The organism is Escherichia sp. GZ89 (assembly GCF_019366485.1).
GTDB classification, from domain to species: domain Bacteria; phylum Pseudomonadota; class Gammaproteobacteria; order Enterobacterales; family Enterobacteriaceae; genus Escherichia; species Escherichia fergusonii.
Map to the genome: position 1 here is coordinate 115,343 of NZ_JAEOHX010000008.1, position 57,289 is coordinate 172,631.

General features: G+C 51.3%; 54 protein-coding genes, 1 tRNA gene and 2 pseudogenes (2 of these 57 cut by a window edge). 22 read left to right on the plus strand and 35 right to left on the minus strand.

What is annotated here, in order from left to right:
- The 7 genes from hscA to trmJ all read right to left on the minus strand — a co-directional run.
- Positions 1 to 832, minus strand: partial view of a Fe-S protein assembly chaperone HscA gene (gene hscA, locus K0335_RS14220; protein ID WP_001196582.1) — the 5' portion only. The gene continues 1,019 nt to the left of window position 1, outside the view; the window shows 832 of its 1,851 coding nt (coding positions 1–832); it begins with the start codon at positions 830 to 832; its stop codon lies off the left edge, out of view.
- A gap of 16 nt (positions 833 to 848) precedes the next feature.
- Positions 849 to 1,364 carry a co-chaperone HscB gene (hscB, locus tag K0335_RS14225; RefSeq protein ID WP_000384413.1) on the minus strand — a complete coding sequence of 172 codons (516 nt, stop codon included), beginning with the start codon at positions 1,362 to 1,364 and terminating at the stop codon, positions 849 to 851.
- A 95-nt stretch (positions 1,365 to 1,459) separates the two neighbouring features.
- On the minus strand, positions 1,460 to 1,783 hold the full coding sequence (gene iscA / locus K0335_RS14230) for an iron-sulfur cluster assembly protein IscA (protein WP_000028953.1): 324 nt from the start codon (positions 1,781 to 1,783) through the stop codon (positions 1,460 to 1,462).
- A gap of 16 nt (positions 1,784 to 1,799) precedes the next feature.
- Positions 1,800 to 2,186 (minus strand): Fe-S cluster assembly scaffold IscU, encoded by a 387-nt coding sequence (gene iscU, locus K0335_RS14235; protein WP_000331707.1) that lies wholly within the window; start codon positions 2,184 to 2,186, stop codon positions 1,800 to 1,802.
- Positions 2,187 to 2,213: 27 nt separating this feature from the next.
- Positions 2,214 to 3,428 (minus strand): cysteine desulfurase, encoded by a 1,215-nt coding sequence (iscS, locus tag K0335_RS14240; protein ID WP_001295373.1) that lies wholly within the window; start codon positions 3,426 to 3,428, stop codon positions 2,214 to 2,216.
- A gap of 115 nt (positions 3,429 to 3,543) precedes the next feature.
- A complete protein-coding gene (gene iscR, locus K0335_RS14245) occupies positions 3,544 to 4,032 on the minus strand; it encodes a Fe-S cluster assembly transcriptional regulator IscR (RefSeq protein WP_001241357.1) in 489 nt (162 codons plus the stop codon).
- 269 nt (positions 4,033 to 4,301) lie between these two features.
- Positions 4,302 to 5,042 carry a tRNA (cytosine(32)/uridine(32)-2'-O)-methyltransferase TrmJ gene (gene trmJ / locus K0335_RS14250; RefSeq protein ID WP_000940023.1) on the minus strand — a complete coding sequence of 247 codons (741 nt, stop codon included), beginning with the start codon at positions 5,040 to 5,042 and terminating at the stop codon, positions 4,302 to 4,304.
- Between the two features lie 118 nt (positions 5,043 to 5,160).
- On the opposite strand from trmJ, the gene suhB reads away from it, so the two are divergent.
- From suhB to csiE, 3 genes are all read left to right on the plus strand, one after another.
- Positions 5,161 to 5,964, plus strand: coding sequence for an inositol-1-monophosphatase (suhB, locus tag K0335_RS14255; protein WP_000553451.1), 804 nt, complete (start codon positions 5,161 to 5,163; stop codon positions 5,962 to 5,964).
- Positions 5,965 to 6,097: 133 nt separating this feature from the next.
- On the plus strand, positions 6,098 to 6,949 hold the full coding sequence (locus K0335_RS14260; RefSeq protein WP_000634373.1) for an alpha/beta hydrolase: 852 nt from the start codon (positions 6,098 to 6,100) through the stop codon (positions 6,947 to 6,949).
- Between the two features lie 195 nt (positions 6,950 to 7,144).
- A complete protein-coding gene (gene csiE, locus K0335_RS14265) occupies positions 7,145 to 8,425 on the plus strand; it encodes a stationary phase inducible protein CsiE (RefSeq protein ID WP_046083608.1) in 1,281 nt (426 codons plus the stop codon).
- Here the strand turns inward: csiE and K0335_RS14270 are convergent.
- Entirely contained in the window at positions 8,417 to 9,556 is a 1,140-nt protein-coding gene (locus K0335_RS14270) for a 3-phenylpropionate MFS transporter (RefSeq protein WP_219393878.1), read from the minus strand. The two genes, csiE and K0335_RS14270, sit on opposite strands and share 9 nt — an antisense overlap.
- 228 nt (positions 9,557 to 9,784) lie before the next feature.
- Here K0335_RS14270 and K0335_RS14275 point away from each other — a divergent pair, with 228 nt between their 5' ends.
- A complete protein-coding gene (locus K0335_RS14275; RefSeq protein WP_001094737.1) occupies positions 9,785 to 10,207 on the plus strand; it encodes a DoxX family protein in 423 nt (140 codons plus the stop codon).
- A gap of 48 nt (positions 10,208 to 10,255) precedes the next feature.
- On the opposite strand, the gene glyA is transcribed toward K0335_RS14275, so the two are convergent.
- Entirely contained in the window at positions 10,256 to 11,509 is a 1,254-nt protein-coding gene (glyA, locus tag K0335_RS14280) for a serine hydroxymethyltransferase (RefSeq protein WP_000919150.1), read from the minus strand.
- Between the two features lie 327 nt (positions 11,510 to 11,836).
- Between glyA and hmpA the strand changes: the two genes are divergently transcribed.
- Complete coding sequence (gene hmpA, locus K0335_RS14285; protein ID WP_000883105.1) at positions 11,837 to 13,027, plus strand: NO-inducible flavohemoprotein; 1,191 nt, start codon at positions 11,837 to 11,839, stop codon at positions 13,025 to 13,027.
- Between the two features lie 124 nt (positions 13,028 to 13,151).
- Here the strand turns inward: hmpA and K0335_RS14290 are convergent.
- Positions 13,152 to 13,228 (minus strand) — tRNA-Arg (locus K0335_RS14290).
- A gap of 261 nt (positions 13,229 to 13,489) precedes the next feature.
- On the opposite strand from K0335_RS14290, the gene folD reads away from it, so the two are divergent.
- The 3 genes from folD to K0335_RS14305 all read left to right on the plus strand — a co-directional run bounded on the left by folD (position 13,490) and on the right by K0335_RS14305 (position 15,199).
- Positions 13,490 to 14,356 carry a bifunctional methylenetetrahydrofolate dehydrogenase/methenyltetrahydrofolate cyclohydrolase FolD gene (gene folD, locus K0335_RS14295; RefSeq protein WP_000729155.1) on the plus strand — a complete coding sequence of 289 codons (867 nt, stop codon included), beginning with the start codon at positions 13,490 to 13,492 and terminating at the stop codon, positions 14,354 to 14,356.
- A 1-nt stretch (position 14,357) separates the two neighbouring features.
- Complete coding sequence (gene ybcJ / locus K0335_RS14300) at positions 14,358 to 14,570, plus strand: ribosome-associated protein YbcJ (RefSeq protein WP_000190288.1); 213 nt, start codon at positions 14,358 to 14,360, stop codon at positions 14,568 to 14,570.
- Between the two features lie 107 nt (positions 14,571 to 14,677).
- Positions 14,678 to 15,199 carry a metal-dependent hydrolase gene (locus K0335_RS14305; protein ID WP_104919567.1) on the plus strand — a complete coding sequence of 174 codons (522 nt, stop codon included), beginning with the start codon at positions 14,678 to 14,680 and terminating at the stop codon, positions 15,197 to 15,199.
- Positions 15,200 to 15,234: 35 nt separating this feature from the next.
- Here the strand turns inward: K0335_RS14305 and cysS are convergent, their stop codons facing one another.
- The gene (gene cysS / locus K0335_RS14310; RefSeq protein ID WP_104919568.1) at positions 15,235 to 16,620 is read right to left on the minus strand and encodes a cysteine--tRNA ligase; all 1,386 of its coding nucleotides are present in this window, start codon (positions 16,618 to 16,620) and stop codon (positions 15,235 to 15,237) included.
- A gap of 173 nt (positions 16,621 to 16,793) precedes the next feature.
- Between cysS and ppiB the strand changes: the two genes are divergently transcribed.
- From ppiB to purK, 4 genes are all read left to right on the plus strand, one after another.
- The gene (gene ppiB / locus K0335_RS14315; RefSeq protein ID WP_000256002.1) at positions 16,794 to 17,288 is read left to right on the plus strand and encodes a peptidylprolyl isomerase B; all 495 of its coding nucleotides are present in this window, start codon (positions 16,794 to 16,796) and stop codon (positions 17,286 to 17,288) included.
- Positions 17,289 to 17,290: 2 nt separating this feature from the next.
- Positions 17,291 to 18,013 carry a UDP-2,3-diacylglucosamine diphosphatase gene (gene lpxH / locus K0335_RS14320; protein ID WP_046076846.1) on the plus strand — a complete coding sequence of 241 codons (723 nt, stop codon included), beginning with the start codon at positions 17,291 to 17,293 and terminating at the stop codon, positions 18,011 to 18,013.
- A gap of 117 nt (positions 18,014 to 18,130) precedes the next feature.
- On the plus strand, positions 18,131 to 18,640 hold the full coding sequence (gene purE / locus K0335_RS14325; protein ID WP_001295318.1) for a 5-(carboxyamino)imidazole ribonucleotide mutase: 510 nt from the start codon (positions 18,131 to 18,133) through the stop codon (positions 18,638 to 18,640).
- Positions 18,637 to 19,704: a 5-(carboxyamino)imidazole ribonucleotide synthase gene (gene purK, locus K0335_RS14330; RefSeq protein ID WP_104919569.1), complete on the plus strand. Its 1,068-nt coding sequence runs from the start codon at positions 18,637 to 18,639 to the stop codon at positions 19,702 to 19,704. The genes purE and purK overlap by 4 nt, the downstream gene beginning before the upstream one ends.
- Before the next feature lie 113 nt (positions 19,705 to 19,817).
- Here purK and K0335_RS14335 read toward each other — a convergent pair whose 3' ends face one another.
- The 4 genes from K0335_RS14335 to K0335_RS14350 are packed head-to-tail and all read right to left on the minus strand — an operon-like array spanning position 19,818 to position 24,476.
- Positions 19,818 to 20,717, minus strand: coding sequence for a carbamate kinase (locus K0335_RS14335; RefSeq protein WP_104919570.1), 900 nt, complete (start codon positions 20,715 to 20,717; stop codon positions 19,818 to 19,820).
- On the minus strand, positions 20,714 to 21,529 hold the full coding sequence (locus tag K0335_RS14340) for a DUF2877 domain-containing protein (protein WP_104919571.1): 816 nt from the start codon (positions 21,527 to 21,529) through the stop codon (positions 20,714 to 20,716). The genes K0335_RS14335 and K0335_RS14340 overlap by 4 nt, the downstream gene beginning before the upstream one ends.
- A 10-nt stretch (positions 21,530 to 21,539) precedes the next feature.
- Complete coding sequence (locus tag K0335_RS14345) at positions 21,540 to 22,799, minus strand: DUF1116 domain-containing protein (protein WP_219393879.1); 1,260 nt, start codon at positions 22,797 to 22,799, stop codon at positions 21,540 to 21,542.
- Between the two features lie 9 nt (positions 22,800 to 22,808).
- Positions 22,809 to 24,476 carry an acyl-CoA synthetase FdrA gene (locus K0335_RS14350; protein WP_160193907.1) on the minus strand — a complete coding sequence of 556 codons (1,668 nt, stop codon included), beginning with the start codon at positions 24,474 to 24,476 and terminating at the stop codon, positions 22,809 to 22,811.
- 316 nt (positions 24,477 to 24,792) lie between these two features.
- Between K0335_RS14350 and allD the strand changes: the two genes are divergently transcribed.
- From allD to allE, 3 genes are read left to right on the plus strand one after another with little or no spacing between them, the layout of a single operon-like run.
- Entirely contained in the window at positions 24,793 to 25,842 is a 1,050-nt protein-coding gene (allD, locus tag K0335_RS14355; protein ID WP_104919574.1) for an ureidoglycolate dehydrogenase, read from the plus strand.
- Positions 25,843 to 25,863: 21 nt separating this feature from the next.
- Positions 25,864 to 27,099 (plus strand): allantoate deiminase, encoded by a 1,236-nt coding sequence (allC, locus tag K0335_RS14360; RefSeq protein ID WP_219393880.1) that lies wholly within the window; start codon positions 25,864 to 25,866, stop codon positions 27,097 to 27,099.
- 10 nt (positions 27,100 to 27,109) lie between these two features.
- Positions 27,110 to 27,895, plus strand: coding sequence for a (S)-ureidoglycine aminohydrolase (gene allE / locus K0335_RS14365; RefSeq protein WP_000540966.1), 786 nt, complete (start codon positions 27,110 to 27,112; stop codon positions 27,893 to 27,895).
- Positions 27,896 to 28,024: 129 nt separating this feature from the next.
- On the opposite strand, the gene glxK is transcribed toward allE, so the two are convergent.
- The 9 genes from glxK to allA form a co-directional block, all read right to left on the minus strand.
- Positions 28,025 to 29,170 carry a glycerate 3-kinase gene (gene glxK / locus K0335_RS14370; protein WP_219393882.1) on the minus strand — a complete coding sequence of 382 codons (1,146 nt, stop codon included), beginning with the start codon at positions 29,168 to 29,170 and terminating at the stop codon, positions 28,025 to 28,027.
- Positions 29,171 to 29,191: 21 nt separating this feature from the next.
- On the minus strand, positions 29,192 to 30,493 hold the full coding sequence (locus K0335_RS14375) for a uracil/xanthine transporter (RefSeq protein WP_001302767.1): 1,302 nt from the start codon (positions 30,491 to 30,493) through the stop codon (positions 29,192 to 29,194).
- Positions 30,494 to 30,549: 56 nt separating this feature from the next.
- Positions 30,550 to 31,911, minus strand: a complete 1,362-nt coding sequence (gene allB / locus K0335_RS14380) for an allantoinase AllB (RefSeq protein ID WP_000006898.1) — start codon at positions 31,909 to 31,911, stop codon at positions 30,550 to 30,552.
- Between the two features lie 60 nt (positions 31,912 to 31,971).
- A complete protein-coding gene (locus K0335_RS14385) occupies positions 31,972 to 33,426 on the minus strand; it encodes a putative allantoin permease (RefSeq protein ID WP_104919577.1) in 1,455 nt (484 codons plus the stop codon).
- 169 nt (positions 33,427 to 33,595) lie between these two features.
- Complete coding sequence (glxR, locus tag K0335_RS14390; RefSeq protein ID WP_219393883.1) at positions 33,596 to 34,474, minus strand: 2-hydroxy-3-oxopropionate reductase; 879 nt, start codon at positions 34,472 to 34,474, stop codon at positions 33,596 to 33,598.
- A 98-nt stretch (positions 34,475 to 34,572) separates the two neighbouring features.
- Positions 34,573 to 35,349 (minus strand): hydroxypyruvate isomerase, encoded by a 777-nt coding sequence (hyi, locus tag K0335_RS14395; RefSeq protein WP_000943583.1) that lies wholly within the window; start codon positions 35,347 to 35,349, stop codon positions 34,573 to 34,575.
- 12 nt (positions 35,350 to 35,361) lie between these two features.
- Entirely contained in the window at positions 35,362 to 37,143 is a 1,782-nt protein-coding gene (gene gcl, locus K0335_RS14400; RefSeq protein WP_219393885.1) for a glyoxylate carboligase, read from the minus strand.
- An 89-nt stretch (positions 37,144 to 37,232) separates the two neighbouring features.
- On the minus strand, positions 37,233 to 38,048 hold the full coding sequence (gene allR / locus K0335_RS14405) for an HTH-type transcriptional repressor AllR (protein WP_000141261.1): 816 nt from the start codon (positions 38,046 to 38,048) through the stop codon (positions 37,233 to 37,235).
- 78 nt (positions 38,049 to 38,126) lie between these two features.
- On the minus strand, positions 38,127 to 38,609 hold the full coding sequence (gene allA / locus K0335_RS14410) for an ureidoglycolate lyase (RefSeq protein ID WP_104919580.1): 483 nt from the start codon (positions 38,607 to 38,609) through the stop codon (positions 38,127 to 38,129).
- A gap of 229 nt (positions 38,610 to 38,838) precedes the next feature.
- On the opposite strand from allA, the gene allS reads away from it, so the two are divergent.
- Together allS and mnmH are read left to right on the plus strand one after the other, a co-directional pair.
- Positions 38,839 to 39,765, plus strand: coding sequence for an HTH-type transcriptional activator AllS (gene allS, locus K0335_RS14415; protein WP_104919581.1), 927 nt, complete (start codon positions 38,839 to 38,841; stop codon positions 39,763 to 39,765).
- A 68-nt stretch (positions 39,766 to 39,833) separates the two neighbouring features.
- Positions 39,834 to 40,940, plus strand: a complete 1,107-nt coding sequence (gene mnmH / locus K0335_RS14420; RefSeq protein WP_219393887.1) for a tRNA 2-selenouridine(34) synthase MnmH — start codon at positions 39,834 to 39,836, stop codon at positions 40,938 to 40,940.
- 51 nt (positions 40,941 to 40,991) lie between these two features.
- On the opposite strand, the pseudogene K0335_RS14425 reads toward mnmH, so the two are convergent.
- The 6 genes and pseudogenes from K0335_RS14425 to ybbA all read right to left on the minus strand — a co-directional run bounded on the left by K0335_RS14425 (position 40,992) and on the right by ybbA (position 48,259).
- Positions 40,992 to 41,615, minus strand: a pseudogene (locus K0335_RS14425) (DUF2931 family protein).
- Positions 41,616 to 41,666: 51 nt separating this feature from the next.
- Positions 41,667 to 42,289: pseudogene (locus K0335_RS14430) on the minus strand (DUF2931 family protein).
- Positions 42,290 to 42,340: 51 nt separating this feature from the next.
- Positions 42,341 to 43,000: a DUF2931 family protein gene (locus tag K0335_RS14435; RefSeq protein WP_219393888.1), complete on the minus strand. Its 660-nt coding sequence runs from the start codon at positions 42,998 to 43,000 to the stop codon at positions 42,341 to 42,343.
- Positions 42,990 to 44,993 carry a type VI secretion system tube protein TssD gene (gene tssD / locus K0335_RS14440; RefSeq protein WP_104919585.1) on the minus strand — a complete coding sequence of 668 codons (2,004 nt, stop codon included), beginning with the start codon at positions 44,991 to 44,993 and terminating at the stop codon, positions 42,990 to 42,992. Before tssD ends, K0335_RS14435 begins: the two co-directional genes overlap by 11 nt.
- 168 nt (positions 44,994 to 45,161) lie before the next feature.
- Positions 45,162 to 47,576, minus strand: a complete 2,415-nt coding sequence (gene ybbP, locus K0335_RS14445) for a putative ABC transporter permease subunit YbbP (RefSeq protein WP_104919586.1) — start codon at positions 47,574 to 47,576, stop codon at positions 45,162 to 45,164.
- Positions 47,573 to 48,259, minus strand: a complete 687-nt coding sequence (gene ybbA / locus K0335_RS14450; RefSeq protein WP_001110573.1) for a putative ABC transporter ATP-binding protein YbbA — start codon at positions 48,257 to 48,259, stop codon at positions 47,573 to 47,575. Before ybbA ends, ybbP begins: the two co-directional genes overlap by 4 nt.
- On the opposite strand from ybbA, the gene tesA reads away from it, so the two are divergent.
- From tesA to cnoX, 3 genes are read left to right on the plus strand one after another with little or no spacing between them, the layout of a single operon-like run.
- A complete protein-coding gene (gene tesA / locus K0335_RS14455) occupies positions 48,230 to 48,853 on the plus strand; it encodes a multifunctional acyl-CoA thioesterase I/protease I/lysophospholipase L1 (protein ID WP_001295836.1) in 624 nt (207 codons plus the stop codon). The genes ybbA and tesA overlap by 30 nt on opposite strands.
- Positions 48,843 to 49,652, plus strand: coding sequence for an NADP(+)-dependent aldehyde reductase (gene ybbO, locus K0335_RS14460; protein ID WP_104919587.1), 810 nt, complete (start codon positions 48,843 to 48,845; stop codon positions 49,650 to 49,652). Before tesA ends, ybbO begins: the two co-directional genes overlap by 11 nt.
- 60 nt (positions 49,653 to 49,712) lie before the next feature.
- Positions 49,713 to 50,567: a chaperedoxin gene (cnoX, locus tag K0335_RS14465; RefSeq protein WP_001295322.1), complete on the plus strand. Its 855-nt coding sequence runs from the start codon at positions 49,713 to 49,715 to the stop codon at positions 50,565 to 50,567.
- Between the two features lie 62 nt (positions 50,568 to 50,629).
- On the opposite strand, the gene fetB is transcribed toward cnoX, so the two are convergent.
- Together fetB and fetA are read right to left on the minus strand one after the other, a co-directional pair.
- Entirely contained in the window at positions 50,630 to 51,409 is a 780-nt protein-coding gene (fetB, locus tag K0335_RS14470) for an iron efflux ABC transporter permease subunit FetB (protein WP_001295323.1), read from the minus strand.
- Complete coding sequence (fetA, locus tag K0335_RS14475; RefSeq protein ID WP_104919589.1) at positions 51,396 to 52,073, minus strand: iron efflux ABC transporter ATP-binding subunit FetA; 678 nt, start codon at positions 52,071 to 52,073, stop codon at positions 51,396 to 51,398. The genes fetB and fetA overlap by 14 nt, the downstream gene beginning before the upstream one ends.
- 145 nt (positions 52,074 to 52,218) lie before the next feature.
- On the opposite strand from fetA, the gene K0335_RS14480 reads away from it, so the two are divergent.
- Positions 52,219 to 53,136, plus strand: coding sequence for an SPFH domain-containing protein (locus tag K0335_RS14480; RefSeq protein ID WP_000469524.1), 918 nt, complete (start codon positions 52,219 to 52,221; stop codon positions 53,134 to 53,136).
- Entirely contained in the window at positions 53,133 to 53,591 is a 459-nt protein-coding gene (locus K0335_RS14485) for an NfeD family protein (RefSeq protein WP_104919590.1), read from the plus strand. The genes K0335_RS14480 and K0335_RS14485 overlap by 4 nt, the downstream gene beginning before the upstream one ends.
- Here the strand turns inward: K0335_RS14485 and cueR are convergent, their stop codons facing one another.
- The 3 genes in view from cueR to K0335_RS14500 are tightly spaced (each overlapping or abutting the next) and all read right to left on the minus strand, a layout consistent with a single transcriptional unit that may run on beyond the window.
- Positions 53,592 to 53,999: a Cu(I)-responsive transcriptional regulator gene (gene cueR / locus K0335_RS14490; protein ID WP_001026747.1), complete on the minus strand. Its 408-nt coding sequence runs from the start codon at positions 53,997 to 53,999 to the stop codon at positions 53,592 to 53,594.
- The gene (locus tag K0335_RS14495) at positions 53,996 to 55,171 is read right to left on the minus strand and encodes an HlyD family type I secretion periplasmic adaptor subunit (protein ID WP_219393890.1); all 1,176 of its coding nucleotides are present in this window, start codon (positions 55,169 to 55,171) and stop codon (positions 53,996 to 53,998) included. The genes cueR and K0335_RS14495 overlap by 4 nt, the downstream gene beginning before the upstream one ends.
- Positions 55,168 to 57,289: the 3' portion of a type I secretion system permease/ATPase gene (locus K0335_RS14500; RefSeq protein WP_104919591.1), read on the minus strand. Its footprint extends 41 nt past the window's final position; 2,122 of the gene's 2,163 nt are visible here — the last part of the coding sequence; its start codon lies off the right edge, out of view — the gene reads right to left on this strand; it ends in the stop codon at positions 55,168 to 55,170. The genes K0335_RS14495 and K0335_RS14500 overlap by 4 nt, the downstream gene beginning before the upstream one ends.

The window sequence follows — 57,289 nt, forward strand, 5'->3', positions numbered from 1 at the left end:
GCGCGATTTTGGCCGCAATGGCGGCATCCAGCAGTTCACGCTGAACGCGGTTATCACTACGGTCAGGAATGCCCGCCTGTTCGCGAATGTAATCCGCCAGCAGATGGTCGAAATCATCGCCGCCGAGCGCGGAATCACCGCCGGTCGCCAGCACTTCGAACACGCCGCGACTTAAGCGCAGAATGGAAATATCAAACGTCCCGCCACCGAGGTCATAAACAGCGATCACGCCTTCCTGACCGGAATCCAGTCCGTAGGCGATAGCCGCAGCGGTCGGTTCGTTAAGCAAGCGCAGAACATGTAGCCCCGCCAGACGCGCCGCGTCTTTGGTGCCCTGACGCTGGGCATCGTCAAAGTACGCCGGAACGGTGATAACGACACCATCCAAGTCGCCTGCCAGGGCTTCAGTTGCCCGCGCCGCCAGTGCTTTGAGGATGTCCGCAGAAACGCGCACCGGATTCAGCAATCCCGCTGCTGTTTCAATCATCGGCAAGCCGTTTTCGCTGGCCTGGAATTGATAAGGCAAATGCGGGTAGCGTTGCTGGATATCAGCCAGCGAGCGCCCCATCAGGCGTTTAACAGAACTAATGGTGTTGGCGGTGTCAAGCGCTGCGTTAGCGCGCGCGTCATAACCCACCGAATGCCCCTGCTGTTGATAGTGAACAACAGAGGGCAGCAGGTGACGGCCTTCATGGTCGGCTAACGTTTCGGCCTGACCGCTGCGTACTGTCGCCACCAGCGAGTTGGTTGTGCCCAGGTCAATACCGGCCGCCAGACGACGCTGATGCGGCGCAGCACTCAAACCAGGTTCACTAATTTGTAATAAGGCCATGTTTAGCTTCCAGAAATTAAAAATCGAGCAGTTTTTCTTCGAGTTGTTCGGCACTGCTTCGCAGTTTATCGAGAAAACGCAGCTTACGCACGGTATCCGCCGCCGCGTCCCACGTCTCGTTGTCTAACTGTTCAACCATCAACTGATGGCGGGTATCAAACATCTTTTTCACACGTTTGATAAAGCTTTCCAGCCGTGCTTCATCTTTCGCCTGTTCGATCTCGTCCAGTTCTTCGCGAAGCTCCAGCTGTTCCATCAGGAACGCGGTGTCGCGCACAGTATGCTGCTCGCTGGCGAGATCAAAACCGTGCAAAGAAAGTAAATATTCCGCGCGCATTAACGGATGACGCAGCGTTTGCCAGGCCTGGTTAATGGTTGCAGATTGCTGTACGGCGGCGAGTTGTTCCGCCTGGCTTCCGCTGGCGAATTTATCAGGATGATACTGACGTTGTAGATCCTGAAAACGCAGGCTCAGTGCCTGGGTATCGAGTTGATAACGGGCAGGCAAGCCAAAGAGGGTGAAGTAATCCATAACATTCTCAGGGCTGCGATCCGCCGCAATAACGACGAATCAGGTAAAACAAACCCCACGCGCAGCTGACCACGGTGGGGTTATCGGTATGCGCATCAAACGTGGAAGCTTTCGCCGCAACCACACTCATCTTTGACGTTCGGGTTGGTAAATTTAAACCCTTCGTTCAGGCCTTCTTTTACGAAATCCAGTTGCGTACCGTCCAGAAATTGCAGGCTTTTGCCATCGACCACGACTTTCACGCCTTTGTCTTCAAACACGATGTCTTCCGGCGTCGGTTCGTCAACAAATTCCAGTACATAAGCCATACCTGAACATCCGGAGGTTCTCACACCCAGACGCAGGCCAAACCCTTTGCCGCGGTTAGCCAGAAAGGTATTTACTCGCGCTGCTGCACTGTCGCTCAGTGTAATCGACATAACCAAACCTCAACTCTTATTTTGCTTCACGTTTGCTTTTATAGTCCGCAATGGCGGCTTTGATCGCGTCTTCTGCCAGAATAGAACAGTGAATTTTCACCGGCGGCAGTTCAAGTTCTTCAGCAATATCGGTGTTTTTGATCGCCTGTGCTTCGTCGAGAGACTTCCCTTTCACCCATTCGGTGACCAGGGAGCTGGAAGCGATAGCGGAACCGCAGCCGTAAGTTTTAAAACGCGCGTCTTCAATGATACCTTCATCGTTGACTTTAATCTGCAACTTCATCACGTCGCCACAGGCCGGTGCACCCACCATGCCGCTGCCCACGTTCTCGTCGTTGTTGTCGAAGGAACCCACGTTACGCGGATTCTCGTAATGATCGATAACTTTTTCGCTGTAAGCCATTATAAATTCTCCTGATTCCGATACCGATTAATGATGTGCCCATTCGATGCTGTTCAGATCCACGCCCTGCTTGTACATTTCCCACAGCGGAGAAAGGTCACGCAGACGACCGATGGATTTACGAACTAACTCGATGGTGTAGTCGATCTCTTCTTCAGTAGTAAAACGACCTAAAGAGAAACGGATAGAGCTATGTGCCAGCTCGTCGTTCAGCCCCAGCGCGCGCAGCACGTAGGACGGTTCGAGGCTTGCTGACGTACAGGCAGAACCGGAAGAAACCGCAAGGTCTTTCAGCGCCATAATCAGCGACTCACCTTCAACGTAGTTAAAGCTGACGTTGAGAATGTTCGGCGCACCGTGTTCCAGGTCACCGTTCAGGTAAACTTCTTCGATATCTTTGATGCCGTTCCACAGACGGTTACGCAGGCCGCGCAGACGTTCCATCTCGGTCGCCATCTCTTCTTTTGCGATGCGATAGGCTTCGCCCATCCCGACGATCTGGTGAACTGGCAGAGTACCGGAACGCATACCGCGCTCGTGACCGCCGCCGTGCATTTGTGCTTCGATACGTACGCGCGGTTTACGACGCACATACAGCGCACCGATACCTTTCGGGCCGTAGATTTTGTGACCGGAGAAAGACATCAGGTCAACTTTCAACTGGCTCAGGTCGATAGGCAGTTTGCCCACGCTCTGGGTTGCATCAACGTGATAGATAATGCCACGAGCACGGCACATTTCGCCGATAGCCGCGATATCCTGCACCACGCCGATTTCGTTATTTACGTGCATGATGGAAACAAGGATGGTGTCGTCACGCATCGCTGCTTCGAGTTCTTTCAGGTCGATAATACCGTTACGCTGCGGTGCCAGGTAGGTGACTTCAAAACCTTCACGCTCCAGCTGACGGCAGGTATCCAGTACCGCTTTGTGTTCGGTTTTGCTGGTGATGATGTGCTTGCCTTTTTTCTGATAAAAGTTAGCAGCACCTTTGATCGCCAGGTTGTCAGACTCGGTAGCACCAGAGGTAAAGACGATTTCACGCGGATCAGCGCCAACCAGATCGGCAATCTGATTACGAGCGATATCTACCGCTTCTTCAGCTTGCCAGCCGAAACGGTGAGAACGGGAGGCCGGGTTACCAAAGGTTCCGTCCATCGTCATAAACTGCATCATTTTCTCGGCAACACGCGGGTCCACCGGCGTGGTTGCGGAGTAGTCGAGATAAATCGGTAATTTCATTGCTCTATAAACTCCGTACATCACTCAATGCAAGGAACCAGGCTACCGGCTGGATGTACGACCGTGTTTACGGAGCGCGAGACGCCCCGGCCTGATTCTGAATACTTTTTATCTTTTATGCGCGTAACTTAACGTCGATTGCGTCTTGTGTGCGGGTGCGTGGCGCGTCGTGAGTATGCTGACGACCAGATACATCCAGCACTTCCTGGTTATTAACCAGTTCGCCTAAAGTAATGTTGTTGAGAAAACCGGTGAGACGGTCGCTCAAATCACGCCACAGCGCGTGGGTCAGGCATTTATCGCCCCCCTGGCAGCCGCCTTTACCCTGACAACGGGTAGCATCTACAGATTCGTCAACAGCGCTAATCACTTCGCCAACGGCGATGCTGCTGGCATCTTTGCCTAACAGATAACCACCGCCTGGTCCGCGTACGCTGGAAACCAGACCATTTTTACGCAGACGGGAAAACAGTTGTTCCAGATAAGAAAGGGAAATTCCCTGACGTTCGGAAATATCAGCCAACGGTACCGGGCCCGCTTCAGAGTTGAGCGCAACGTCAAGCATTGCGGTCACGGCATAGCGCCCTTTAGATGTCAGTCTCATGTCTTACTTCACCTCAAACTCGCCCCTGCCCGGGGTTTTTTATTGTAAAAGTGGGGGTATTGCATAGCAGGGTCAAGTCTGACATTCCCGAGTAAATTGGTCAACTATTTACTTGACTGATTTAGTCGGGTATTTAACCTTCAGTGCCATTTTTTTATCGTGGCGTTTGTACCTGTTGTCGGGTGCGGCGTAAACACTTTATCCGACCAGGGGTTCAGTACAATGTAGGCCTGACAAGACGCGTTAAGCGCCGTATCAGGCAACCTCGGTTATTCGGCCTTGTTACCTTTATTCTGCTGCTCAATAGAAGCCAGAATCCCGCGCAGGATATTCAACTCCTGGCTTTCCGGGCGCGCACGGGTAAACAGACGACGCAGCTTATTCATCACCTGCCCCGGATGGTTTTCACGGATAAAGCCGGTTGCCAGCAGCGTTTGTTCAAGATGACCGTAAAAACGTTCCAGATCATCGACCAGCGGATACGGCGTCTCGTCATGTTCAACCTGCTCGCTGTTCTCCTGAGTCGCCAGCCAGGCCATGCGCACTTCATAGGCAATAACCTGAACAGCCATCGCCAGGTTAAGCGAACTGTATTCCGGGTTAGCGGCAATGGCGACATGATAATGGCACTTTTGCAACTCTTCATTGGTCAAGCCGACACGCTCACGACCAAAAACCAGTGCCACCGGCGTATTTGCCGCTTCAGCGACGCTTTTCAAACCGCATTCGCGCGGGTCGAGCATCGGCCACGGCAGCGTGCGCGAGCGTGCACTGGTGCCAACCACCAGGCTACAACCGGCTAACGCTTCGTCGAGTGTATCGACAATGTGAGCATTACCAATCACATCGCTGGCCCCTGCTGCCAGAGCAATCGCCTGGGAGTCAGGTTTCACCAGTGGATTAACCAGCCACAGATTGGTTAAGCCCATTGTTTTCATGGCACGGGCAACAGAACCCATATTGCCGGTGTGTGACGTCTCCACCAGCACAATTCGAATATTTTGCAGCATTGTCTTTCTTCATCTAAAGATTATTCACGCATCTTATCATAAAACGAAGACAGATGCCGATCTCGCTGCTATACTCTGCGCCGTTTTCCCGTTCTTTAACATCCAGTGAGAGAGACCGATGCATCCGATGCTGAACATCGCCGTGCGCGCAGCGCGCAAGGCGGGTAATTTAATTGCCAAAAACTATGAAACCCCGGACGCTGTAGAAGCGAGCCAGAAAGGCAGTAACGATTTCGTGACCAACGTAGATAAAGCTGCCGAAGCGGTGATTATCGACACGATTCGTAAATCTTACCCACAGCACACCATCATCACCGAAGAAAGCGGTGAACTTGAAGGTACTGATCAGGATGTTCAATGGGTTATCGATCCACTGGATGGCACTACCAACTTTATCAAACGTCTGCCGCACTTCGCGGTATCTATCGCCGTTCGTATCAAAGGCCGCACTGAAGTTGCTGTGGTTTACGATCCTATGCGTAACGAACTGTTCACCGCGACTCGCGGTCAAGGCGCACAGCTGAACGGTTATCGTCTGCGCGGCAGCACCGCTCGCGATCTCGACGGTACTATTCTGGCAACCGGCTTCCCGTTCAAAGCAAAACAGTACGCTACCACTTACATCAACATCGTCGGCAAACTGTTCAACGAATGTGCAGACTTCCGTCGTACTGGTTCTGCGGCGCTGGATCTGGCTTACGTTGCCGCAGGTCGTGTTGACGGTTTCTTTGAAATCGGTCTGCGTCCGTGGGATTTCGCCGCAGGCGAGCTGCTGGTTCGTGAAGCGGGCGGCATCGTCAGCGACTTCACCGGTGGTCATAACTACATGCTGACCGGTAACATCGTTGCCGGTAACCCGCGCGTTGTTAAAGCCATGCTGGCGAACATGCGTGACGAGTTAAGCGACGCTCTGAAGCGTTAATGACTCAGGCGGGTGATATCCACTCACCCGCCAACTCTTCAGGCGCTTTTCTGAAACTGCACACCTTCACTTTACATTCCTTCACTGCTCTCACACCATCTTTCCGTTTTTAGTCTATTTCAGGGAAAGAGAGATGATTGTTGCGGTTAATAAGCGCGTTCTAAAAATTGTCTTTATTTTGTTCGTCATTCTGTTCTGCGTTTATTTAATACCGCGTATCGCTATCAATTTTTTCTATTACCCGGACGATAAAATTTATGGCCCCGATCCCTGGTCTGCCGAATCAGTAGAATTCACTGCCAAAGACGGCACACGCCTGCACGGCTGGTTTATTCCTTCTGCGACTGGCCCCGCCGAAAACGCCATTGCGACTGTCATTCACGCTCACGGCAATGCAGGCAATATGTCCGCACACTGGCCATTGGTCAGTTGGTTACCGGAACGGAATTTCAATGTCTTTATGTTTGATTATCGTGGATTCGGTAAATCAAAGGGAAGACCTTCTCAGGCAGGGTTATTAGATGATACGCAAAGTGCGATTAATGTTGTGCGCCACCGCAGTGATGTTAACCCGCAACGTCTGGTCTTGTTTGGCCAAAGTATTGGTGGCGCGAATATGGTTAGTGCTCTTGGGAATGGTGATCGCGAAGGTATTCGCGCTGTGATTCTCGACTCAACCTTTGCTTCTTATTCCTCAATCGCTAACCAGATGATCCCCGGTAGCGGTTTCTTTATGGACGACAGTTATAATGCGGAACGCTTCATCGCTGAAGTCAGCCCCATTCCTGTACTGATCATTCATGGTAAAGCTGATCGCGTCATTCCCTGGGAGCAAAGTGAAAGGCTTTATGATCTCACCCGCGAACCGAAACAAAAAATTATCCTTCCTGATGGTGAACATATCGACGCCTTTTCAGAACGCCATGGCGGGGTATATCGCGACCAGATGGTGAATTTTATCCTCAATGCATTAAACACCCGATGACACCACAACTCTCTCTGAGGTGAAAGAAGACAGCACAAAATCACCTTAAGATGCTCGCTTCGTCTTAACAAAGCCCACTCTCCAGTTAAAATTTCTGTGACCTTCCCCCGTATTCTGGTGCAAAGCGTTTCAATCATCATTTTTATAAATAAACTTTAGCTATTCTTATCAAACTACGAACGGGAGATCTGACAGATGATGCCAACCATCGCACCACCATCTGTACTTTCTGCTCCCCAACGCCGTTGTCATATATTGTTGACGCTGTTTCAACCAGGTCTGGTAACGACCACGGAAACATTAAGTAAGTTAAATGGTGTCGATGTAGAGATTGTCAGTAAAGATCTTAATGAGACGAGTCGGGAGATTGCTGGTTACCACCAGCTGACGATCAAAACGGCCCAAAACGGCGGTTTTCGGATTGAAGGTACAGAGCTCAATCAGCGTTTATGCCTGTTACATTGGTTACGCCGAGGGCTGCGCCTGTGCCCCGCATTTATTAATGAGCAATTTACCCCGGCATTAAAAAATGCGCTTAAACAATGCGGTATTGAACGAACTTTGTATGACGATACAAATTTACGGGCACTGATTAACCTCTGCGCCCGTCGCCTGAACATGCAGTTTGGTGATCGGGATATGCAGTTTCTACAGCTGTTCTGGCAATACTGTCTGTTGAATCATCATGCAGGACAAACTCCTGATTTCACGCCACTTCAGCAACAGTGGATGCAGTCATGTGCAGCCTGGCCCTTTGCGCTGGAATTAAGCCGTTTTTTACACCGCCGTGCGATGCGCAATGTTCCACGGGAAGAGTCGTTATTTATCGCCCTGCTATTTACCCTGCTACGTGTTCCCGATCCCCGACGAGACAACCATCCATGGGACTGGCAGATGCGCAATGCTATTTCTCGCCTGGTGCTTATTTTTCGCCAGAAAGGTAATGTCCAGTTTCGCGATGAGCAAGGACTACACGATCAACTTTACGTGCATCTGGCGCAGGCGTTGCATCGTAGCTTGTTTTCTATTGGTATTGATAACACCTTACCTGACGGTTTTTGTCATCTTTATCCCCGTTTAATGCGTACGACTCAGGAAGCGTTGACCGAATTTGCCAATGAATACGACCTTCAATTTTCTGAAGAAGAAACGGGACTGGTGGCGGTTATTTTTGGAGCGTGGTTGATGCAGGAAAATGATCTACACGAAAAACAGATCCTGATGCTGACAGACAACGATACTGAGCGCGAGGCGTGTATTGAGCAGCAACTGCGAGAACTCACACTACTGCCGCTCAATATCCGGCATATGCCCGTAAAGAATTTTTTAGTACAAGGTGTCCCACGTAACGTGGCGTTGATTGTTACACCTTACACCACCACGTTACCGCTATTTTCACCCCCACTAATTTATGCAGACCAGACCTTGACACCTCATCAACAACAGCAGATCCGCAAAATAGTCGAATCAGGTTGAAGGTGTAATTTTTGGCCGCAACACCATTGCAGGCAGTGCCAACAGCGCCATGACCCAGAATACGCCACCCGCGAGATGTTGATAGAGATAGCCCGCGAAAATGGTCATGATGGCGATACTGCCCCCCATCGCCACAGCAGAATAAACGGCCTGCAGGCGAATGACTTCGCTGCCATGACGTGCGGCAATGTAGCGCATCCCCGCAAGGTGGCACACGGTAAATGTGCCACAATGAAGAATCTGCGCCACAATAAGCCACGGTAGTGCCGTGGTCCAGCCCATCATTCCCCAACGAATCAGGCCGCATACAGCAGAAAGGAGCAGCAAGTCACGGGCGCTAAAGCGGCGGAATAGTTTGTTGCTGAGCGCAAAAATTATCACTTCAGCTACCACACCCAGCGACCATAAATACCCCACCGCTGAAGCTGAATATCCTGCCGACTGCCAGTAAATTGCACTAAAACCGTAATACGCTGCATGTGCGCCCTGTAACAGGCATACACAAACCAGAAAACGCCAGTTCTGGCTAATCAGAGCAAGCCACGACGACCAACCCGTACTTTCCTGGTGGCGACTGACGCCTTGTGGCTGTATCGCCGGGCGCAACATCATTCCCAGCAGCATAGAGGCGACGCCAAGAGTTAGCAGTGCCAGTATCACCCGATAATCATACAAGCTGACCAGTTTACCCGTCAGCGCAGAGCCAATGACAAAAGCGATTGACCCCCACAACCGCACTCGCCCGTAATCCAGGGGGATCTGTTTTTGCCAGGTATTCGCCAGTGCATCAGTAAGCGGAACCAACGGTGAGAAAAAGAGGTTAAAGCCGATCATGACCACCATCAACCAGGCCACGTGAGTACCCGCCCAGAATGCCAGCGCGAAGACCAATGTCAGCAGGGCCAAAACACGCAATGCCGGGATCAGGCGAGAGGGATCAGTGACGCGAGGCGCAATCAGTAAGCTACCAAGAAAGCGCGCCACTAACCCCGTACCGAGCAATAAACCTATAGTTTCTGGTGTCAGCCCAAGACCTTCAAGCCATATGCTCCAGAAAGGCAGAAAAATACCGTAGCTAAAAAAGTAAGTGAAATAACCGAGTGCCAACCAGCGTGTTGATTGCAAAACCATGTGTCCCTCCCAATGGAGGCGATAGTCTGGCGATAAACCGTCTCTGGCGCAAGGAAGTATTAACAGAATGTTAAATGAATTTTGAGCGATTAAACATCCATCCGCCGTGGTTGCTGGTATCCATCAGCTGTCCAGGAATATTGCCAATTAACTCTTTTGCCCAGAGATGGCGAGCAGCAAAACCGTGTATTACGGTTAAATCACACATTTATGCAAATGGACTGTTTTATGAACACATTGCGCTATTTTGAATTCGGAGCTTCGCGCCCCGTTCTGTTGTTGATTGCTCGTATAGCTATCATATTGATATTCATCATTTTTGGGTTCCCCAAAATGATGGGGTTTGAAGGTACGGTGCAATACATGGCCTCGTTGGGCGCGCCCATGCCAATGCTGGCAGCCATTATTGCCGTCATCATGGAGGTACCTGCTGCTATTTTAATTGTTCTCGGGTTTTACACTCGCCCCCTCGCGGTGCTCTTTATCTTCTACACCCTGGGTACAGCAGTTATTGGTCACCATTATTGGGATATGACCGGGGATGCAGTCGGGCCAAATATGATTAACTTCTGGAAGAATATCAGTATCGCCGGAGCATTTTTATTGCTGGCGATTACCGGGCCAGGGGCAATTTCCCTCGACCGCCGCTAGAAACATTAAAGGCCGCAATTGCGGCCTTTAATATATCTTTCTGCGAGATTACGCGTAAACCGGGTAACGTGCGCAGATGTCGAGAACTTTACCTTTGATGCGCTCAATAACCGCTTCATCATTGATGCTGTCCAGCACGTCACACATCCAGCCAGCCAGTTCTTTCGCTTCTGCTTCTTTAAAGCCGCGACGGGTAATCGCCGGAGTACCTACACGAATACCGGAGGTCACAAACGGGCTCTTCGGATCGTTTGGTACGCTGTTTTTGTTCACGGTGATGTTAGCACGGCCCAGAGCGGCGTCTGCTTCTTTACCGGTCAGGTTTTTATCAACCAGATCCACCAGGAACAGGTGGTTATCAGTACCGCCAGAAACCACTTTGTAGCCGCGTTCCAGGAACACTTCTACCATCGCTTTGGCGTTTTTCGCGACCTGCTGCTGGTAAGTTTTGAACTCAGGCTCCATCGCTTCTTTCAGAGCAACCGCTTTACCAGCGATTACGTGCATCAGCGGACCACCCTGACCACCAGGGAAGACAGCAGAGTTCAGTTTTTTGTACAAATCTTCGCTACCGCCTTTCGCCAGGATCAGGCCGCCGCGCGGACCCGCCAGGGTTTTGTGAGTGGTGGTAGTTACTACGTGAGCATGAGGAACCGGGTTCGGGTAGACGCCAGCAGCAACCAGTCCCGCAACGTGCGCCATATCAACGAACAGGTAAGCACCGATGCTGTCAGCGATTTCACGCATTTTCGCCCAGTCAACCACGCCGGAGTATGCAGAGAAGCCACCGATAATCATTTTCGGTTTGTGTTCTTTGGCTTGTTTTTCCAGATCAGCGTAGTCGATATGGCCGGTAGCATCGATACCGTAAGGAACGATGTTGTACAGTTTACCGGAGAAGTTAACTGGAGAACCGTGAGTCAGGTGACCGCCGTGCGCCAGATTCATACCCAGAACGGTATCACCGGGTTCCAGCAGCGCGGTATAGACCGCAAAGTTAGCCTGGGAACCGGAGTGCGGCTGAACGTTAGCGTAGTCTGCGCCGAACAGTTCTTTTGCGCGATCGATCGCCAGTTGTTCAACGATATCAACATACTCGCAACCGCCGTAGTAGCGTTTGCCCGGATAACCTTCAGCATATTTGTTGGTCAGCTGAGAACCCTGCGCCTGCATTACACGTGGGCTGGTGTAGTTTTCGGAGGCGATCAGTTCGATGTGCTCTTCCTGACGTACTTTTTCCTGCTCCATAGCCTGCCACAGTTCGGCATCATAATCGGCAATGTTCATTTCACGCTTTAACATCCGCATCTCCTGACTCAGCTAACAATAAAATTTTTGGCCTTAATAGGCGGTCCTGATGGACAACGGCGAACAGTATAACCGAATCATTGTGTGATAACAGGTCTTGACAAAGGAATTTACGCAAACGATTACCTTCAAGCAGTACAAGGCTTTGACGAATGAAGCGCTTATGCCTGGTAATGGATTTCTTTTCATGTTTGTGATGCAAATTATTCACTTTGTCACATTCTCAACATTAAACACCACAGAACCATTTACATTGCAGGGCTATTTTTTATAAGATGTATTTGAAATACATCAATTGAGATGCAAAAAAAGGAAGACTCTATGCTTGACGCTCAAACCATCGCTACAGTAAAAGCCACCATCCCTTTACTGGTGGAAACGGGGCCAAAGTTAACCGCCCATTTCTACGACCGTATGTTTACTCATAACCCAGAACTCAAAGAAATTTTTAACATGAGTAACCAGCGTAATGGCGATCAACGTGAAGCCCTGTTTAACGCCATTGCCGCCTACGCCAGCAATATTGAAAACCTGCCTGCGCTGTTACCAGCGGTAGAAAAAATCGCGCAGAAACACACCAGCTTCCAGATCAAACCGGAACAGTACAACATCGTCGGTGAACACCTGTTGGCGACGCTGGACGAAATGTTCAGCCCGGGCCAGGAAGTGCTGGACGCGTGGGGTAAAGCCTATGGCGTACTGGCAAATGTATTTATCAATCGTGAGGCGGAAATCTATAACGAAAACGCCAGCAAAGCCGGTGGCTGGGAAGGTACTCGCGATTTCCGCATTGTGGCTAAAACACCACGCAGCGCACTTATCACCAGCTTCGAACTGGAGCCGGTCGACGGTGGCGCAGTGGCGGAATACCGTCCGGGGCAATATCTTGGCGTCTGGCTGAAGCCGGAAGGTTTCCCGCATCAGGAAATTCGTCAGTACTCTTTGACCCGTAAACCTGATGGCAAAGGCTATCGTATTGCGGTGAAACGCGAAGATGGCGGGCAGGTATCCAACTGGTTGCACAATCACGCCAATGTTGGCGATGTCGTGAAACTGGTCGCTCCGGCGGGTGATTTCTTTATGGATGTGACGGATGACACACCGGTAACACTGATCTCTGCGGGTGTAGGGCAAACGCCAATGCTGGCAATGCTCGACACGCTGGCAAAAGCAGGTCACACAGCACAAGTGAACTGGTTCCATGCGGCAGATAATGGTGATGTTCATGCCTTTGCTGATGAAGTTAAGGAACTGGGGCAAGCACTGCCGCGCTTTACTGCGCACACCTGGTATCGTCAGCCGAGCGAAGCCGATCGCGCTAAAGGTCAGTTTGATAGCGAAGGTCTGATGGATTTGAGCAAACTGGAAGGGGCGTTCAGCAATCCAGCAATGCAGTTCTACCTCTGCGGCCCGGTAGGTTTCATGCAGTTTGCCGCGAAACAGTTAGTGGATCTGGGCGTGAAGCAGGAAAATATTCATTACGAATGCTTTGGCCCACACAAAGTGCTGTAATTTCTGTTTAAAGCGCCCTCTCATGGTGACCGACTTTCTTGTAAGATTGGTCACCATTTTTTTATTAAGGACACGAATATGACACAGGGAGAAATTCTGGCAGGCGTAGCACGTTGATTTTAAATGGCGCCCCCTGCAGGATTCGAACCTGCGACCGACGGCTTAGAAGGCCGTTGCTCTATCCAGCTGAGCTAAGGGAGCATAGAAAGATATGATCTTCTGTGCGGGTGAAACGCGTGAATTATACGGTCAGCACCTGCTTAGTCAATGGCTTTTGATTTGTTTGCTGGCTAAGTGTACGAATCGTTCATTTTTCTTATTTTCTATTTTTTTATCACGTACTAAACCGGTGTTGCTGAGCAACATTTCGGAAATTTTAAACGAAAACTGACAGCACGCCCCGCTTCTGACAAAATAGGCGCATCCCCTTCGACCTACGTAACAGATGGAATCCTCTCTCTGATGGCAGCAAAGATTATTGACGGTAAAACGATTGCGCAGCAGGTGCGCTCTGAAGTTGCTCAAAAAGTTCAGGCACGAATTGCAGCTGGACTGCGGGCACCAGGACTGGCCGTAGTACTGGTGGGTAGCAACCCTGCATCGCAAATTTATGTCGCAAGCAAACGCAAAGCTTGTGAAGAAGTCGGGTTCGTCTCCCGTTCTTATGACCTCCCGGAAACCACCAGCGAAGCGGAGCTGCTGGAGCTTATCGATGCGCTGAATGCCGACAACACCATTGATGGCATTCTGGTCCAACTGCCGTTACCGGCGGGTATTGATAACGTCAAAGTGCTGGAACGAATTCACCCGGACAAAGACGTTGACGGTTTCCATCCTTATAACGTCGGTCGTCTGTGCCAGCGCGCGCCACGTCTGCGCCCCTGCACCCCGCGTGGTATCGTCACACTGCTTGAGCGTTACAACATTGATACCTTCGGTCTCAACGCCGTGGTGATTGGCGCATCGAATATCGTCGGTCGCCCAATGAGCATGGAACTGCTGCTCGCAGGTTGCACCACTACCGTGACTCACCGCTTCACTAAAAATCTGCGTCATCACGTAGAAAATGCCGATCTACTGATCGTTGCCGTCGGTAAACCGGGCTTTATTCCTGGTGACTGGATCAAAGAAGGCGCGATTGTGATTGATGTCGGCATCAACCGTCTGGAAAATGGCAAAGTTGTGGGCGACGTGGTGTTTGAAGACGCGGCTAAACGCGCCTCATACATTACGCCTGTTCCGGGCGGCGTTGGCCCGATGACGGTTGCCACGCTGATCGAAAACACGCTACAGGCGTGCGTTGAATATCATGATCCACAGGGTGAGTAACATGGCGACATTTTCTTTAGGTAAACATCCGCACGTTGAGCTGTGCGACTTGCTGAAACTGGAAGGCTGGAGCGAAAGCGGCGCGCAGGCGAAAATCGCGATTGCCGAAGGCCAGGTGAAAGTCGACGGCGCGGTTGAAACGCGCAAACGCTGCAAAATCGTCGCCGGTCAGACAGTGAGTTTTGCAGGTCACAGCGTACAGGTTGTTGCCTGATCCCTTTCCCGGCCTGTATCAACAGGCCGGTTCTCTTTTCAGACTTTTGCCCTCTACGCCCCGTTCATCCATGCTGATAGCATCGATATTTTGCCTAAGCGATCATCATGCCAACCGTTATTACGCACGCCGCCGTTCCCCTTTGCATTGGTTTAGGGTTGGGTTCAAAAGTCATCCCTCCGCGCCTATTATTTGCCGGAATCGTCCTGGCGATGCTGCCCGATGCCGACGTATTGTCATTTAAATTTGGCGTTGCTTACGGCAATGTTTTTGGCCATCGCGGATTTACCCACTCTCTGGTGTTTGCGTTTGTTGTCCCGCTGTTATGTGTGCTGATTGGACGTCGATGGTTCAGGGCTGGGCTGATTCGCTGCTGGCTGTTTTTAACCGTTTCGTTGCTATCGCACAGCTTGCTGGATTCGGTAACCACTGGCGGTAAAGGCGTTGGCTGGCTGTGGCCGTGGTCTGATGAACGCTTTTTTGCTTCCTGGCAGGTGATTAAGGTCGCGCCGTTCGCGTTGTCTCGTTACACCACGCCGTACGGTCATCAGGTGATTATTTCTGAATTGATGTGGGTATGGTTGCCGGGGATGGTACTGATGGGAATGTTGTGGTGGCGCAGACGATAACCGGATGCGAAAACTCGCATCCGGCAATAGCGCAATTACTTACGACGCCAGGTGGTCCCTTGCGGGCCATCTTCCAGCACGATCCCCATCTCGTTAAGACGGTCACGCGCCGCATCTGCTGCCGCCCAATTTTTGACTTTACGGGCATCCAGACGCTGTTGAATTAACGCTTCAATCTCAGCCACTTCGCTGTCGTCTGCCTGCGCGCCGCTTTGCAGGAACGCTTCTGGTTCTTGCTCCAGCAGGCCCAGCACGGCAGAAAGTTTACGCAGATGAGACGCCATTGCGTTCGCTGCTGCCATATCTTCTGCTTTCAGACGGTTCACTTCACGCGCCATATCAAACAGCACGGAATAGGCTTCCGGGGTGTTGAAATCGTCGTCCATCGCTTCAATAAAGCGCGCTTCAAACGCTTCGCCACCGGCAGGAGCAACGGTTTTGTCTGTGCCGCGCAGCGCAGTGTAGAGACGCTCCAGCGCCGCACGCGCCTGCTTCAAGTTCTCTTCGCTGTAGTTCAACTGGCTGCGATAGTGGCCCGACATCAGGAAGTAACGCACGGTTTCCGCGTCGTAGTATTTCAGCACATCACGCACGGTAAAGAAGTTACCCAGCGATTTGGACATCTTCTCTCGGTCAACCATTACCATCCCCGAGTGCATCCAGTAGTTCACATACTGACCATCATGCGCACAGGTGGACTGAGCGATTTCGTTTTCGTGGTGTGGGAACATCAGGTCTGAACCACCGCCGTGGATATCAAAGTGGTTACCCAACTGCTTGCAGTTCATTGCCGAACATTCAATGTGCCAGCCTGGACGGCCCGCGCCCCACGGAGACGGCCAGCTCGGTTCGCCCTCTTTCGACATCTTCCACAGAACGAAGTCCATCGGGTTGCGTTTGTCGTCGACCACGTCAACGCGCGCGCCTGCCTGCAGCTGGTCGAGATCCTGACGCGACAGCACGCCATAGGTCGGATCGGTCGGTACGTCGAACATCACGTCGCCGTTGTCCGCCACATAAGCGTGACCTTTGGCGATCAGTTGTTCAGTGAGTTCAATGATTTCTGCGATATGGTGCGTCGCGCGCGGCTCCATATCCGGGCGCAGAATGTTCAAAGCATCAAAATCTTTGTGCATTTCGGCGATCATGCGATCCACCAGCGCTACAAAGCTTTCGCCATTTTCATTGGCACGCTTGATGATTTTGTCGTCGATATCAGTAATGTTGCGCACATACTTCAGCTTATAGCCGAGGAAACGCAAATAGCGTGCAACCACGTCAAAGGCAACAAAGGTACGCCCGTGACCGATATGACAGAGATCGTAAACGGTGATTCCACACACGTACATGCCGACTTCCCCGGCGTGAATAGGCTTAAATTCCTCTTTTTGGCGTGTCAGAGTATTGAAGATTTTTAGCATCGAAGATTCCGTTTAGACATGTGTGGGTAATTGAATTGCGTATAATACCCATATTTCCCGCGCGAATCAGCATACATTGCGTGATGATCCGATCGTGCGGTTATGCTATAACACCACCCTATATATGACCCGAATCGGGTTGAAGCACCAATCAAACGGAACAGGATGCAAAAATGGTTACTTTCCACACCAATCACGGCGATATTGTCATCAAAACTTTTGACGATAAAGCACCTGAAACAGTTAAAAACTTCCTGGACTACTGCCGCGAAGGTTTTTACAACAACACCATTTTCCACCGTGTTATCAACGGCTTTATGATTCAGGGCGGCGGTTTTGAGCCAGGCATGAAGCAAAAAGCCACCAAAGAACCGATCAAAAACGAAGCCAACAACGGTCTGAAAAACACCCGCGGTACGCTGGCAATGGCCCGTACTCAGGCACCGCACTCTGCAACTGCACAGTTCTTCATCAACGTGGTTGATAACGACTTCCTGAACTTCTCTGGCGAAAGCCTGCAAGGTTGGGGTTACTGCGTGTTTGCTGAAGTGGTTGAAGGCATGGACGTGGTTGACAAAATCAAAGGTGTAGCAACCGGTCGTAGCGGTATGCACCAGGACGTGCCAAAAGAAGACGTTATCATTGAAAGCGTGACCGTTAGCGAGTAATCGTGGCGACACTCTTTATTGCAGATCTTCATCTCTGCGTGGAAGAACCGGCGATCACCGCCGGTTTTCTGCGTTTTTTAGCGGGGGAAGCCCGCAAGGCCGACGCGCTGTATATTCTTGGCGATCTGTTTGAAGCATGGATTGGCGATGACGATCCCAACCCACTCCATCGCCAGATGGCCGCAGCGATCAAAGCGGTATCCGATTCCGGCGTTCCCTGCTATTTCATTCATGGCAACCGTGATTTTCTGCTCGGCAAACGCTTTGCCCGTGAGAGTGGCATGACGTTATTGCCGGAAGAAAAAGTGCTCGAACTTTATGGTCGCCGGGTGTTGATTATGCATGGCGACACGCTGTGCACCGATGACATCGGTTATCAGGCATTTCGCACCAAAGTCCACAAGCCGTGGCTGCAAACGCTATTCCTCGCCCTGCCGTTGTTTGTGCGCAAACGCATTGCCGCGCGAATGCGAGCGAACAGCAAAGAAGCCAACAGCAGTAAATCGTTGGCGATCATGGACGTTAACCAAAACGCGGTGGTTAGTGCGATGGAAAAACATCAGGTGCAATGGTTGATTCACGGGCATACCCATCGCCCGGCGGTGCATGAACTGATCGCCAATCAGCAACCTGCTTTCCGCGTGGTACTGGGTGCCTGGCATACGGAAGGTTCGATGGTGAAAGTCACGGCGGATGACGTTGAGTTGATCCATTTTCCATTTTAAAAAACGCGCAACTTTGCTGATTTCATAACCGCGCAACCGTTTTCCTTGCTCTCTTTCCGTGCTATTCTCTGTGCCCTCTAAAGCCGAGAGTTGTGCACCACAGGAGTTTTAAGACGCATGTCTTCCCGCAATAATCCGGCGCGTGTCGCCATCGTGATGGGGTCCAAAAGCGACTGGGCTACCATGCAGTTCGCCGCCGAAATCTTCGAAATCCTGAATGTCCCGCACCACGTTGAAGTGGTTTCTGCTCACCGCACCCCCGATAAACTGTTCAGCTTCGCCGAAAGTGCCGAAGAGAACGGTTATCAGGTGATTATTGCGGGCGCAGGCGGCGCAGCGCACCTGCCGGGCATGATTGCCGCCAAAACGCTGGTGCCAGTGCTGGGTGTGCCAGTACAGAGCGCCGCACTGAGCGGTGTCGATAGCCTCTACTCCATCGTACAAATGCCGCGCGGCATTCCGGTGGGTACGCTGGCGATAGGTAAAGCTGGCGCGGCAAACGCCGCGTTACTGGCAGCACAAATTCTTGCAACTCATGATAAAGAACTGCACCAGCGTTTGAATGACTGGCGCAAAGCCCAGACTGATGAAGTGCTGGAAAACCCGGACCCGCGAGGTGCGGCATGAAACAGGTTTGCGTCCTCGGTAACGGGCAGTTAGGCCGTATGTTGCGCCAGGCAGGCGAACCGTTAGGCATTGCTGTCTGGCCGGTCGGGCTGGACGCTGAACCGGCGGCGGTGCCCTTTCAACAAAGCGTGATTACCGCTGAGATCGAACGCTGGCCGGAAACCGCATTAACGCGCGAGTTGGCACGCCATCCGGCCTTTGTGAACCGCGATGTGTTCCCGATTATTGCCGACCGTCTGACTCAGAAGCAGCTTTTCGACAAGCTTCACCTGCCGACCGCACCGTGGCAGTTACTTGCCGATCGCAGCGAGTGGCCTGCAGTGTTTGATCGTTTAGGTGAACTGGCGATTGTTAAGCGTCGTATTGGTGGCTATGACGGTCGCGGTCAATGGCGTTTACGCGCCGATGAAACCGCACAGTTACCGACTGAATGCTACGGCGAATGTATTGTCGAGCAGGGCATTAACTTCTCTGGCGAAGTATCGCTGGTTGGCGCGCGCGGCTTTGATGGCAGCACTGTGTTTTATCCGCTGACGCATAACCTGCATCAGGACGGTATTTTGCGCACCAGCGTCGCTTTCCCGCAGGCCAACGCACAGCAGCAGGCGCAGGCCGAAGAGATGCTGTCGGCGATTATGCAGGATCTGGGCTATGTGGGCGTGATGGCGATGGAGTGTTTTGTCACGCCGCAAGGTCTGCTGATCAACGAACTGGCTCCGCGTGTACATAACAGTGGTCACTGGACACAAAACGGTGCCAGCATCAGCCAGTTTGAGCTGCATCTGCGGGCGATTACCGATCTGCCGTTACCGCAACCGGTAGTGAATAGTCCGTCGGTGATGATCAACCTGATTGGTAGCGATGTGAATTATGACTGGCTGAAACTGCCGCTGGTGCATCTGCACTGGTACGACAAAGAAGTGCGTCCGGGCCGTAAAGTGGGGCATCTGAATTTGACCGACAGCGACACATCTCGTCTGACCGCAACGCTGGAAGCCTTAATCCCGCTGCTGCCGCCAGAGTATGCCAGCGGCGTGATGTGGGCGCAGAGTAAGTTCAGTTAACCTGGTGCTCAAATTCTTGCCGGATGCAGCGTGAACACCTTATCCGACCTGCGGAAGCGGTGATATTTCCAGGTCGGATAATCAGCGTCGCATCAGGCACAAATGTCTACTGCCTACGACGACAGCGAAATACAGGTCCCCGCTTCGCCCGCCAGCGTCTCTTCAATCCGCGATAACGCCCCAATCCACGCAGGTTTACCACGGCTTCTGACATAACCACTCACCGCCGTTACCTTCGGTCCCATCGCCCCATCGGCTTTGGCAAATGGCGCTAACTCATCCGGTGTGGCATGGCGAATGGCGCGTTGCTGCGGCGTTCCCCAGTTTTCATAAACCGCGTCAGCATCGGTGAGGATCACCAGTCCATCGGCATTAATCTGCTCGGCAAGCAACGCCGCGGCGAGATCTTTATCAATCACCGCTTCACTCCCTGCTCCGTCATCCGTCACCGGAACACCGCCGCCGCCACTGCAAATCACCACATGCCCCTCTTTGAGCAACAACTCGATGGCTTCGCTGTCGAGAATTTTACGAGGCTGGGGAGATGCCACCACCCGGCGTAAATATTTGCCATCACGCTTCATTTGCCAGCCGTAAGTCGTTTCCAGTGCCTCTTGTTCTTCTGGCTGATAAACCGGGCCGATAAACTTCTCTGGCTGCAAAAACGCCGGATCATCAGACGAAACTTCAATGCGTGTCAGCACCGTCGTCACAGGCGGCATCTGCGGCTGTGCGCTCAAGCTCTGCGCCAGCATATAGCCAATCATCCCCTGACTTTCCGCCACCAGCACATCCAGTGGATACGGTTCGACCTCTTTCCAGGCCAGATTTTGTAACGCCAACAACCCCACCTGCGGCCCGTTGCCGTGAACAATCGCCAGCCGATAAGCACGGGCCAGGCGCGCCAGCGCGGGAACAGCACTGGCAATATTGCGATATTGATTTTCTGCCGTCAGCGCCTCACCGCGCTGGAGTAAGGCATTGCCCCCAAGAGCTACAACCAGTATTTTCATGGTGTTCCTTGTAATAATTGTTGACCAAGCCAGAACCCCAGCAGCGTATCGGCCCCTGACGTATGCCCCAGCGCCAGCAGCGAATCAATCGCCACAGCAGTACGTTTCGGGCAACTCAGAGCATGAATAAAGTGCAGGAGTGGCGAGGCGAAATAGCCTTGTGCGGCGTAACGCAAATAACTAACGCTCACCGCCGTGGTAACGAGTTGAAGATTGTCGGAACAGGCAAAAAACGGGCGACCGGAGCGCGCATCTAAAGCGCCATAATACCAGGCCGCCAGCAGCATTCCGCTCAGCGTGTCATCATGACTCGGCGTTAATCCGGGGCCTTTACCCAGCCAGTGCCGCCAGTCGGTCTTAACGCCATTGAGCGCGGCCTGAAAACAGTGACGAAACTGGCGTAATTCAGCGGGAAGCGGATCGCCTGCCGCCAACGCCAGCGGCCCGAAAAGCCCGGTTTCCTCCGCGCGTTGCATCCATGCAGCGGCAAGCGGTTGAGGATGCGCAGGCGGCGTAATACGTAGCAAACAATAACGCTGTGGCTGTTTAACCGTGAAACGCCCGAGGCGAATCCCTTGAGCCATAACCTGTGGTCGTTCATTGCCGCATAATCCACCGCATAACGCATCGAATTGCGCGCGGCGAAGCACCCATCCTCCGGGACCGAAACCACTTCCCTGACGATGTAGCGTTAACAGTTCGCCACTTTCCGTCAGCAGATTAATCGCTCGCCGCCAGATGCCCGCTAACCGCCAGGACTGGCGATAGTCTGGTGCACTACGGCTGGCAAGCAGAGGATGGATGATCGTCATTGCGCGTTCCTCAACCAATCCCCATGCTTTCAGCCAGTGCTTCCAGCGCCTGTTCAAAGCACGCCAGCGGTGCCCGCACAGTGCCTGCGCCAATCTGCCCGATCCCCGCTTCTTTATGGGCGATACCGGTATTGATGAGCGGCGTAATGCCGGTTTCTACCACGCGACGAATATCCAGCCCCAGGCACGCGCCCTGGAAATCCCAGCCGGGGATCTGCAACTGCATATTGCGTTCAAGGAAGATTTCCGCCATCTCTTCAGATACCGCTCTGGCTGCTTCCATACCACCCGCACCGACAAAGCGTGTTACGCCAGGGGCGGCGATCATTGCCGCACCACCGATACCAAAGGTTTCGGTAATCGCGCTATCGCCCATATCCGGGTTCGCCTGCTCCTGCGAGAAGCCGGTGAAAAACAGACCTTGCGGAGTGTTTACAGGCGCAGTAAACCAGCGTTCGCCCAACCCGCTGACCCGAATCCCGAACATATTGCCGTTGCGGGTCATAGCCGTAACGATGCTGCCTGCGCGGATCATCGCACCAGCATCCATCGCCGCCTTGCAGTAAGCCATCGCGAGGTTAAGGAAGAACTGATCGGTCACGCTGAGGAAATCCATCACTTCCGCGATGTGCTGTTTATCGTGATTGAGGCGAGCAATTTGTGGGGCCAGCGCACGCATTAACAGTGCTGAGGAAGCAATATTGCGTTGATGGAATTCATCGCCCATCGTAATGCCCTGCGCCATCATCGCGGTGAGATCGATACCGCGCTCCATGCGCCCCAGCGCCGCGCTTAATACCGGCATTAACACATCGCGCATCCAGCGATGGCGAGTCAGGACATCTTCGCCGTAAGCGCCAAAACGCATCACTTTACCGATACCTTCATTGAGGTTGCAGTACGCCCGGTTACCGTCGGTCACGTTCTCGACCACCAGCATCGGCATACTGGCAGAAGTAATGCCGCCCATTGGCCCGACGGCATTCACATGGTGACAAGGAATGAAGTTCACTTCCCCCTGCTCCAGCATCGCCAGTGCCTGCGCTTCATCTTTCGCCCAGCCTTCAAACAGACACGCGCCCACGCATGCCCCTTTCATGGGTCCGGTCATCTCCTGCCAGCGCATTGGCGGCCCGGCGTGAAGCAGTGTTTTGCCCTCGTTTAGTTCGCTGATAAGTGAAGAAGCCGGTTGCACATCCAGCCAGTGTGGACGAGCACGACGAATTTGTTCGATAACCGCAGCATTGGCTTGCGCCACTGATGTAAACATGGGAACCCCTTATTGCAAACGTTCTAATAAACGAGCCAGTTTTTTATTGCCGCCGGCGACTGGCGCCCATTGGTAATGCACAACCGGTTTGTTGGCGCTTTGTAGCTCCAGCGCAAAGCTGCGTAATCCGATGTTAATCACGGCGACGTTTTCCAGTAATGAAGGTGTATGTTGCTGTGCGGCAGGCGAGAGCGGATGAATTAACGCCGCCGCCAGCAAGGTGGCTTCCGGCAGCGAACTCACTACCGCGATCCCCGCATCTTCCAGCGTGGCGATTTGTTGCGAGCGGCATTGCGGGTCACGTTCAGTGCCTGTCACTGTGGCAATGGCATACAGTGGTTGATTGTCTGAACGCGCGGCACAGGCTTTTTGCCAGGCGCTTACCAGCGAGGCTGCAGGATCGGCAGTCGCACCGAAGCCAATCACCACATCAAGCAGCAATACGCGCACTTGCGGTTTAGCGCCGAGATCGGCAATTAACTGGTTGCGTAAGGTTGGGTCGATCATCGGATGGGGACGCCCGACGGTGTAGAAATCATCGCCGAGGTCAATGATCTGGTGACCATCGGCGTCCAGCATCATGCCGTGATGATGGGTATCGTCGGCTACCACGCCAAGGTGCGCGGCGAGTAATCCCGCCGCTTCGGCGGCTAACGTACCGCCGGTATACAGGCCGCAAATAAATCCACTGCTGGCAGACGCTATCGCGTTACGTCGCGCCGTAACGCGTGAAAGCAGGCAAGCCAGGCGTGCAGCCTCATCCAGCGAGGAGGCAAACCAGACATTCTCGTCGCGGGCCACCGCCGGGATATAACCTAAAAACAGCGCCACCGTTGGTTTGCCGGTTGCTTTCATGGCATTAACAATTTTCAGACGCACAGCTTCGGCAGGCGGTTTTGAAACAAACGCCAGCACTTCGCTTTTCGCATCGGTGCTTAACATTTCCAGCGCCGTTAGCGCACTGATGCCGCCCACTTCACGGCTGAGATCGCGCCCGCCAAGACCAATCGCGTGAGTAATTCCCTCACCTGCCAGCGCAATCTGTGAGCACAGCTCCTGAATCCCGGTACCGGAAGCGCCAATGACGCCAATGTTGCCTTCCGGCATCACGTTAGCAAAAGCCAGCGGCGTGGCGGCAATCATCGACGTACCGCAGTCTGGCCCCATCACCAGCAAGCCTTTTTCCCGTGCGCGGGTTTTAAGTTGGATTTCATCTTCCAGCGTGACGTTATCGGAGAACATCATCACGTTGAGGTTGCGATCCAGCGCCTGATTCGCCAGCTCCGCCGCATACTCGCCAGCCACTGAAATCAGCGCCAGATTGGCATCGGGTAATTTCTGACAGGCACTGTCCCAGCGACGCACCAGCGTCAACGCCTGGCTGCTGCCCGTTCCCTGCGCCAGTTGCTTTAGCGCCTCTTCAAGCTGCTGCATAATCGCCTGCGCGATCCCCGCATCCGCCGCTTCGCTACGAATTGCCACGCAAATATCGTTCGGCGTGGCGTGATTAAAATCGTCATGCCAGAAACCTGTGGTCTCTAATAACGCTTTATTGGCGGGCGTACCCATCATTACGGAAACATCATCAACATTTTCTGATTCGCTGAGTTTTCGTGAAATAATCATTAAACTGACTGAATCCTGAAAACACCCTTTTTTAATAAAGGCGTGGATCATAACAACTCCTTAAAAATTGCACCCATGGCAATTGCACGAGCAGTGTTAATGTGGCGATTACGGTATCGATGACAACGAGTAAATAAGGTGATGAATATCACACAGACATTATTAACAAAAGAATTCAAATAACCGCCAGACTATTACGCGTTATTTTTTAATAAGCATAGTTGTTTTAAAAACCAGGTTAAAAGCGAGCGGATTATCAAATAAATTCTAACTATATTTTTTTGCCTGTCTGGATCACATAATCCAGATATTTTCCCTGTATGTTAATTGCAGTCATGCTTCACACCGTCGTTAAAAAGGAAGACAGATGAAAATCAGTCGGGAAACACTCCACCAGCTAATCGAGAATAAACTCTGCCAGGCTGGGTTAAAACGTGAGCACGCTGCAACCGTGGCTGAAGTATTGGTTTACGCCGATGCCAGAGGGATCCACTCTCATGGCGCGGTGCGCGTTGAATACTACGCAGAACGCATATCAAAAGGCGGCACCAACCGCGAACCGGAGTTTCGTCTTGAAGAAACCGGGCCATGTTCAGCAATTTTACATGCCGACAATGCCGCCGGACAGGTCGCGGCAAAAATGGGTATGGAACATGCCATTAAAACAGCACAACAACATGGCTTGGCGGTGGTTGGCATCAGCCGGATGGGTCACAGCGGCGCAATCTCTTATTTTGTGCAGCAGGCAGCCCACGCCGGATTGATTGGCATTTCGATGTGTCAGTCCGATCCAATGGTGGTGCCGTTTGGCGGCGCGGAAATTTACTACGGCACTAACCCACTGGCCTTTGCCGCGCCGGGAGAAGGCGACGAAATTCTTACCTTTGATATGGCGACTACTGTGCAAGCCTGGGGGAAAGTGCTCGATGCACGCTCGCGCAATATGTCTATACCCGATACCTGGGCGGTCGATAAAAATGGTACACCAACCAGCGATCCCTTCGCGGTTAACGCCCTGCTCCCGGCTGCCGGACCGAAAGGTTATGGCCTGATGATGATGATCGACGTCCTCTCAGGCGTCTTACTCGGCTTACCGTTCGGGCGTCAGGTCAGTTCGATGTATGACGATTTACACGCCGGACGTAATTTGGGGCAATTACATGTAGTTATTAATCCGAACTTTTTCTCCTCCAGCGAATTATTCCGTCAACATCTTAGCCAGACCATGCGCGAATTAAATGCCATTACCCCCGCGCCCGGTTTTAACCAGGTTTATTATCCCGGACAGGATCAGGATATTAAACAACACAAAACCGCCGTCGAAGGCATCGAAATTGTTGATGATATTTACCAGTATTTAATTTCCGACGCGCTTTATAACACGTCATACGAAACGAAAAATCCCTTTGCGCAATAATTGTTGAGACAGGACTTTCTTATGATTACACATTTCCGTCAAGCCATAGAAGAAACGCTGCCCTGGCTTTCCTCTTTTGGCGCTGACCCAACGGGTGGAATGACCCGTTTACTTTATTCGCCGGAGTGGCTGGAAACCCAGCAGCAATTTAAAAAAAGAATGGCTGCAAGTGGGCTGGAAACACGTTTCGATGAAGTGGGGAATTTATACGGCCGCCTGAACGGCAGCGAATACCCTCAGGAAGTGATTCTGAGCGGTTCGCATATTGATACCGTGGGTAACGGCGGTAACCTCGACGGACAATTCGGCGCACTGGCGGCGTGGCTGGCGATTGACTGGCTGAAAACGCAATACGGCGCGCCGCTGCGAACGGTCGAAGTGGTGGCAATGGCGGAAGAAGAAGGCAGCCGCTTCCCGTATGTCTTCTGGGGCAGTAAAAATATCTTTGGGCTGGCGAATCCTGACGACGTGCGGAATATCTGTGATGCCAAAGGAAATAGTTTTGTCGATGCAATGAAGGCTTGCGGATTTACTCTGCCGAACGCCCCACTAACTCCGCGTCAGGATATTAAAGCCTTTGTCGAACTGCATATAGAACAGGGCTGTGTGCTGGAAAGTAATGGGCAGTCAATTGGCGTGGTGAATGCAATTGTCGGGCAACGTCGCTATACGGTGACGCTGAACGGCGAATCAAACCATGCAGGCACCACGCCGATGGGTTATCGTCGTGATACGGTTTACGCTTTCAGTCGCATTTGCCATCAGTCAGTTGAGAAAGCGAAAAAGATGGGCGATCCGCTGGTGCTGACCTTTGGCAAGGTGGAGCCGCGCCCGAATACGGTGAATGTAGTGCCGGGTAAAACCACGTTCACTATTGATTGTCGTCATACCGACACTGCCGTGTTGCGCGATTTTACCCAACAGTTAGAAAACAACATGCGGGCGATTTGCGATGAAATGGACATTGGTATTGATATCGATTTATGGATGGACGAAGAACCCGTGCCGATGAACAAGGAGCTTGTCGCCACCCTGACAGAATTGTGTGAAAGCGAAAAACTGAATTATCGGGTAATGCACAGTGGTGCCGGGCACGACGCACAAATTTTCGCGCCTCGCGTGCCGACCTGCATGATTTTCATTCCCAGCATCAACGGGATCAGCCATAACCCGGCGGAACGCACCAATATTACCGACCTTGCCGAAGGGGTCAAAACGTTGGCACTCATGCTTTATCAACTTGCCTGGCAGAAATAAGGAGTTATAAATGGGATATTTAAATAACGTCACCGGTTACCGCGATGATTTACTGGCTAACCGTGCGATTGTTAAACACGGTAATTTCGCGCTGCTAACCCCGGACGGTCTGGTAAAAAATATTATTCCGGGCTTTGAAAATTGTGACGCAACAATCCTCTCCACGCCAAAGCTGGGGGCCTCTTTTGTTGATTATCTGGTCACACTGCATCAAAACGGGGGTAATCAGCAGGGCTTCGGTGGCAAAGGAATTGAAACCTTCCTGTATGTGATTTCTGGAAATATCACTGCCGAAGCTGAAGGGAAAACATTTTCCTTAAGTGAAGGTGGTTATCTTTATTGCCCGCCAGGCTCCTTAATGACGTTTGTTAACGCCCAGGCCGAAGACAGCCAAATCTTTTTATATAAGCGTCGCTATGTTCCGGTAGAAGGTCATGCGCCGTGGCTGGTTTCTGGCAATGCCAGCGAACTGGAACGCATTCATTATGAAGGCATGGACGATGTTATTCTGCTGGATTTTCTGCCCAAAGAGTTAGGTTTTGATATGAACATGCATATCCTCTCTTTTGCGCCAGGTGCCAGCCACGGTTATATCGAAACTCACGTCCAGGAACACGGTGCCTATATTCTTTCCGGTCAGGGGGTTTATAACCTCGACAATAACTGGATCCCGGTGAAAAAAGGCGATTATATCTTTATGGGCGCTTATTCCTTACAGGCTGGTTATGGCGTAGGACGTGGTGAAGCATTTAGCTATATTTACTCGAAAGATTGCAACCGTGATGTTGAGATTTAAGTCATACCACTCGCCTGATTATTTTTAGCTATGTTGGATTTTGCCACGGTTAATACCGTGGCTTTTTTTGTAGTCAATTCAGGTAAAAAAAAGATGCGATATAAATCGCATCCGCTTTAAAGGTAAGGGTCAGTTTTTAATTCCCTGACCTATTTTAATGGCGCAGGCAATATTTCGCGCACTGTTGAAGAGATTGGTTTCACCGCTTGCGAGCACTTCGGCTAAAGGTGCCAGACGTGGCAAAATGCTGAATACCGCGTCAATGCCGTACTGGTGCACCACTTCCACGCCATCACCCAATACGCCAGCAATCCCAATCACCGGGACATTAAACTGCTTCGCCACCGATGCCACACCCAGCGGCGCTTTACCGCCTGCCGTTTGCGAGTCGATGCGCCCTTCCCCGGTGATCACCAGTGCTGCACCCTGCACCGCCTGCGCAAGATTGACCGCATTCAACACAATCTCAATACCCGGTTTAATATCCGCATTGAGGAATACCGCCGCCGCAATGCCCATACCGCCCGCCGCGCCGCTGCCCGCCATCTGGCAGACGTTGATTTCAGTTAGCTGTTGTAAAACACGGGCGTAATTTTGCAGCCCCTGTTCCAGCTCTTCGACCATTTCTGGCGTTGCCCCTTTTTGCGGGCCAAACACCGCCGCCGCGCCGCGTACCCCTACCAACGGATTATCTACATCGCACGCTACTTCAATATGGCAGTTCGCCAGGCGCGGATCGCATTCCTCTATCTCAATGCTTGCCACGCGCGCTAAATTGCCGCCGTTAGCCGCCAGCACCTGACCGTCGGCATCGAGAAAATGCACACCGAGCGCCTGCGCCATGCCCATACCGCCGTCAACTGTCGCGCTACCACCAATGCCGAGAATAATATGGCGAATATCGTTATCCAGCGCATGGCGAATTAACTCCCCCGTACCAAAACTGGAGGCCAGCAACGGATTACGCTTTTCAGGCTCGACCAGCATCAGGCCACTTGCCGCCGCCATCTCAATCACCGCCGTTTTCCCGTCGCCGGTAATGCCATAAAAAGCATTCACTTTTTCCCCCATAGGTCCACAGACTTCAAGCGTCACGATTTTGCCGCCCGTCGCTGCGACCATCGCCTCCACCGTCCCTTCGCCGCCATCCGCTATCGGCAAACAGATATAGTGCGCATCGGGAAATATGGTCGAAAACCCGGCTTTAATTGCCTGACAACATTTTTCTGCACTTAAGCTCTCTTTAAACGAGTCTGGCGCAATGACAATCTTCATTATCAATCCTTTTTCAACAAATTATTCGATGCGTTCCCACGGAATAAGATTATCCATAAGAACAGCCAGTAAAATTCCGACCAGTAAGCCGTTACTGAGCAGAGGACGAAGCGTTAATGGAAGGTCTTGCAGATACACTGGCGGTAATGCCATTAAAAATATGCCGACAAATAACGGCAATGCGAGTCGATAAATATTGCGAGCAGTAAATGTTATTTGTTGGCTAAATACCAGTGCGGAAAAGAGTAAAGGCAGATAAGAAACCAGCATGACCGCGCTACTCACTGGTAAAGGGATACTGCAAAACAGTCGCGTGAGTGCCGGAACCAGCGCCACCAGCAGGCAAATAACGCTGCCATAAATAAACGAACGCCGCGTGTAATCGCCAGTCTGGGTTAATAAACCAATGGATGAAACAAACGGTGAAAATGGAATTACCGCCAGCGGCACGGTTATCAGCGTCATAAATCCGGTCGCCACAAAGCTGCGACGATAACGCGTATTCCCCGCGCCCTGTTGCGGATAAAAAACATCCGTGCCACGAATCGCACCGTAGGTATTGCTGATATTTACCAGACCTGTAATCACCGCCGTCAGAATAATCCCCGGCGACAAAGCACCGCCACTGCCGAGCGGGAACCACTGCCAGTGCAACTCACCGGAGAGCGAATGCGAAGAAGGAAAGCAAAAGTACCACAACAACCAGCCGGTTATGGTACCGACCAGCAGGCCATAACGGGCAAAACGTTGCGGCAGGAAGATAATCATCGCCAGTACCAGGCACATCACCGCCACCGAGAGCGCGAACGGCGGTAACTGAATTTTAAAATTCGGGTCGGCTATGCCAAACGGCAGGCCGAGCATACCTTTGAAAAAGATAGTGGTCAGCTGCGCGCCCAGCATCAACATAAACAAGACCATCACAGACGGCGTAAATAACCGCGCCAGGCGATGACCTAATCCGCTAAAACCAATCAACATCGTCAGCACGCCAGAGAGCGCAATTCCCACCGCCAGGCTGGTAGCGATATCGTTGATCGGTGTCCCGCGCGATGCTTCGCCAAGGGTAATAGTAAGGATGGTTCCCCACCACAGGCCACCCGGCCCTTCCATAATAGCGCGACGATGACCGCAGAACGCCTGAGCGAAGCAGGCCAGTGCGGTAGCAAGAAAAGCATATTGCGTGAGCGTAAGCAGGCTACTTTGCGGCAACTGAAAAGCAGAAAGTAGCGTAGGAGGAACCACAACCGTGTTGCAAAAAATAAAGAAAAACCACTGAAATCCTGATAACAGGCTTTCGCGGCTGACTGCAAAATTGAACATAAACACACCTTAACCGGAGAATGCCCGCCGCAAGGACGGGCATTGCAGGGGCCAGATTACTGCTGATGTTTAAGGATAAATTGACCTTTCGGCGCAACAGGGAAGCCCTGTTCGATGTCGTAAATCACATCACCACGTAAGAGGGTTTTCGTGATACGCGCGCCAATGGTACGGCCAACATACGGGCTGACTTTGTGGCGATATTCCAGATCGTCATTGGTAAGAACATAGCTGCTATTCGGCTGAATGAAGACGAAGTCGGCATCTTTTCCTGGGGCGATCCGGCCTTTTTGCTGCAAACCGAAAATATCTGCTGCGTTAGTTGCCATTAATTTGCCGAACATCGGCAGAGACATACCACGTTTCTGTACTGCTTCATCGAACATCACGTCCATGCAGCTTTGCAGACCGGCGATACCGCCCCATGCTTTCATGATGTTGCCTGCTTTCATTTCCGGCGGGCATGGAGAGTGGTCGGAAACCAGGCAGTCGATTTCACCGTTAAACAGTTTTTCCCACATGCCTTTCTGGTTTTCCAGATCGCGGATCGGTGGTGAACACTTCGCCAGAGTACCGATTTCTTCGAACTGATCGGTATCCAGTACAAAGTAATGCGGGCAGGATTCACAGGTAACGTCCTGGCCTTCCTGACGCGCACGAGTCACCTCTTCAACACCTTCCGGGCTGCTGATGTGGCAAACGTGCAGACGGCAACCAGCAACTTTCGCCAGGTACAGTACGCGGCGAATCGCTTCCACTTCGGTAAACACCGGACGCGAGGCCACATAGTCATGAGCGGTTACGCGACCTTCGCGCTTCGCTTCTTCGCCCAGTTCGTCACAGATCAGCGCGTTTTCGCAGTGCACCAGCACCGGCTGACCCAGTTCGCCCAGCTTCTGCGCGCCTTTGAAGAACTGCCAGTCGTTTACGTCACGGAAGTCGTTGTCGATACCGCGATCGCCACAGGTCGCAACGAAGCATTTGAAGCCGACAACGCCCACTTCATCCAGCTCATGCAGACGGTCGATGTTGTAAGACACCAGGCCACCGAGTTGCGCCGCATCGATAGTCAGCTTGCCTTTAGCGGCATCAAACTTCAGTTCAATCGATGCGCGGTCAACCGTTGCAGGCAGCTGGTTGAGCGGCATTTCGATCATGGTGGTGATACCACCTTTTGCCGCTGCGCGAGTACCCGTTTCATAACCTTCCCAGTGGCTACGACCCGGTTCAGAAATATGGGTGTGCGCATCAACCATGCCTGGCGAAACCACCAGACCAGACGCATCCATAACTTCTTTTGCATCGCCCAGATCCTGACCGATAGCAGCAATTTTTCCGCCTTTAACGGCGATATCTACAACGCGAGCTTCGTTTTCTAAAATAACGGTGCCGTTTTTAATGATTAAATCAAAAGACATAACAAACTCCTTGTAAAATACAGATTGGTTTTTTAACTCAATGTTCAATATCGGGATTAATTAACCTGTGACTTTTTGTTCTCCTGTTTTTTCTGCTGCAGTACGTTTCTTTAATAAGGCGTAGGCCGCAAAGGCGACAATAACGCCGACAAACCATGAAACGCGTGATAAAGGCTCCATGAACGGAATAAATTTACCACCGAGAGATAAAATAACGGCGACCAGAGTTACTGAGAACGCGGTGAGGTTAAATCCGTTATCGTAATATTTATAATCGCCTGCTGCGGTGTACAGCTCATCAAGATTAATTTGCCCACGCATCACCACAAAATAATGCGCCATCATGACACCAATTACCGGACCCAGCATTCCGCCGATAATATCGAGGAACAGATAAATACTGTCCTGATTTTCCATTAATTTCCACGGGCAGATCAGCAGGCTGATAATACTGGCAATCAGTACGCCGTTTTTATAGGTCAGTTTCGTCGGTGCAATAGCGGCAATCTGATAACCAGCCGGAATAATATTACCGGTGGCGTTAGTGGAGATAGTCGTCATCAGAATAACCAGTACCGCAAAGAACGAGGCAAACAGGCTATCCCAACGCTGAACAATATCCAGCACGTTCCAGGTGTCAGCGCCGTAGTGAATACTGGCTCCGGCAATAATACATACCCCGGCGACCGCAAACAGAATATAGGCCACAACTAAACCCAGCGTTTGCCCCAGCGCTTGCTCACGAAACGAGTGGGCGTTTTGCGTAAAGTCGGATGCGCTCACCGCCGGTGCCGCCCAGACCGCAACTACCGCGTTAATCACCACCAAAAACAGGAAGCCACTGTTTTCTGCTTTCTGAATACCGCTCGGGATGTAGTCAAAGATTGGACCGATCCCGACAAGCGAAATCGCCCAAATTGCCATGCCGCCGAAGACGATATAGATACACGGATTAAGAATAGCGGTGAATTTATTTAAAACTTTGCCGCCGCCAAAACCAATACCAACGTTTACCAGCCAGAAGAGTAAGAAAGTAATTAAGCCCGGTAGAGAAAGCCCCAACAGAGTGAAATCACCACCGAGAGTTAAAAACCCCGGCCAGATTTTGCCAATCAGGATCAAGCAGGCCAGCGATCCGGCGTAACATTGCAGGCCAAACCACATAATGGCAGCAATCCCGCCTCTTAATAATCCGGGAAACAGTGCGCCACGTACGCCATAAGAAGCACGCAGGATCATGGCAAATGGTACGCCGTATTTACTGCCCGCAGCACCGTTTAATACCATTACCGCAGCAATAAAAAAGGCGCTAATAATAATTGCCAACATAATACTAAAGGTAGACAAGCCGAGAATAAAAAAGCCGCCGACCATCACATAATTGGGAACGTTGTGTACCGAACCCATCCATAAGGTAAAATAGTTAAATATTTTCCAGGTCCGCTGGCTTTGCGTTTTCGGCAATAGATCTTCACTATAGCCGCGTTGCTGGAATAGTTTTCTCTGATGTTCCATAAATCCCTCTTAATTTCACGTATCGAATAACGCTGTTTTTAATCTAGCTATGAGGAACAAATAAAAAACAAATATTATTTTTAATACTGAAGCAACATCTTTGGCTGCTTTCTTTTTTAATATTGCTGGCCGATTCATTTTCTGACATCGGCCATTTTTATTGCGGGTATCAGGCCAGTTTATGGTTAGCCATTAATTCCAGCGCCTGCACTAATGCAGAGTGATCCAACTGGCTGCCACCGTTTGCCGCACAGGTATTAAACAATTCCTGGCAGGTCGCGGTGTTTGGCAGGTTCAGGGCCAGTGCTTTCGCACTTTGCAGTGCCAGGTTGAGATCTTTCTGGTGCAGCGCAATTTTAAAACCTGGATTAAAGGTGCGTTTAATCATGCGCTCACCGGGAACTTCCAGAATACGTGAGGAAGCAAAGCCGCCCATCAGCGCCTGGCGCACACGTACCGGATCCGCTCCGGCTTTTGAAGCAAATAGCAGGGCTTCAGAAACCGCTTCAATATTGAGCGCCACGATAATCTGATTTGCCACTTTGCAGGTTTGACCGTCGCCGTTACCGCCCACGAGGGTGATATTTTTACCGAGCAGTTCAAATAGTGGTTTAATGCGATTAAATACGGATTCTTCGCCGCCAACCATAATTGACAACGTTCCTTCACGCGCGCCGATTTCACCGCCAGAAACCGGAGCATCGAGATAGTCGCCACCCAGTTCATTAACCTGGTGGGCAAAACGCTTGGTTTCAATGGGCGAAATAGAGCTCATATCAACAATGGTTTTTCCCTGGAGCGACGTTTTTGCACAGCCATTTTCACCAAACAGTACCTCTTCTACCTGCGGCGTGTCTGGCACCATAATAAAGATAATGTCCGAAGATTCAGTTACCTGCCGCGCGGTTTCAACATTTACTGCGCCCAGCGCCAGTAATTCTTCCGCGACCGGACCAATGGTCGTCACATGCAGTTGATGGCCTGCCCGTGCCAGGTTAACTGCCATCGGTGTGCCCATAATACCCAGGCCAATAAATCCCAGTTTCATAATTAACCTCTTGTGAATATCGCTGTTTCTGAATTCAGACAACACGATCCCCTGCCTGCATAGCGGCAAAAAATGCATTGTCTGAATCGTTTTTCGTTTTAGCGGTATGGATTAATCCATGATAATCCCGCTTCCGTGGTGGTCAGGGGTTTATATTCGCACCCTACCCAACCGTCATAATCAGACTTTTCAATTAAACCGAATAAAAAGTCGTAATTTATTTCCCCGGTGCCAGGTTCACCACGACGGGGGTTATCGGCAATCTGCAAATGACCGATTTTATTTGCCCATGTAGTCATGGTTTGGGCTAATTCCCCTTCCATGCGTTGCATGTGGTAAATATCGTACTGGATCTTGATATTGTTACTGCCAATATCGGCAATCAGTGCCAGTGCTTGTTGTGTTCCGGTCAAATGGAAGCCCGGCATATCAAAGTGATTAAGCGGCTCAATCAGCAGCAAAACCCCTTCTTTCGCCAGCATATTTGCCGCATAGCGCAGGTTCTCAACCAGAGTGGTATGCACCTGCTCTGCTGATACGCCTGCCGGCGTTTTACCGACCAGACAGTTAATTTTTTTATTACCCAGTGCACGGGCATAACGAATCGCAGCGGCTACACCATCTCGAAATTCCTCTTCCCGGCCAGGAATACAGGCTATTCCGCGTTCACCCGCCGCCCAGTCACCCGCAGGTAAATTATGCAGCGTATGCTCCAGGTTATTACTGCTGAGCTTGTGCTGCAAAACTTCTATGTCGTAGTCATAGGGGAACATAAATTCCACAGCGCGAAATCCGCACTGCGCCGCTTTATCAAAGCGTTCAAGAAAATCATATTCCTGAAATAACATCGACAAGTTAGCAGAGAAACGTAACATTAATTACCTCCCTTACTTATATTGCATAAAACAGGTTTCAGTTGGCGCGTCCGCTGCGTTATCGGCGATATCTTCAAATTCCATCACATTATCGAGTTCGCTGCCCATTGAAATATTGGTTACGCGCTCGAGAATGATTTCCACTACCACAGGTACACGGTATTGATTCATTAATGCTTTCGCCTGTTCAAATGCCGGAGCAATATCTTCCGGTTTGAAAACACGAATCGCTTTACAACCTAAACCTTCCGCTACTTTTACGTGGTCTACGCCGTAACCGTTCACTTCGCTGGAGTTAATATTTTCGAATGCGAGCTGTACGCAGTAATCCATATCAAAGGCGCGTTGCGACTGACGAATCAGACCCAGATAGGCGTTATTGACCAGCACATGGATGTACGGAATATTGAACTGCGCGCCAACGGCTAACTCTTCAATCAGGAACTGGAAGTCGAAGTCACCGGAAATCGCTACCACATTGCGTTTTGGATCAGCGGCACACACACCCAACGCCGCCGGAATGGTCCAGCCCAGCGGGCCTGCCTGCCCACAGTTGATCCAGTGGCGGTCTTTAAAGACATGCAGCATTTGTGCCGCAGCGATTTGTGACAGACCAATGGTGGTGACATAACAAACATCGCGACCAAAGGCTTTGTTCATCTCTTCATACACGCGCTGCGGTTTCATTGGCACATTGTCGAAGTGGGTTTTGCGCAGCAAAGCGCGTTTGCGCTGCTGGCAGTCGGAGACCCACTCTTTACGACACGGCAGACGACCCGCTTTTTGCATCTCCTGCGCCACTTCAACCAGTAAAGTCAGGGCAGCTTTAGCATCAGAGACAATCCCCAGATCCGGGCACAGCACGCGGCCAATTTGCGTCGGCTCAATATCGATATGGACGATTTTGCGCCCTTCGGTGTATTTCTCTACCGAACCGGTATGACGGTTGGCGAAACGGTTACCGATACCAAACACCATATCGGACGCCAGCAGCGTTGCATTACCGTAACGATGTGCGGTTTGCAGCCCCACCATCCCGGCCATCAGTTCGTGGTCGTCCGGGATACAGCCCCAGCCCATCAGCGTTGGGATCACCGGAACGCTGGTCAGTTCAGCGAACTGTTGTAACAGTGCAGCTGCGTCAGCATTGATGACCCCGCCCCCGGCAACAATTACCGGACGTTCAGCCTGGATTAACATTTCGACAGCTTTTTCGATCTGCATACGGCTGGCCGCTGGTTTGTAGACCGGCAACGGTTCGTACATGTCAGGATCAAACTCGATTTCCGCCACCTGAACGTCGAACGGTAAATCCACCAGTACCGGACCCGGACGACCAGAACGCATCAGGTGAAATGCCTGTTGCAACACACGAGGTACCAGTGCCGCTTCACGTACTGTAACCGCCATTTTGCTGACCGGTTTAGCGATAGCTTCGATATCAACAGCCTGGAAATCTTCTTTATGCAGACGAGCACGCGGTGCCTGACCAGTGATGCACAAAATAGGAATGGAATCAGCAGAAGCGGAATAGAGCGCGGTGATCATGTCCGTGCCCGCAGGACCGGAAGTCCCCAGACATACGCCGATATTCCCTGCCGTTGCGCGGGTATAACCTTCCGCCATGTGCGAAGCACCTTCCACATGACGCGCCAGAATGTGACGAATCCCGCCGTGCTTACGCATCGCCGAATAGAAAGGATTGATTGCTGCTCCAGGAACACCAAAAGCGGTGGTGATACCTTCTTTTTCCAGCACATACATTGCCGCGTCAACGGCTCTCATTTTTGCCATTTTCTTCCTACCTCTATTAATTGGAAAAATTTTCCAAATTTCAAAATTTGCCAAAAAATCCCGCTCTACAGAGCGGGAAGCGACTGAAACTATGGGTGAGCTTTCAGTCCCAGCGCCGTACTGATATCTCGTGCCGTGTCCCGTACCAGCTCACCCTGACTGACAAAGCGATCTTCCGTCAGTCTTGAGGCCGGGCCTGAGATGGAGATAGCCGCAACCACGCTACCTACATCGTCATAAATCGCTGAAGCAATGCAATTCAGACCAATTACATGCTCTTCTTTGTCGACGGTATATCCCTGTTCACGCGCCTGTTCCAGATCCCTGAGCAGCGTGGGCATATCCACCAACGTGTTCGGCGTAAACTGCTGCAAGCCCGTTTTCAGAATAATGCCCATCAGCTCTTCTTCTGCCAGCGGATAAAGCAAAGCCTTACCTGCGCCGGAAGCGTGTAGCGGCAGGCGACTGCCCAGCGGTGCACACATCCTGACCATCGACTTACACTCTTGCTGGCCGATCAATACCGCTTCTGTACCATTACGAATCGCGACGTTGACCGTCTCGCCAGAGAGCAGCATCAGTCGGCGCATAAACGGCCCGGCGACGGAGAGGACGTCGCGGTTATGAATATACGCCGACCCCACGTTGAATACGCCTAAACCAATATGCCACCAGCCTAACTGGCTGTCCTGATAGACAAAATCCGCTGCCTGTAACACTTTTAACAGGCGAAAAGTCGTCGAGAGCGGCAGATCCAGATTGAGGGAAATATCGCTGACTGACGAACTTCCCCCACTTCTTTCCAGATACTGCAAAATTGCGATTCCTCGCTCTAACGCCTGAGCGCCTTTCTGCGCAGCAGGTTCAGCCTGTCCGGGCCTGCCGCGCCGTCTAACTTCCGTCATACTTACGTTAACTCCGGCCCATAAAATGAGCACAAACAATGAACAATACGCTCATCTTAAGCAAGAAGGCCGGAAGCGTCACGCAAAACAAAGTTCATGCGTGGGGATACTTTCTACATCGCAGTTATCGCTACCGCCACGATCAACCGTCAGAAAATCGGTCACTTTTTGCCAGGCAAAAAGGGGGTGATGCCAGACATTACGATGATAATTAACACCTTGATCGCCATTGGTAATAAACGCCCGCAAGGTGGAAAGATCAGGTTCGTCTTCACCTAAAGCCACTACTACCACAAATGCTTCGCCTTTCATGGGAATAAATGCCTGCGTACCCAGCGGATGGCGCTCCAGTTCGTGGATCACCAGTGGCATTACCGCAGGTTGTGCGCGGTTGATACTGATCAGCGTGCGGTCTTGCTCAAGAATCTCAACATTGGCTAAATCGTGATAACGCTCCACCAGGCCATTGTTGATATGGAAAAAATTCCGCTGTTGCGTTTCGATAACATCGCCATAAGCGCTGAACGCTTCCTGGCTTAACGGTAATACCTGAAGTTTCATGGTCTTGTCCTTGTAACATAATTCCGCTCAACCACTGCCGCCAGGCAAGTATGGTTTCAATACCAGGCAATCTAAAACCTTCGGCAAACAACATCAACACAAAAGTTGGAATATTTTTCCAAAATAAGATTTAGTCCACAATTTACACAGGGTTATCATGTAAAAATACTGATAAATCAGAGGATAAGAAAATCATGCAACTTGCGGATTTAAAAGGGGATACCTGAAGATGTTTGATCCAGAAACCTTGCGTACTTTTATCGGCGTTGCCGAAACCGGAAGCTTCTCGAAAGCAGCAGAACGGTTATGTAAAACCACGGCGACGATCAGTTATCGCATCAAACTTCTGGAAGAGAATACGGGCGTGGCATTATTTTTTCGCACGACTCGCAGCGTAACGCTCACCGCAGCTGGCGCACATCTTCTTAGTCAGGCCAGAGACTGGCTTGCCTGGCTGGAGAGTATGCCCGGTGAACTTCAACAGGTGAATGACGGTGTAGAGCGGCAGGTTAATATTGTGGTCAATAACCTGCTTTACAGCCCACAGACCGTTGCTCGTTTGTTGGCGTGGCTAAACGAGCGTTATCCCTTCACACAGTTTCGTTTTTCCCGGCAAATTTATATGGGCGTGTGGGACTCGCTGTTATATGAAGGGTTTTCTCTGGCGATAGGCGTTACAGGCACCGAGGCACTGGAAAATACATTTAGTCTTGAACCTTTAGGTTCCGTACAGTGGTGTTTTGTTATGGCGGCAGATCATCCGCTAGCGAACGTTGAAGAGCCGCTAACCGAAGCGCAGCTGCGCCGCTTTCCGGCAGTGAATATTGAAGATAGCGCCCGTACGTTAACCAAACGTGTGGCCTGGCGTCTTCCAGGGCAAAAGGAAATTATTGTTCCTGATATGGAAACGAAAATCGCCGCACATCTGGCAGGTGTTGGCATTGGCTTTTTGCCCAAACCGCTTTGCCAGCCGATGGTTGATAGTAAGGAGCTGGTAAGTCGGGTAATTCCCACCATGCGCCCCCCTTCTCCGCTTAGTCTTGCCTGGCGAAAATTTGGTGGTGGTAAAGCGGTGGAGGATATCGTGACGTTATTTAGCCAGCGCCGCCCGGAGATCAGCGGATTTTTAGATATTTTCGGCAACTCACACAGTTAAAAATCAAGTCACCTTGCGTATTGGGGCGTAAAATAGCGCGCAAGCTGATTTGAGGTTCACTTTTTACTATGCAAGAGAGACACACGGAGCAGGACTATCGTGCCCTGCTGATTGCTGATACGCCCATTATTGATGTTCGCGCCCCTGTCGAGTTTGAGCAAGGCGCAATGCCCGCCGCTATTAATCTGCCGTTAATGAATAATGATGAACGCGCCGCAGTTGGCACCTGCTATAAACAGCAAGGCTCAGATGCAGCGCTGGCGCTGGGGCATAAACTGGTGGCGGGTGAAATTCGTCAGCAGCGCATGGATGCCTGGCGGGCTGCGTGCCTGCAAAATCCGCAAGGTATTCTCTGCTGCGCCCGTGGCGGCCAACGTTCGCATATTGTGCAACGCTGGCTGCATGAAGCGGGGATTAATTATCCGCTGGTGGAAGGCGGTTATAAAGTACTGCGCCAGACTGCGATTCAGGCGACCATTGAACTGTCACAAAAACCGATAGTGCTGATTGGCGGTTGTACCGGCAGCGGTAAAACGCTTTTGGTACAACAGCAACCGAACGGTGTTGATCTGGAAGGACTGGCGCGCCATCGCGGTTCTGCTTTTGGTCGCACGTTACAACCACAACTTAGCCAGGCGAGTTTTGAAAACCTGCTGGCTGCCGAAATTCTAAAAACCGACGCCCGTCAGGAGCTGCACCTGTGGGTGCTGGAAGACGAAAGCCGGATGATCGGTTCGAATCACCTGCCGGAATGCCTGCGCGAGCGAATGACTCAGGCGGCGATTGCGGTGGTAGAAGACCCGTTTGAGATCCGTCTTGAACGCCTGAACGAAGAATATTTCTTGCGTATGCATCATGATTTTACCCATGTGTACGGCGACGAACAGGGCTGGCAGGAGTATTGCGAATACCTGCATCACGGACTTTCGGCGATTAAGCGTCGGCTGGGGCTACAACGCTATAACGAACTGGCTGCAAGGCTGGATGCGGCGCTGACAACGCAACTTACCACCGGCAGCACCGACGGTCATCTGGCCTGGCTGGTGCCGTTACTTGAAGAATATTACGACCCGATGTATCGCTATCAGCTTGAGAAAAAAGCGGAAAAAGTTGTCTTTCGCGGTGAGTGGGCTGAAGTAGCAGAATGGGTTAAGACTTATGCCTGTGGTTATTAACCCACAAAAATGCTTTTACGTTCCTCTTTAATAAATTGTGCAACTGGTTAACTACCAGTTGCCATAGGGATATTTTTTATCTTTGATAAAGTTTTTTGTACTTTCCGGATAAGAATACCCATGTTTATAGGCACTTCGGCCATTACACATTTCCATTTTTTCACCTGAAACCGTTTCTATCAGAATCTGCTTATCCGTCAGGCGAATATTGGGTTTGTCACGTTTATCAAGCCATACCCGTACTTTTCCTTCCGGAGCCAGCCCGATTAACAGATACCGCAGATAATACTTTTCACTGCCACCGCCTGGTGGTGAATAAGGTGTGAGCATCAATTTCCAGACGTCTCCCGCCAGTGTTATCCAGGTTTCATACACTTTTTTATCAATCACTGAATCCCAGCAAAAATGGATAGACATTGGTGGGTTTTTGGCTTTATTAAAAACTGACGACATCCCTGATACTTTCTCGCTCCATTATCCAACACTTCCTGGACTGGCATTGGTACTGGCCAGCGTTCTGAACTGATAATAGATGCCATCGGTATCTAATAATTCCACATAGGTAACTTTTGCTGGTAGGGAATCAGGGTAGAAAAAATTGAAATACCACTCATCATAGGGTGCAAGCAACGATATTTTTTCTTTCGCTGCTGTCTGGACTGATCCGGATATCATTAACGCAATGGTTAATCTATAAATTATTTTAGCTATTATTTTCATTGTTACTTACCAGTTACCATAGGGATATTTTTTATCTTTGATAAACTCAAGAACATATTCATCGTCTCCAAGAGAAAAATCATGCCGGGAAATTCCTTTACACATTTCCATTTTTTCACCTGAAACCGTTTCTATCAGAATCTGCTTATCCGTCAGGCGAATATTGGGCTTGTCAGGTTTCTCCAGCCATACCCGTACTTTTCCTTCCGGAGCCAGACCGATTAACAGATACCGCAGATAATACTTTTCACTGCCACCGCCTGGTGGTGAATAAGGTGTTAGCATCAATTTCCAGACGTCTCCCGCCAGCGTTATCCAGGTTTCATACACTTTTTTATCAATCACTGAATCCCAGCAGAAATGGATAGACATAGGGGGATTTTTGGCTTTATTGAATGCCGTCATTCCACCACTAAGATTTTCCTGCCATTGTCCTATTGTTGTTGAGACAGGGATAGTGCTATCCAGAGTTCTGAACTGATAATAGATTCCATCGGTATCTAATAACTCCACATAGATAACTTCTGCTGGTAGGGAATTAGGGTAAAAAAATTGAAATACCATTCATCATAGGGTGCAAGCAGTGATATTTTTTCTTTCGCTGCTGTCTGGACTGATCCGGTTATCATTAACGCAATGGTTAATCTATAAATTATTTTAGCTATTATTTTCATTGTTACTTACCAGTTACCATAGGGATATTTTTTATCTTTGATAAACTCAAGAACATATTCATCGTCTCCAAGAGAAAAATCATGCCGGGAAATTCCTTTACACATTTCCATTTTTTCACCTGAAAACGTTTCTATCAGAATCTGCTTATCCGTCAGGCGAATATTGGGTTTGTCACGTTTATCAAGCCATACCCGTACTTTTCCTTCCGGAGCCAGTCCGATTAACAGATACTGTAGATAATACTTTTCACTGCTACCGCCTGGTGGTGAATAAGGTGTAAGCATCAATTTCCAGACGTCTCCCGCCAGTGTTATCCAGGTTTCATACACTTTTTTATCAATCACTGAATCCCAGCAAAAATGGATAGACATTGGTGGGTTTTTGGCTTTATTAAAAACTGACGACATCCCTGATACTTTCTCGCTCCATTGTCCAACACTTCCTGAACTGGCATTAGTACTGGCCAGCGTTCTGAACTGATAATAGATGCCATCGGTATCTAATAATTCCACATAGGTAACTTTTGCTGGTAGGGAATCAGGGTAGAAAAAATTGAAATACCACTCATCATAGGGTGCAAGCAACGATATTTTTTCTTTCGCTGCTGCGTTAAAGTTAAGAACCATAGACGTAATAACAAACAGTAATTTTATATTAAATTCCATTTTGTTTATTCCCTTGCATATCGTATATAGTTCTGGTCCAATTTTCATCCGGCCGATTAACAAAACTAAACGTCTTAAATGCTGATACTTCAGCAGACACCTTATTTTTTAATCGATAATCGACGGTATTCCAGTTGGAAGAGCAGTGTATATATTTTCCAATGGTTTTAAGCTCATCATCAGAAAAAGGTATCGGTGCTGTACACAAGAGAACGGCTTTACCCTGAGAAATTGCTTTTTCACATATTGCCTTTAAATGACTGGGAACTTTTAATTCCTTATCAGCAACAGAAATGGCATCAAATACTACCCCTGCCTCTTTAGCGACTTCATACATTACTCTTAACGCAATCTTTGACCAGTCATTGGTGATAGTTCTGCGAAATGTCACCGCTGCAGCGACCCGTTTTCTCACATTACCTAAGTGGTCAGGTGACGCTATTTCATCAATATTGGATTCAATTTTCAGGACACCAGAAGGCAGAATCGGAGCCAGCGTTGAATAGCGCCACAATAACTCTGCCTGCTGTGCTGCTTTTTGGTAAGTGCTTGTCGCTTCCACCGGCACATTTTCCAGTACCGTTTCAATCGCCGGGCGACTTAAAAACAGGTACTCATCTTCCAGTGGGTCATAACCGCCACCAATATCAGCATGTGATCCAGGGAAACTTAATTCTGGCCAGCTTTCCTTTATGCTATTGAGACAAAAGTTATAGCGGCATTCGTGCATTGCTGTAAGCTGGAATACATGTTTGGCCACACCTGGCGGTAACTTCACTTTTACCGGAAAGTTATTACCATCATGAGGGTCAAAACCATCCATCAGCCCTCCGATGGCTGCAACTGTGTCAAAAATACCTAAAAATTGCACTTCCCCGGAAGGTTTACCTAAATATTCAACTGACTGAAATGCCGTCGTAATGGTTTTAATCAGTACGGGATCACGCTCAAATACGCGATTAGTAAAGTGCCGTGCGGCTGCTGCCCCACGACTAAAGCCAAATACGTCAAACTGTAGACACTTAATTACTAATTTATTCTCTTTTAAAGAAATAACAATCTCCGTCAGTTTTTCACGGAGCAGTGATATCGCACGGTCAGTTTTGGCAATTACCCCTGTATCATTATTTCCTAACCCCATTCCTATCAGAGAGTCTGCTTTATTATTTTCAGTCCCTATTCCTTCAATATAAATTTCACGTTGAATTTTTACTGACCCCGCATTTATTTCTGAATCTTTATGATACAACTCATTCAACCAATGAATATTCGTATAGTAATTCAAATAGCTCTGTACACCGGATCCCGTTTTACCCTGCTTGCTCATACATTGTTTATTAAATGAGGCCAAATCCTGTATATCCAGACCATAGGTTTCTGGTTGGCAAAAACTCATACGTAAATTCGTATTGGTTAAATTGTTTCCTGTGCCATCAAAGAATACGCCAATGGTGAGGATAATTTCTCGTTCAGGCGGTATTTCTGGTTTTTCCTCGACAGGTAAGAGCGTCGGTGGGAAAAGGCGATTATAATTTTCAGGTGTGAGTAAATAACTAAATTCTGTATTGGCTGTAAGATGCTTACAGTAGATATATTCGTAGTGTATTGTTATATATTGATAGTCGAGTTCATTTTCTTTTATTATAATCTGATTCTGAGTTAACGTTGCACCACGGACTTCAATATAATAATACCTTTCCCATTTTCCATATTTATTAATACGATAAAAATAAAACTCAAAACGGCATCGTTCGTTATTATTAATGCAATTCATCAGCAGCGGTGAGCTTTTATCGAGAATTTTACAAAATTGTATCGTTTGATGATTAATGCCAAATCCTGTGTTACTTACTCCTCCATGAAAACTAAAAACAAATATTTCATCCTCATGTCCCTGTTGATACCGATTCCCGACAGAGGCTTGCGTCCCGCATCCTGCAGAAATATCCCCTTGTTGCTCCCCTGTAATGCGTAAATATATAATGTCACCCATATGATTATACCCATTCCATAGATTTTAATTATATAATATAAACTTAATAAACAACTCATTTGGCAATGTATATTAATTATATGTTTGGGCATAACAATTTTTTAATTACGTGATGCACTAATAATAAAGCCGTTTATCTACCAGGTAGAAATAAACGGCTTTGTCACATCACCCCGCAAACTGCCTGAACAGCGCCTTACCCTTAACCAGTCGCGCACCCAGCCAGCCGCCGAAAAGCGACAGCAGCAGCGCACCGCTGCACGGCAGCACAATCCACAATCGCCAGTCTGGCTCCCACGGGAAATCAAACACTTTCGCCTGCAACACTGCCAGCGCCGTTTCCGCACCAATTGCGGCCACCAGGCCGGATACAAACCCGAGCATGGCGAACTCACACCACAATGTCGTGCGCAGCAGTTTTTTCCCCGCACCGAGAGTGCGCCACACCACCAGCTCCTGATGACGCTGACGCATTCCCACCTGCACCTGTGCCAGCAACAGCAACATACCGCAGGCGGTGACCAGCACCACCATCACCTCCAGCGCCCGGCTTACCTGCTCCAGCACCTGACCGACCTGTTTTAAAATCGCGCCAATGTCTAACAGGCTAATGGTCGGGAAATGGCGGTTGAGTTGCGTCAACATGCCGTTGCCGTTCTCCCAGCGAAAACTGGTGAGCCAGCTCTGCGGTTGCCCGTCTAATGCCCCTTCAGGGAAAATAAAATAGAAATTAGGCCGCAGACTTTCCCAGTCCACTTTGCGCAGGCTGGTCACTTTAGCGCGGAACTCCTGGGTATCGCCCATAAAAGTCACGGTATCACCGAGGGCAACGTTTAAGCGTTTCGCCAGCCCCTCTTCCATCGACACTTCATCGGCTTTTGGCGGCCAGTTACCGGCGACAATCGGATTATGATCGGGCCGCGTATTTTGCCAGGTAAGATTGAGTTCGCGATTGAGCGCCTCATCTTCATTGCCTTCTGTCAGCTTGCCGTTAATCGCCGTCAGTCTCGCCCGCACCACCGGATAAAACGATTCCGGGACTATCTGATGTTCCGCGAGGAACGCTTTTAGCGGCGTAACCTGTTCTGTGGCGATGTTGATTAAAAAGTAGTTCGGGCTTTCTGGCGGTAGCTGCTGTTGCCAGCGGTCGAGCAGATCGCCACGCAACACCAGTAGCAGTGCCAGCAGCATAAAGGAGAGCGAAAATGCCGAAAGCTGGCTTAACGTTGACCACGGCTGACGTAACAGGCGGCTAACCGCCAGGCGCAGAGGTAGCGATTTCAGCGTCATGCGGCGAAGTACATTCAGCAGCATCCAGCCCAGCACACCGCACAGCAAAGCCAGTACTACCGCGCCCGCCAGCACCGCCCAGAGCAGCATACTGCCGCCCATTAATCCGGCGAGCAGCAGCACAACCACCACACTGACAATCGGCAGATAAAACTTCAGCGGCCAGACGTTCGCTACCACATCATTACGTAATACGCGTAAAGGCTGCGTTGCCAGCAACAAGCGGTACGGTCGTAGCCCCACCAGCAGCGAGATGACCGTCATGGTGCCGAACGCCCACAACCACGGCCAGAGGCTGGCAGGAGGTAAAGCGGCAGGTAGCACTGGCTTGAGCAGCACCATCAACACGTTTTCGAACAACAGCCCTATCGCCCCGCCGGTAACGGCTGAAAGTACCAGCACCATCAACCACTGACCGACAATTAACTTACGCAATTGTGCTCGCCCTGCCCCCAGCGTTTTGAGGATCGCCACCAAATCGTAGCGACTGCGACAGTAATGATTCATCGCCACCGCGACCGCCGCCACCGCCAGCAGCAAGCTCAGAAGCGCCGAAAGCAGCAGGAACTGTTGCGAACGTTCCATCGAGCGCCCCAGCGCGCCTTCGTCCTGTTCCAGACCGTACCAGCGTTGTTCTGGTTTAAGCTGTGGTAACAGCCATTTCTCATAGCCGTCGAGCTGGTTCTCGCTGCCGCCGAATTTATAGCGCCAGGTGACCCGACTTCCCGGTTGCACGGCTCCGGTTTTATCGACATCCGTCAGATTCATCATCAGACGCGGGGCCATCTGGAAGGGGTTAAAACCGGAATCCGGTTCCTGAATCACTTCTCCGGCAATCCGCAAGGTGGTATCGCCCACGTCAATGGTGTCGCCCGTTTTCAGGTTAAGCAATGCCATCAGGCGTGGGGCCAGCAATACGCTGCCCGCCTGTGGTTTCAGGCCAGGGGGATTGGTTTGCAGATCGCCATACATCGGGTAGATATCATCCACCGCTTTGACGTTCGCCAGTTGCGGCGTGTCGCCTGCAAAGGTCATGGTGGCGAAAGTCAGCTGCTTGCCGACTTTCAGGCCGCGCTTTTGCGCTTCCTCCAGCCATGCTTGCGGCACTTCGCGCGAACTGCGCAACGCCCGATCGCCCGCCATAAACTCACGGCTCTGCTGGCTTAACCCTTTCTCCATGCGATCGCTGATATTGCCCAGCGCCAGCACGCAGGCCACCGCCAGGCTTAGCGCCAGCCAGACAATTAATAGCGACGGCGAGCGCCATTCGCGCCAGAACCAACGTGCAATCATGCTTCCTCCTGCAACTGCCCGTTAACCAGTCGTAAGCAGCGGTCGCAACGTGCCGCCAGTTGCAGGTCGTGAGTCACCATAATCAACGTGGTGCCATGCTCACGGTTGAGGGAAAACAGCAGGTCGGCAATTTTATCGCCTGTCTGGCGGTCAAGGTTACCGGTGGGTTCGTCGGCAAACAGCACATCTGGCCGACCGTTAAAGGCACGCGCCAGCGCCACCCGTTGCTGTTCGCCACCGGAAAGCTGTGCCGGAAGATGATCAAGACGTTTACCCAGCCCTAACTGTTCGAGCAACGCTTTCGCCCCGTTACGACTTTCTGCGCTACTCTCACCGCGCAGCAGCGCCGGAAGCTCGACGTTTTCCAGCGCGTTAAGGGTAGGAATTAACATAAATGACTGAAAAACAAAGCCTACGTGCTTCGCGCGCAACTTTGCCCGCGCTTCTTCGTCCATATTATGTAGCGGTTGTCCCACCAGACTCACTTCGCCACTGCTGCCGTCATCCAGTCCGGCGAGGATCGCCAGCAACGTTGACTTACCCGATCCCGACTCGCCCACCAGCGCGATGGTCTCGCCACGTTTGACAACCAGCTCAACTCCGGTGAGGATGGAGAGTTCATGCTCCCCCTGACCGACGGACTTCTTAAGATGATGAACTTCAACAATGTTTTCCGCTGGCATTTGCCCTTCCTGTTCCTGGTCCTGTTAACCTTCCGTGCCGCCGCAGCGGACACGTTATTGATTCTGGGTGATAGCCTGAGCGCCGGGTATCGAATGTCTGCCAGCGCGGCCTGGCCTGCCTTGTTGAATGATAAGTGGCAGAGTAAAACGTCGGTAGTTAATGCCAGCATCAGCGGCGACACCTCGCAACAAGGACTGGCGCGCCTTCCGGCTCTGCTGAAACAACATCAGCCGCGTTGGGTGCTGGTTGAACTGGGCGGCAATGACGGTTTGCGTGGTTTTCAGCCACAGCAAACCGAGCAAACGCTGCGCCAGATTTTGCAGGATGTCAAAGCCGCCAACGCTGAACCATTGTTAATGCAAATACGTCTGCCTGCAAACTATGGTCGCCGTTATAATGAAGCCTTTAGCGCCATTTACCCCAAACTCGCCAAAGAGTTTGATGTTCCGCTGCTGCCCTTTTTTATGGAAGAGGTCTACCTCAAGCCACAATGGATGCAGGATGACGGTATTCATCCCAACCGCGACGCCCAGCCGTTTATTGCCGACTGGATGGCGAAGCAGTTGCAGCCTTTAGTAAATCATGACTCATAAAGCAACGGAGATCCTGACAGGTAAAGTTATGCAAAAATCGGTCTTAATTACCGGATGTTCCAGTGGAATTGGCCTAGAAAGCGCGCTCGAATTAAAACGCCAGGGTTTTCATGTGCTGGCAGGTTGCCGGAAACCGGATGATGTTGAGCGCATGAACAATATGGGATTCACCGGCGTGTTGATCGATCTGGATTCGCCAGAAAGTGTTGATCGCGCAGCCGACGAAGTGATCGCCCTGACCGATAATTGTCTGTATGGGATCTTTAACAATGCCGGATTCGGCATGTATGGCCCCCTTTCCACCATCAGCCGTGCGCAGATGGAACAGCAGTTTTCCGCCAACTTTTTCGGCGCACACCAGCTCACCATGCGCCTGTTACCCGCGATGTTGCCGCACGGTGAAGGGCGTATTGTGATGACCTCATCGGTGATGGGATTAATCTCCACGCCGGGTCGTGGCGCTTACGCGGCCAGTAAATATGCGCTGGAGGCGTGGTCAGACGCACTGCGCATGGAGCTGCGCCACAGCGGAATTAAAATCAGCCTGATCGAACCTGGTCCCATTCGTACTCGCTTCACCGACAACGTCAACCAGACGCAAAGCGATAAACCTGTCGAAAACCCCGGCATCGCCGCCCGCTTTACGCTGGGACCGGAAGCAGTGGTCGACAAAGTGCGCCATGCTTTTATTAGCGAGAAGCCGAAGATGCGCTATCCGGTGACGCTGGTGACCTGGGCGGTAATGGTGCTCAAACGCCTGCTGCCGGGGCGCTTGATGGACAAAATATTGCAAGGGTGAGTTGAAGCGCGCGCTTAAGCCCCCATGTCAAAGAAAATATCGACAACAGAGAGCGACTCCATGTCCGTAGAAAATATTGTCAACATTAACGAATCTAACCTGCAACAGGTTCTTGAACAGTCGATGACCACTCCGGTGCTGTTCTATTTTTGGTCTGAACGTAGCCAGCACTGTTTGCAGTTAACCCCAATTCTGGAAAGCCTTGCGGCGCAGTACAACGGGCAATTTATTCTGGCGAAGCTGGACTGCGACGCAGAGCAGATGATTGCCGCCCAGTTTGGTCTGCGCGCGATTCCGACCGTGTATCTGTTCCAGAACGGGCAACCGGTAGACGGCTTCCAGGGGCCGCAACCGGAAGAGGCGATCCGCGCCCTGCTGGATAAAGTGCTGCCGCGCGAAGAAGAGCTGAAAGCGCAGCAGGCGATGCAACTGATGCAGGAAGGCAATTACACCGACGCCCTGCCATTGCTGAAAGACGCCTGGCAGCTGTCGAATCAGAACGGGGAGATCGGCCTGCTGCTGGCAGAAACGCTGATTGCGCTGAACCGTTCTGAAGATGCAGAAGCCGTGCTGAAAACCATTCCGTTGCAGGATCAGGACACTCGCTACCAGGGGCTGGTGGCGCAAATTGAACTACTGAAGCAGGCGGCTGATACGCCGGAAATTCAACAGTTGCAACAGCAGGTGGCAGAGAATCCAGAAGATGCCGCCCTGGCGACGCAACTGGCACTGCAACTGCATCAGGTTGGGCGCAATGAAGAGGCACTGGAGTTGCTGTTTGGGCATCTGCGTAAAGATCTCACCGCCGCAGACGGTCAGACGCGTAAAACGTTCCAGGAGATCCTCGCTGCGCTGGGTACGGGTGATGCGCTGGCGTCGAAGTATCGCCGCCAGCTGTATGCGTTGTTGTATTGAGTTTCCGTTGATCGACACATGAACCACAACGCCGGATGCGATGCTGCGCATCCGGCATCGCATCATTTCTTCTTCAATTGCGTCACCACCAATTGGTGGCGCGAATTGTAAAACTTACGATAGGTTAAATAGCAGGCAATAATGGTCGACAAGCTGGCGGTTGAGAGCAGCATAAAGGTCACCATAATCTGATATTTAATCGCCTTCACCGGATCAATCCCGGCAAATATCAGCCCGGACATCATTCCCGGTAAACTCACTAAGCCAACCGTTTTTGCTGAATCGACCGTCGGAATTAAAGCCGCGCGAATACTGTCGCGAATCAATATCGCTGAAGCCTGTTTCGGCGTCGCGCCAAGACTCAGTTTCTCCTGAATCTGTTGCTGTTCGCTAATGACCCGTTGCCCTAAATTGTTGTAACACAACCCCACCGCTACCATGGCGTTACCGGCTATCATCCCGGCGATAGGGATCACCTGCATCGGGATAAATTCAATCGACCCAGAGAGGATCAGTACCGCCAGGGTAATTCCTGCCCCGACCGTAATGGCAATAAACGATGAGATAAAAGCTTTAGCAATATATTTACTGCGTTTTTGCGCGTTCCACGCCGCATTAAAGCAGATAAATAACACCATCAATAATGTCAGGCTGGCATCATCCACGCTGAAAATATACTTCAGCACATAGCCGACAATAATCAGCTGAATTATCGCGCGCCCGACGCTCCAGAGAATATCTTTCTCCAGCGCCAGTTTTTCTTTATGGCTAATTAAGATTGCCACCACCACCAGCATCAATGCCAGTGCTAATGATTCGTTAGTAATATTATGCGAGTTCATAGCGTGCTTCCTGCATTTCTCCGGCATGCGGTTGCAGTGTAATCACTTTATCCGCATGATTAATTTCGTCTTTATCGTGTGTCACCCACAGCACGGCAATATTTTGCTCGCGCACATAACGGTGGATCATCTCATTAACGTTATGTTTATTACTTTCATCCAGCGCACTGGTGATTTCGTCGAGCAATAAAACCTTCGGCATAAATTGCAGGTTACGAATCAATGAGATGCGTTGTTTTTCACCACCAGATAGCTCGGCGTTATTCTTCGTCAAAATGCTGTCCGGTAAAGCGAAGCGTTCAAGAAAATCGAGAAAAATGGCCGGGTCAGGCTGCTGGTTACGGATCTGCCAGGGAAAAATCAGGTTATCGTATACCGTATCGCCAAACAGCGCGGGGGTCTGAGCACAGTAGGATACTTGCTGGCGATACTCTTCTGGTTTCAGAAGGGAGATATCTTCGCCTGCAAACAGCAACGTTCCACTGGTCGGACTGATTAATGAAGCAACAATTTTTAATAGCGTACTTTTACCGCAACCGGAAGGACCGGTTATTAACTTAAATTCACCAGCACGCAATGAAAAACTGATGTTATTGAGAATTTTTGCCCCACCTGCCAGATATCCAACATTTTGCAGTTGAAGCAAAGGACTATTTTCCTGCATGACATTTCCCTTTTTCTCATTTTTAACACAAATAGTGTATCCCCCGAAGGATTGTGGGGGAACTATCATTTATTAATCAGGTATAATTTAGCTGAGCAGACAACAATCGCTTTTATTATGGACGGTACAACAGGAGGTTTTTTCGATGTTTATCTTTATTCCCATTCTCATTTTTGTCGCGCTGGTCATTGTTGGCGCGGGTGTCAAAATCGTACCGCAGGGATATCAGTGGACAGTAGAACGTTTTGGTCGCTATACCAAAACGTTACAGCCGGGGCTCAGTCTGGTGGTGCCGTTTATGGATCGCATTGGTCGTAAGATCAATATGATGGAGCAAGTGCTCGATATCCCCTCTCAGGAAGTTATCTCGAAAGATAACGCCAACGTCACTATCGACGCCGTGTGCTTTATTCAGGTGATTGACGCGCCGCGCGCCGCTTATGAAGTCAGCAATCTGGAGCTGGCGATCATCAACCTGACCATGACTAACATCCGTACCGTGCTGGGTTCAATGGAACTCGATGAAATGCTCTCTCAGCGCGACAGCATCAACTCACGTCTGCTACGTATTGTCGATGAGGCCACCAACCCGTGGGGGATTAAAGTCACCCGTATTGAAATTCGCGACGTACGCCCGCCCGCAGAGCTTATCTCTTCAATGAACGCGCAGATGAAAGCGGAACGTACTAAACGCGCTTACATCCTTGAAGCTGAAGGGATCCGTCAGGCGGAAATTCTCAAAGCGGAAGGTGAGAAACAGTCACAAATCCTGAAAGCGGAAGGCGAACGTCAGTCAGCATTTTTGCAAGCTGAAGCGCGTGAACGTTCCGCTGAAGCAGAAGCCCGTGCTACCCAAATGGTGTCGGAAGCCATCGCCTCTGGTGATATTCAGGCAGTGAACTACTTCGTAGCACAGAAATATACCGAAGCGTTGCAGCAGATCGGTTCTTCCAGTAACAGCAAAGTAGTAATGATGCCATTAGAGGCCAGCAGCCTGATGGGGTCGATTGCCGGGATTGCTGAACTGGTGAAAGACAGCGCGAACGAGCGAAATAAATCATGATCGAGATGATAGCTATCCATCCGCATATTTTTTGGCTAAGTCTCGGCGGTTTGTTGCTGGCTGCCGAGATGCTGGGCGGCAATGGTTATCTGTTGTGGAGCGGTGTCGCGGCAGTGATTACTGGCCTGGTGGTCTGGTTGCTGCCGCTGGGCTGGGAGTGGCAAGGGGTGATGTTTGCCATCCTGACGCTGCTCGCCGCCTGGCTGTGGTGGAAATGGCTGGCACGAGGCGTGCGCGAACAAAAGCACAGTGACAGCCATCTTAACCAGCGCGGTCAACAATTGATCGGCAGACGGTTTGTGCTGGAATCACCGCTGGTCAACGGGCGCGGTCATATGCGCGTCGGTGACAGTTCATGGCCTGTCAGCGCCAGCGAGGATTTCGCCGCAGGTACGCATGTTGAGGTGATTGCGATAGAAGGGATAACCCTACATATTCGAGCCGTCTCGTCTTAATCACCCTGCCCGATGATGACAGCAGCCAGAGAGATTTTCGATAATTGGGCAGTCGGCGCTGTCATCACCGGGGCAGGCATTCGCCAGCGCCAGTAGCTGGTCGCGCATGGATTGCAGCTCCTCAATGTGCCGTTCTATCTCCGCCACCTTCTCCAGCGTGCGCCGTTTTACATCGGCGCTGTGACGCTGCGGGTCGTTAAACAGATTCACCAGTTCGCCGCTCTCTTCCAGGTTAAAGCCCACCTGGCGCGCCTGGCGCAGTAAGGTCAGTTCGTTGAGATGCTGCTGCGTGTAGGTTCGATAACCATTTTCGCTGCGCATCGGCGGCGTCACCAGCCCCTTTTCTTCATAGAAGCGAATGGCTTTGCTGGTCAGGCCGGTAATTTTTGCTACATCGCTAATGTTCATCGTTCGCGCAACGCCTCCTGTGCTTTGTTAAAGGGTTTCAACAGATAATCCAGCACGCTTTTTTTGCCAGTGCGGATATCGACTGTCGCCACCATGCCGGGAAATATCGGAAACTGCTGTTTGCTTTTATTTTCCAGATGGTTGCTGAAAGTACGAATGTACACCCGATAGTAATAAACATCGCGTCGCACTTCATCCTGCACGGTGTCTGGTGATATCACCGCCACTTCCCCTGGCAAGCCGCCGTAGATGGAGTAATCGTAAGCGGTTATTTTCACCAGCGATTTTTGCCCCGGATGGATAAACGCCACATCGCGCGGGGAGATTTTTGCCTCGATCAGCAGTTGCTCATCCAGCGGCACGATAGTCATGAGTTTACCACCGGGGGCGATGACGCCGCCAACCGTGGTGACGTCAATGTCCTGAACAATGCCTCGCACCGGCGCAGTAAAGTTGAGCCGGGTGAGAGAATCTTCCCGCCCGCGGATCACCGAACGCTGGGTTTCCACTTCCGCATTGGCTTTCGCTAACTCTTCGCGCGCCTGTACGTAGTATTGCGTACGAACGTCGCTAAGTTTGTTTTCCAGTTCATTGGCCTGGCGTTGCAGGCGCAGCACTTCAACGCTGCTCGCCGCCCCCTGTTTCACCAGCGGCTGGGTCATCGCCAGTTCGCGGTTGACCAGGCTAATCCCCTGCGTCAACCCGGTGGTGGCTTTGTTCAACCCGTCGCGGCGAGTGTTATATAACGCCGTTTCCGACTCGATAAGTTCGGGGAATTTATTCAGTTCGTCAGGGAAAACCAGCGGTTTATTGCTCACTTCTGCCCGCAGCCGCGCCGAGGTTGCCAGCGCCGCATACTGCCGCGACATCGCTTCCTGGACGTCGGATTCCGTTTTGGTGCGGTTAAGCTGCGCCAGCGGCTGCCCCTGTTCGACAATATCGCCAACCTTCACGTCGAGATGATACAAAATCCCGCCTTCCAGCGACTGCACCACCTGTTCGCGTCCGGAAGGTTCTACCGTGCCGCTGCCGGTAGTGACTTCATCAAGCTGGAAATACCACGCCCAGCCGAGAAAACAGAGCAGCATCACAGCGGTAACGCGCACCGCCAGCGCCGAACGTGGCAGACGGGGTTCAGTCAGGCCCCGGTTGTATTGCAGTTGTCCGTTCATGCGGCAGACCCCTTATTCTTCTCCTGCAACACCACCCGTCGCGCCGTGGGTTCGCCCTGTTCACGCAAAATGGCCTCTTTCGCGCCATCCATCACAATCCGCCCCTGATCCATTACGATAATGCGGTCCACCAGTTGCAGCATTGCCATGCGGTGAGTGGCGATGACCAGCGTGCGATGGCCAATCCACTGTTTCAGTTGTTCGATTAAATACGCTTCCGCCATTTCGTCCAGCGAGGCGCTGGGTTCATCGAGCAGCACGATATTCGGCTGAGAGATGAGTAGCCGCGCCAGCAGCAGCGTTTGTCGCTGACCACCAGAGAGGCCAAATCCCCCTTCCTGAATCATGTAGTTGAGGCCGTTTTTCTGCTTCTGCACAAAGGGCAGCGCCCCGCTGAGGGTTAATGCGCGTTCGATATCTTCATCGCTGGCCTCCGGCATCCCCATGGTGAGATTTTCCCGCAGCGAACCGAAGAACAGTCGCCCGGTCTGGCTCAGCAGCCCCATGTCGCGGCGCAGATCCGCCGGATCAAGTTGCCCGATGCTGATGTTATCCAGCAACACCTGCCCCTGCTGGGCGATACGCATTCCGGCGAGCATTTGCAGTAGCGTTGATTTACCCGCGCCGTTGCGCCCAAGAATGGCGATTTTCTCTCCGGCCTGAATGTTGAGTTTGCCGATCGCCACATCGGCAATCTTCTCTTCTTCGTCGTAATAAAACACCGCGTTGCTGAACTGATAATTACCGTGCAGTACCGCTTTATGCACCAGTTTGCCGTGCTCCGGCTGATCCACCGGGCGCTTCATCAGTTCATCAAGCCCGTTACGCGCCACTTTCGCCTGCTGCCAGCGCGAAAGCACGCCGGATATCTGCGACAGCGGCGCGATGGTGCGCGAAGCCAGAATCGTCGTCCCCACCAGCGCGCCGGTGGTCATGTCGCCGTTCATCACCATGAAGCAGCCCACCAACAGCACCACCACATAGACGATGGATTGCACTTCCTGCGTCCAGGTGAGCAGCAGCCCGGTGAGAAAACGTTGCTTCATACTGATGGACGAGGCCACGTCGTTGGTGTGATTCCACTGATTCTGGAAACGCTGTTCAGCACGCAGCAGTTTAATGTCTTCAATCGACTGCACGGCCTCGACAAGCGTAGCGTTGCGCACTGCCGATTCGCGCATCCCTTCGTTCGCCAGCCGCGCCAGCGGGCGTTGCACCAGCAGGCCGGGGATCACCAGCAACGGCAGCGCCAGCAAAACAACCAGCACCAGCCAGCCGCCAATCATCCACAGAATAAAGACAAACAGCAGGAAGAATGGCAGATCCGCTACCGCGCCAATGGTGGTGGAGGTGATCAGCTCCCGCACCGATTCCAGTTCGCGGATCTGTGAGATAAACGATCCGGTGGATTTCGATCGCACGTTATTTTTCAGCCGTAATGCGTGACCAAACACGCGATCCGAAATACGCAGATCCGCCCGTTTGCCGATCACATCGGAAAGGTGTGTGCGCACCATTCGCATACAGAACTCAAACAGGATCGCCATCATCACCCCGGCAAACAGCACCCATAGCGTCGGGTACGATTGCGCCGGAACCACCCGGTCGTAAACCTGCATCGAGAAAATCATCGCCGCCAGCGCCAGCACGTTCGCCACCAGTGAGGCCAGCATAATATCGCCGTAACGCCGCCAGTCTTTTAGCGAGAGATTCCAGAACCAGTTCGCCTGATACGGGCGAATGTAGTCATCTACCCGCGCGTCAGGGATGGCGCTGAGCGGGCGCAGCAGCGCCAGTTCAACGATTTTGTCTTCTATATCCGTGACGTTTAATGTGGTTTCCAGCCCTTCGTCACCGCTGAACTGAACGCTGATATTGTCGTGATTGTCGCGGCGGGTGATCACGCCAATCTGTTGATTATCAAACACCGCGATCAGCGGCAGCCGCCACGGGTTAAGCGAGTCGGCGGAAAATTCCACCAGCCGTAGCCCCATCCCCAACTGCCGCGCCATATCAGTGAGTAACTCCTCCCGTTTGCTGTCGCGCTCCCAGTTGACGGTCGCGCGCACATTCTCCTGGGAAAAATCGAGGCGGTAATAGCGCGCCACGGCGATCATC

Excerpts from the sequence above, each read along its gene's own strand:
- K0335_RS14480 (WP_000469524.1), top strand. The coding sequence starts at position 52,219 with ATGTTTATCTTTATTCCCATTCTCATTTTTGTCGCGCTGGTCATTGTT.
- K0335_RS14375 (WP_001302767.1), bottom strand. The coding sequence starts at position 30,493 with ATGTTCAATTTTGCAGTCAGCCGCGAAAGCCTGTTATCAGGATTTCAG.
- allA (WP_104919580.1), bottom strand. The coding sequence starts at position 38,609 with ATGAAACTTCAGGTATTACCGTTAAGCCAGGAAGCGTTCAGCGCTTAT.
- fetB (WP_001295323.1), bottom strand. The coding sequence starts at position 51,409 with ATGAACTCGCATAATATTACTAACGAATCATTAGCACTGGCATTGATG.
- allB (WP_000006898.1), bottom strand. The coding sequence starts at position 31,911 with ATGTCTTTTGATTTAATCATTAAAAACGGCACCGTTATTTTAGAAAAC.
- hyi (WP_000943583.1), bottom strand. The coding sequence starts at position 35,349 with ATGTTACGTTTCTCTGCTAACTTGTCGATGTTATTTCAGGAATATGAT.
- purE (WP_001295318.1), top strand. The coding sequence starts at position 18,131 with ATGTCTTCCCGCAATAATCCGGCGCGTGTCGCCATCGTGATGGGGTCC.
- glxK (WP_219393882.1), bottom strand. The coding sequence starts at position 29,170 with ATGAAGATTGTCATTGCGCCAGACTCGTTTAAAGAGAGCTTAAGTGCA.
- cnoX (WP_001295322.1), top strand. The coding sequence starts at position 49,713 with ATGTCCGTAGAAAATATTGTCAACATTAACGAATCTAACCTGCAACAG.
- allE (WP_000540966.1), top strand. The coding sequence starts at position 27,110 with ATGGGATATTTAAATAACGTCACCGGTTACCGCGATGATTTACTGGCT.
- K0335_RS14335 (WP_104919570.1), bottom strand. The coding sequence starts at position 20,717 with ATGAAAATACTGGTTGTAGCTCTTGGGGGCAATGCCTTACTCCAGCGC.
- hscB (WP_000384413.1), bottom strand. The coding sequence starts at position 1,364 with ATGGATTACTTCACCCTCTTTGGCTTGCCTGCCCGTTATCAACTCGAT.
- K0335_RS14385 (WP_104919577.1), bottom strand. The coding sequence starts at position 33,426 with ATGGAACATCAGAGAAAACTATTCCAGCAACGCGGCTATAGTGAAGAT.
- K0335_RS14485 (WP_104919590.1), top strand. The coding sequence starts at position 53,133 with ATGATCGAGATGATAGCTATCCATCCGCATATTTTTTGGCTAAGTCTC.
- csiE (WP_046083608.1), top strand. The coding sequence starts at position 7,145 with ATGATGCCAACCATCGCACCACCATCTGTACTTTCTGCTCCCCAACGC.
- K0335_RS14435 (WP_219393888.1), bottom strand. The coding sequence starts at position 43,000 with ATGGAATTTAATATAAAATTACTGTTTGTTATTACGTCTATGGTTCTT.
- ybbA (WP_001110573.1), bottom strand. The coding sequence starts at position 48,259 with ATGCCAGCGGAAAACATTGTTGAAGTTCATCATCTTAAGAAGTCCGTC.
- purK (WP_104919569.1), top strand. The coding sequence starts at position 18,637 with ATGAAACAGGTTTGCGTCCTCGGTAACGGGCAGTTAGGCCGTATGTTG.
- allR (WP_000141261.1), bottom strand. The coding sequence starts at position 38,048 with ATGACGGAAGTTAGACGGCGCGGCAGGCCCGGACAGGCTGAACCTGCT.
- mnmH (WP_219393887.1), top strand. The coding sequence starts at position 39,834 with ATGCAAGAGAGACACACGGAGCAGGACTATCGTGCCCTGCTGATTGCT.
- K0335_RS14495 (WP_219393890.1), bottom strand. The coding sequence starts at position 55,171 with ATGAACGGACAACTGCAATACAACCGGGGCCTGACTGAACCCCGTCTG.
- iscA (WP_000028953.1), bottom strand. The coding sequence starts at position 1,783 with ATGTCGATTACACTGAGCGACAGTGCAGCAGCGCGAGTAAATACCTTT.
- tssD (WP_104919585.1), bottom strand. The coding sequence starts at position 44,993 with ATGGGTGACATTATATATTTACGCATTACAGGGGAGCAACAAGGGGAT.
- K0335_RS14350 (WP_160193907.1), bottom strand. The coding sequence starts at position 24,476 with ATGATCCACGCCTTTATTAAAAAAGGGTGTTTTCAGGATTCAGTCAGT.
- allD (WP_104919574.1), top strand. The coding sequence starts at position 24,793 with ATGAAAATCAGTCGGGAAACACTCCACCAGCTAATCGAGAATAAACTC.
- suhB (WP_000553451.1), top strand. The coding sequence starts at position 5,161 with ATGCATCCGATGCTGAACATCGCCGTGCGCGCAGCGCGCAAGGCGGGT.
- fetA (WP_104919589.1), bottom strand. The coding sequence starts at position 52,073 with ATGCAGGAAAATAGTCCTTTGCTTCAACTGCAAAATGTTGGATATCTG.
- trmJ (WP_000940023.1), bottom strand. The coding sequence starts at position 5,042 with ATGCTGCAAAATATTCGAATTGTGCTGGTGGAGACGTCACACACCGGC.
- cysS (WP_104919568.1), bottom strand. The coding sequence starts at position 16,620 with ATGCTAAAAATCTTCAATACTCTGACACGCCAAAAAGAGGAATTTAAG.
- iscR (WP_001241357.1), bottom strand. The coding sequence starts at position 4,032 with ATGAGACTGACATCTAAAGGGCGCTATGCCGTGACCGCAATGCTTGAC.
- hmpA (WP_000883105.1), top strand. The coding sequence starts at position 11,837 with ATGCTTGACGCTCAAACCATCGCTACAGTAAAAGCCACCATCCCTTTA.
- ybcJ (WP_000190288.1), top strand. The coding sequence starts at position 14,358 with ATGGCGACATTTTCTTTAGGTAAACATCCGCACGTTGAGCTGTGCGAC.
- glxR (WP_219393883.1), bottom strand. The coding sequence starts at position 34,474 with ATGAAACTGGGATTTATTGGCCTGGGTATTATGGGCACACCGATGGCA.
- K0335_RS14260 (WP_000634373.1), top strand. The coding sequence starts at position 6,098 with ATGATTGTTGCGGTTAATAAGCGCGTTCTAAAAATTGTCTTTATTTTG.
- allS (WP_104919581.1), top strand. The coding sequence starts at position 38,839 with ATGTTTGATCCAGAAACCTTGCGTACTTTTATCGGCGTTGCCGAAACC.
- cueR (WP_001026747.1), bottom strand. The coding sequence starts at position 53,999 with ATGAACATTAGCGATGTAGCAAAAATTACCGGCCTGACCAGCAAAGCC.
- K0335_RS14270 (WP_219393878.1), bottom strand. The coding sequence starts at position 9,556 with ATGGTTTTGCAATCAACACGCTGGTTGGCACTCGGTTATTTCACTTAC.
- ybbO (WP_104919587.1), top strand. The coding sequence starts at position 48,843 with ATGACTCATAAAGCAACGGAGATCCTGACAGGTAAAGTTATGCAAAAA.
- ppiB (WP_000256002.1), top strand. The coding sequence starts at position 16,794 with ATGGTTACTTTCCACACCAATCACGGCGATATTGTCATCAAAACTTTT.
- K0335_RS14305 (WP_104919567.1), top strand. The coding sequence starts at position 14,678 with ATGCCAACCGTTATTACGCACGCCGCCGTTCCCCTTTGCATTGGTTTA.
- allC (WP_219393880.1), top strand. The coding sequence starts at position 25,864 with ATGATTACACATTTCCGTCAAGCCATAGAAGAAACGCTGCCCTGGCTT.
- K0335_RS14275 (WP_001094737.1), top strand. The coding sequence starts at position 9,785 with ATGAACACATTGCGCTATTTTGAATTCGGAGCTTCGCGCCCCGTTCTG.
- iscS (WP_001295373.1), bottom strand. The coding sequence starts at position 3,428 with ATGAAATTACCGATTTATCTCGACTACTCCGCAACCACGCCGGTGGAC.
- folD (WP_000729155.1), top strand. The coding sequence starts at position 13,490 with ATGGCAGCAAAGATTATTGACGGTAAAACGATTGCGCAGCAGGTGCGC.
- gcl (WP_219393885.1), bottom strand. The coding sequence starts at position 37,143 with ATGGCAAAAATGAGAGCCGTTGACGCGGCAATGTATGTGCTGGAAAAA.
- ybbP (WP_104919586.1), bottom strand. The coding sequence starts at position 47,576 with ATGATTGCACGTTGGTTCTGGCGCGAATGGCGCTCGCCGTCGCTATTA.
- iscU (WP_000331707.1), bottom strand. The coding sequence starts at position 2,186 with ATGGCTTACAGCGAAAAAGTTATCGATCATTACGAGAATCCGCGTAAC.
- tesA (WP_001295836.1), top strand. The coding sequence starts at position 48,230 with ATGAACTTCAACAATGTTTTCCGCTGGCATTTGCCCTTCCTGTTCCTG.
- K0335_RS14345 (WP_219393879.1), bottom strand. The coding sequence starts at position 22,799 with ATGTTTACATCAGTGGCGCAAGCCAATGCTGCGGTTATCGAACAAATT.
- K0335_RS14340 (WP_104919571.1), bottom strand. The coding sequence starts at position 21,529 with ATGACGATCATCCATCCTCTGCTTGCCAGCCGTAGTGCACCAGACTAT.
- glyA (WP_000919150.1), bottom strand. The coding sequence starts at position 11,509 with ATGTTAAAGCGTGAAATGAACATTGCCGATTATGATGCCGAACTGTGG.